Raw genomic sequence first — 56,663 nt, forward strand, 5'->3', positions numbered from 1 at the left:
CGCTGTTCACCTCGCTGGCACTGACCAGCCAGACCGCGGCCCACGGCGCGGTGGTGATCACCCTGCTGCCGGCCATGACCGCGATCGTCGCGGCGGCGCGCGCCCACGAGCGACCGCCCCTGGCGTTCTGGCTGGCCGGCGGCGGCGGGCTGGCCGCCGTGCTGGTCTTCCTGGGCACCACCGGGGCGGTGCACGGCTCGCTCGGCTCCGGCGACCTCCACCTGCTGGCCGCGGTGGCGCTGTGCGCCGCGGGCTACGCCGAGGGCGGGGCGCTGGCCCGGAATCTGGGCGGGGCCCGGACGATCTGCTGGGCGCTGCTGCTGGCGCTGCCGGCCACGCTGCCGATCACCCTGGTCGCGCTGGCCGGTCGTGCGCCGCACGCCGGCGTCCACGGCTGGGCGGCCTTCGGCTACCTGACCGCGGTGTCCATGTTCCTCGGCTTCTTCGCCTGGTACGCCGGTCTGGCGCGCGGCGGCATCGCGCACGTCGGGCAGATCCAGCTGGCCCAGCCGGTGCTGACCCTGCTCTGGTCGGGGCTGTTGCTGGGCGAGCCGGTGCCGGCCGCCTCGATCGGGGCGGCCGTGGTCGTGCTCGGCTGCGTGGTGCTGACCCAGCGCACCCGGGCCGCCGGTCACGTGCGACGGGTCAGCCTCCACCACAGCGACGGCGTGCCGGTTCCGGCGTCGGCGCGCAGCGGCACCCGTACGCCGGAAGCCTGAACCTCGCCGACCGCCTGCCCGGCACGGACCTGCGCGCCCAGCCCCGTCGTGGTCGTCGTGACCGGGACCGCGAGGCCCGGCCACCCGACCACCCGCAGCGGGCTGGCCGGGGTGACCGTGACCGACGAGCCCCACGCCGTCCGCACCGTGCCGACCGGCGCCGCGGCCAGCAGCGGGTACTCCCGCACCGTCGCGCGCACCGCGGCGAGCAGCTTGCGGACCACCCGGTTGACCGCCGCGAGCTGCCCGGACGTGTCGGTGCCGGGCTGGTTGAAGACCGCGCCGACGATCACCAGCTTGCGGCCGCCGACCGCGAGCCGGGCGGCGAAGAGCAGGTTGCCGCCGGCCTCGTCGGTCGAGCCGGTCTTGATCCCGAAGACCCCGTCGACACCGAGCAGGGCGTTGTGGTTGTGCACCCGCCCGGCCACCGGCAGCTGCGCCTCGGGCATCGCCACAATGTCCGCCAACACCTCGGACTTGAGCACCTCCTGGGCCAGTTTCACCTGGTCGGCAGCGGTGCTGACGGTGGTGGGCAGGAAACCGCTCGGGTCGGTGTAGTCGGTGCCGGTCATCCCGAGCTCGTCCGCGGCGGCGTTCATCCGCTCGACGAAGGCGTCGACGTCGCCGGCGGTCCAGACGGCCAGTTGGTGCGCGATGTTGTTCGCCGACGGCACCAGGAGCGCCTCCAGCGCGTCGCGCTCGGTGAGCCGCTCCCCCTCGACCACCTGGACCAGCGCCTGCCCGCTGGGGATGCGGGAGCGGTAGTCGGCCACGTCGGCGGCGGTGACCGTGAGGGTGGGGCCCTCCTCGTCGCCGTCGAGGGGATGGCTCTTCAGCACCACGTAGGCGGTCATCACCTTGGCGACGCTGCCGATCGGCCGGGCCGTCCCGCCGCCCGAGCCGCCGAGACGGCCCAGCCCCTGGATCATCAGCTCGGCGGAGCCCTCCGCCGGCCACGGGATCCGCGGGGCGGCGCCGGGAATCCGGACGGTGGTGGCGAGCCCGGTGCTCAGGGTGGCGGCCGGGAGGTCCCGGACGAGTTGCGCCGTCGTCCCCGCGCCGAGCAGCCCGACCACGAGGACGGCCAGCAGGAGCGCGGGCAGGCCGCGCTTGCGCGCCGGGGGTTCGCCCGTTCCCGGTACGGGATTTCGCCCACGGTACGTCGAGCCACCGCCGACCGCCGCGGCCGCGGGCACCGTGGCGCGGCCCGGGGTCGCAGCCGAGCCCGGTACCACGGCGCGACCCGGAGCCGGCGCAACCGCAGCGCGCCCGGGAACCGGCGGCGGGGCCGAGCCCGGCACGGCGGCGCGACCCGGAGCCGGCGCAACCGCAGCGCGCCCGGGAACCGGCGGCGGGACCACGGCGCGGGCCGGCGGACCGGCGGGCGCGCCGCCGTCCGGGGGCGGGACCGGAACCCGGGCCGAGCCGGCTGCCGGGCGGCCGCGGCCCTCCGGCGGCACCGGAGTGCCCCGGCCGGCCCGGTCGTTCGGCTCCGCCGCCTGCGTCATCAGCCCGCTCCCTCCACCGGCCCGGTTCGCCCGGGCGGTGGACCAAGTATCACCGGAGCGCGCGAGTCCGCCGCCGGACTCATCCTCCGGGGCGGTAGCCGCAGGCGGCGGCACGGTCCTGCGCCGTCGCCGGCTTCCCGGGTGCCGCGCCGCACGCTGCGCCGATGCCGTCGGACACCCGGTCCCCCGGATCTCGCGGCTCACCCGGGGGCACGGGGCCCCGCGGCTCGCGGGAAAGCCGGCGGCGCGCGCCGGCAAACCTATAAAACCTGTGGGTTTTATGGTTTGCTTGACGGGCCGTCGACCTGCGGGAGAGTGAGATGTCGAGCCTCGTCGAAGCCGTTGCGCCCACCCACCGGGAAGCCGCGACCCGGCAGACCGTGGCCATCATCGGCGGGGGCGCCAGCGGGGCGCTGCTGGCCCGGGCGCTGATCCGCCGTACGGATCACGAAGTCGTCCTGGTCGCGCCGGACCGCGCGCCCGGCCGCGGCGTCGCCTACGGCGCGGCCGAGCCCTGGCACGTGCTCAACGCCCGGGCCGGCGCGATGACCGCCGACTTCGACGACCCACTGGACGTGGTCCGCTGGTCGGCCGCCCGGGGCCGGCCCGTGCAGCCGGGCGACTTCCTGCCCCGGGCGGTCTACGGCGACTATCTCGCCGAGCGCTTCGCCGAGACCGTGGCCGAATCCGGCGGCCGGCTGCGGCACCACCTCACCACCGCGACCGCGCTGCGGTCCGGGCCCGATGGCCACGTCGTGCTCACCGGCGCCGGCCCGGTCCGCGCCGACCAGGTGGTCCTCGCCGTCGGCAACCCGCTGCCCGGCCGCCTGCCCGGGGTGAGCGAGGCGGCGTACGCCAGCCCGCGCTTCCACCCCGACCCCTGGGCCGAGCGCCGGGACCTGCCCGCCGACGAGCCGGTGCTGCTGCTCGGCACCGGGCTGACCGCGGTGGACGTCGCGCTGAGCCTGTCCGCGGCCGGCCACCGCGGACAGGTCGAGGCGCTGTCCCGCCGCGGTCTGCTGCCGCTGGCCCACCCGGAGACCCCGCCCGCCCCGGTCCGCCTCGACCTGCCCGACCGGCTCACCCTGCGGCAGCTGCTGCGCCGGGTGCGGGCCGAGATCGCCGGTGGGGCCGACTGGGTCGCCGTGGTGGACGAGCTGCGTCACCACGCCGACCGGCTCTGGCACGAGTTCGGCGACACCGACCGGCAACGCTTCCTGCGGCACGTGGTGCGGTACTGGGACGTGCACCGGCACCGGATGGCCCCGCCGGTCGCCGCCCGCATCGCCGAGCTGCGCGAGCGGGGCGCGCTGCGGTTCACCGCCGGCCGGCTGCGCGCGGTCCGGCCCGGCCCGCGCGGCGGCCTGCTCGTCGAGGTCGAGGGGGCGTCGGCCCGCCGGTTCGGCGCGGTGATCTGCTGTACCGGGCCGGGCACCCTGCCCGGCGCCGCCAACCCGTTGCTCGCCGGGCTGTTCCGTGACGGCGCCGCCCGCCCCGCGCCGTACGGCCTGGGTGTCGACACCGACCCGGACGGCCGTGTCGTCGATGCGCGCGGGCACATCCGGCCCGGACTGTGGCTGGCCGGCCCGTTGCGCCGCGGCCGCTCCTGGGAGGCGACCGCGGTCCCGGAGATCCGCGCGCAGATCAACCGGCTGGTCTCCGCGCTGCAGGTCCGCACCGGCGGGTAGCCGCGCCGGGGCTCAGTCGACGTCGTTGGCCAGCATCTCGTACCCGATCAGCGGCAGCGTCTCGGCGTCGGCCGGGGCGCGCGGCGGCTCGGTCCGGCCGTACTGCGAGATGGTGATGACGACGGGCGGCTCGGGATCGGCCGGTTCCGGCGGCTGCGAGGCCAGCTGGTCGGGCATCTCCACGGTCAGCTCGGCGAGCCGTCCCCGCTCGTCGAGAACCGCCCGGTAGGACATCGCCTTCGCGCGCGGGCCGTAGAGGTACGTCGGGTCGCTGAACAGCAGGTCGAGATCGGGGTCGACCCGGGTCGCGTCCAGTGTTCCGGTGATCGTGTCACCGGAGCGCCGCGCGGTGGTCACCGCCTTGATCAGGGCTTCGGCGTCCGGGCCGTCGGCTCGGCCGGGCCCGGGCAGTGTCGGCATGGAGTCCAGCCCGCTCTGCTCCTCGATCGCGGCGGCCGCCGCCAGGCGTTTCTCGTCGACCCGGACCCAGTGCTTGCCGTCCAGCAGGGCGTAGACCCGGTTGATGTCACGCAGCTGGCCGGGGGCCGCCGCCTTCCTGCGGTACTTCATGTACAGGTCGCGCTCCTCGAGGTTGCCGTGGATGAGGTACCGCAGGTACGTCGCGTCGCCGACCCGCATCATCGCGGCCTGGCCCAGCTCCAGCAGTGCGCCGTCCGGCAGGTGGACGGCGCCGTGCGTGATGTCGGCGGTCAGGTACGCGCCGGTCCGGGTGAAGGTGTAGTCGCCGGCCCGCAACGCGTCCACGGATCTCACCAGCGCCTCCCTCGCGTCGGCCGGGCTCGCGCCGGTTGCCGGACCGGCGTCACCGGGCGAGGTGCCGGGACGCGCGCAGCCGGTGACGCCCAGCGCGGCGGTGAGAGCGACAGCGATGATTCGTGGCAGCTTCGGGAGGGTCACGGGGCCAACATAGAGGCCCCGGACAAGTGCCCGGCGCGACCACCCGGCGATCCGCCCGTGACCGGCGGGGGGCGCTTCAGAGCGGGCGCAGGCCGGCGAGCGTGGTGGTGACCACCAGCCGCAGCTCACCGACGTGCAGCAGGCGCGCCACGGCCAGGTAGCCGAACGCCCCGGCGGCGGCCGCGGCCACGGTCGCGGCCGGGGTCCCGGAGAGGGCGAGGACCGCGGCGGCGCCGCCGCCACCGGCCGCCGCCGCGGCGAGGACCCGCAGGTGGGTACGCAGCAACCGCCGCCCGTCGATCCACCCGAACCGCCGCCGCAGCAGCACGACCGTCGCGGCCAGCCCGCACGTGTACGCGATCGTGTAGGACACCGGCACCCCGACCACGATGGACCCGGCCGGCAGCACGGACCCGGACACCGCGCACCCGGCGATCCCGATCCCGGTCACCCCGGCCGTGATCAGCGCCGGTGTCCGGGTGTCCTGCAGCGCGTAGAAGCCCCGCTGCAGGATCGCGTACGCGCTGAACGGCACCAGCGCCGGCCCGAACACCGCCAGCACCGTCCCGAGCAGCCGCACCGTCGCGGGCGCGCTGTTGCCGTGGTCGAACAGCAGCGTGGCGACCGGCCGCCCGAACAGCACCAGGGCGACCGCGATCGGCGCCATCACGGCCACCGCGACCCGTACCGCGAGCGACAGGTCCCGCACGATCCGGTCGTGGTCGCGCCGGGCCGCGCTGCGGCTCAGCCGCGGCAGCATGGTGGTCATCACCGACAGCGCGATCACCGCGAACGGCACCTGGAAGACCGCGAGCGCGTTCTGGTACGCGGTGACCCCGCCCGCCCCGCTCATCGACGCCACCCGGGTCGCCGCGGCCAGCAGCGCCTGCGCGCCCAGCACCGACAGCAGCACCCACCCGGCCAGCCCGCCGATCCGCCGGATCGCGATGCCCCGCGGGTCCAGGCGCAGCCGGATCGGGAACCCGGACCGCGCCAGCGCCCACACCACCAGCGCCGTCTGGGCCAGGACACCGGCACTCGTCCCGGCCGCGAGCAGCGGAAAGCTCGGGTTCAGCACGTAGAGCAGGCCGACCGCGATCACCACCAGGCTGTTGGCCAGCGGCGCCCACGCCGGGGCCGCGAAGCTCCCGCGGATGTTGAGCACGGCGCCGGCGGTCGCGCTCACCCCGTAGAACAGGATCTGCGGCAGGAAGTACCGGCTGAAGGCGACGGCCAGGTCGCGCTGGGCCGGGCTGAAGCCGGGCGCGTAGAGGTCCACCAGCCACGGGGCGACGGCCAGGGCGAGCAGCGTGACCGCGCTCAGCGCGTAGACCATCAGGGACAGCAGCCGCTGCGTGTAGAGCACTCCGTGATCCGGATCGGTCAGCGCCGCGCGGGCCAGCAGCGGCACCACGACGCTGGCCATCGCGCCGCCGATGAGCAGCTCGTAGACCGCGTTGGGCAGGGTGTTCGCCACGTTGTAGGCGTCCAGCAGCCGGGTGCCGAGCCCGAGCGCCGCGGTCAGCACCAGCACCCGCACGAACCCGGCCACCCGGGACGCCAGGGTCGCGACGGCCATCGCCTGGGTCTTCATCACCCTTTCCTACCCCAGCCGCGCCAGCCACCGGCGTTCCCGGCCCGGCCTCCCGCGCGGCCGGCGGACCTGGCGGGCAGCGGGGCGGGCGGAACCTCCGATGTCCGCGAACCCTCGGCGGGTGGGCGGACAGGAGGGCGGCACGAGTTTCGCCGCGCAGGCGATCGCCGGCGCCGGCGCTGGCACGGGCCCGGCGGGTTCATGTTCGCGATCACCCGGCCCGGGCCGGCCGGCCCGGGCGGGCCTGACGCCACGGACCCCGCCAGGGCACGAGGCCGGCGGAACATGACGATGCGGTATCGAACGGACGACAGCCCTTCACGCGACTAGATGTCGCATGACTATAGTCGGGCGTATGTCACGACACCTCATGGGAGCCGGGGAAATCGCCAAACGGCTCGGGCTCAGCCGGCAGCGCGTCCAGCAACTCGCCGAGCGCGACGACTGGCCGGAACCGTTCGACGAGCTGGCCATGGGCCGGGTCTGGCTGATCTCCGACATCGAGGCCTGGATCCAGCGGCAGCGCATCGAACAGCGGTCCGGTGAGCCGCCGCCGGAGACGTGACCGCGGGCCGCACAGCTTCACGCGGGCGGCCGCACCTCGCGCAGCGGTCGCTGTCCCCGCGGATCGCGGCGCCGGAGCGGCGGATCGGGGTGCGGCTGTTCGACCGGGGCTCCCGCGCGACCCGGCGGGCGCGGCGCTGCCGCCCGGGGCCCGGGCACGTCGCGTGCGTGCACGCCGGCCCGGCCGCTCGGCGTCAGTCGACCGGAGGGAGCCGGCGCCGGCCCGCGACGCCGAGGTCCGGCCGGTGGTACCAGCCTAGTTCGGCTTCGCCCTCCAGCCAGCACAGCAGCACCGGCACGCCGTTCAGGTCGGCGGGGAAGTCGACCAGCAGCGGCGCGACTCCCTTGAGCTCCGCTCCCGACTCCTGCACGACCGTCATCAGCTCGTTGAGCCGCGCCTCCGCCGCCTTCCGCTCCGGCAGACCGCCCAGCCTCGTCGGCTCGCCACCCGGAACCAGCGCCGCGGACAGCTCCACCATGTCGGCCCGAACCTCAATGATCTCCTCGAGGACGGGCCGCAGCCGGTCCAGCTCCGCGCGCGCTTCCTCCAGCGTGAACAGCCCCATGCCCGACAGTTAACCACTCTGTTGATCGTGACCGGTGACGCTCCGGACGCCGGATCATGGTGTCGCTGTCTGACGATCAACACCGACCCCGTACGGGTGGTAGGCCTCCGGAGGAAACGTGGCGGGTCACCCACGCGAACGCGGCCGCCAGCACCTCGCTCGCCTGCGCCCGATCCGTCAGGACCGCGACAACGGGCATCGACAAGGCACGGACGCGGCTACGCACCCATCGCCGCAGCGTCACCACCTCACCGAACAGGGGGTGAGGCCGGGTCGGAGCCGGAACGCTGGGGTGGTTCTCCGGCGCGTGCACGGATCTGGTAGCCGAGAAGAGCGCACTCGATCATGCTGGCGCGACCTTCGTAGACCGATGCGGTTCCGATGGGCCAGTGGCCTACAGTCGCTGCCATGGACGGCGCGGTACGGCTACACGGGGAAACCCGTCAGATCCTGAAAGATGCCGGGTGGCACGTGAATCGCGCCGTCGACACGGAGCGATGGGAAGCGGAACTCGTCGCCGACGGGTTCGCGCCCCTGCATCCCGTGGCCATGCGATTTCTCGCCGAGTTCGGCGGTCTCACAGTTCCTGACGGCGGTGCTGGAGTCACTCGCGCTCGCGAGTCGTTCACGCTGACGCCTACCGACTGCCGCGGCGAAGCGGACAGTTTTGTCGAATGGGGCGAGGACATCGGCCGCAGTATCGCCCCGATCGGCGTACTGGCGGGCGGAACCTGCGCCTGGGCCAACCTCGGAATAGACGAGCAGGGCGAGGTGTACGTCGTCAGTAGCGCGCTGGCCACCTTCGGCCGAATGCCGCGAGCTCTGGACCGGCTTGTTCTCGGCCATATGCCCCGCGACCTCAACTGACCCACCCCACCGGTCAGCGCCGGCTCAGGTGCCACCCTCCCCCCGGCCTTCACGGGCCGCATGACGGGCTGCGGCCGCCCGAGCCCACACTCTCATGTACCGCCGATCGGGCCTCTCGCCCGGCGGCGCACCGCCCACCCGCGATGGCCGACCGGCCTGCGGACTGCCGTCCGGCCAGGGCGGGCAGGACCGGCTCCGCTGAAGGCGCTCACCCCCTGATCACGCGGGAAGAACCTTGCCACCGCCGCCGAGTGCGGCACCGCGCCGGCGACGACGGCGCCCGGCGAGGGGTCGATGTGCGGTTGCGGCAAGCCGCGAAATCCGATGAAAGGCGTCCGACCCCGGGTGTAGCGGTAAGACTTACCGGCATGAGCCTGAACGTCGGGGTCGAGATGATGAGGCTTTTCGGCGAGCTGCGGCACGCGTCGACCGGCAAATGGGTCCGCGCCAGGCTCGGCGGCCGGCTCGCCGTCGACAGCCGTGCCGCACTGCTGCTGTGGGAACCGCGCCGCATCGTGCCCACCTACGCCGTGCCGGACAGGGATGTCCGAGCCGAACTCGTACCCGTCGAGCCGGCTGCGGACAGCGACGTACCGGTGCTGCACCCCGGCATCCCGTTCGCCGTGCACTCCACGCCCGGGCAGCCGTACGACGTGCGCGTCGGGGACGACGTCCGCGAGCGTGCCGCCTTTCGCCCGGACGACACGGACCTCGCCGGTCACGTCGCGTTCGACTTCGACGCGTTCTCCTGGACGGAGGAGGACGAGCCCCTGTTCGCGCACCCGCGCGACCCGTTCTCCCGCGTCGACGCGCGGCGCAGCAGCCGGCACGTGCGCGTCGAGCGGGACGGCGTGCTGCTCGCCGAATCGCACACCCCGACACTCGTGTTCGAGACGAAGCTCACCCCGCGCTTCTACCTGCCGCGCGAGGACCTCAAGGCGGAGGTTCTGCCCAGTGACACGGTGACGGCCTGCCCGTACAAGGGCCGCGCCACGTACCTGTCGTTCACGGTGGGGGAAGATCTGGCCTGGACCTACCCCGACCCGCTGCCCGAGGCCTCGCCGCTCGCCGGCCTGGTCGCGTTCTTCGACGAGGTTGTCGACGTCACCGTCGACGGCGTGCCCTGGGGTCGGCCCGATGCGCCGCTCGCCAGGTCATGAAGGGCGAGGTCGGCGTCTCCTGAGAGGCGCGGGAAAGGAGGCGGAGCCGGTTTCACCGACGTCTCAAGATCGAGTGCCCTTTCCTGCAGCGGGCCGGGCGCCACGCATGGTCACGATTGTGTCATCGGCCGACGCGCGCTCGTGCCGACGAGAGTGCGTTTGATCTGACCTGACCAGAATTGGTCGCGACCGGGTCAGCCGAGCCCTATTTCGGTTCGCCCCGGGGCGAGGGCTGCGTCCTCAGCGGCAGCTCTAGCCGCCGCGCACCGTCTGGAGGATCCGCGGCCGCTGCGCGACCTCCCGGTGCTGCGTCCGCCGCGGCTGACACCATGAGCGAAGGGAGCCTGCCCGTGGCCACCGCCGAGGTGACAGACCAGCGAGCCCTCCTGGCCGCTGCCCACGACGACGCCTCCTCCGCGCTGCGCCTCATCCGCGACCTCGTGGCCGTGCCCAGCCGCGGCGGCATCGACCCCTACGGCCCCGTCGTCGACGTGGTGACCGGCTGGCTGCGCGCCCGACACCTCGACCCGTACGTCCTGCACGCCGAGGACGGCACCGAAGCCGCGGTCGTCTGCGAGATCACCGGCGGCCACCCCGGCCCCCGCCTCGTCCTTGACGCGTGCCTGGACACCGCCCCGTTCGGCGACGAAAACGCCTGGTCGCATCCGCCGGCCACCCCGGTGGAACGCGACGGCTGGCTCTACGGCCGTGGCGCCGCGGATTCCAAGGCCGCCGTTGCGATCTTCTGCCACCTGGCGGTCCGCCTGGCCGCCCAGCGCCACGCCATACACGGCCGGCTCGTGCTGCTGTTCGATCTCGACGAGCACACCGGCGGCTTCGCCGGCGCGAAACGCTACTTCGAGGGACCGGACGCGCCTACCGACGTGATCGGCGTGATGATCGGCTATCCCGGCATCGACAAACTCGTCGTCGGAGGCCGCGGCGTCCACCGGGCGCGTCTGCACGTACACGGCGTCGGGTCGCACTCCGGCGGCAGCCGCCGAACCCCCAACGCCATCGAGAAGGCGGCACACCTCGTATGGGCGCTCGCCGGTCAGTCCCTCGGCGGCCCCGACGATCGGTTCCCGATGGGGCCGCGAGCCACAGTGACCGCCGTCAACGGGGGGCAGGGCTACTCCACCACCCCCGACCTGTGCACCGTCAACATCGACATACGCACCACCACCAAGTTCGGCGACCGAGATGCTCACCTGCTGCTCCACCAGCTCGCCGCCCACGTCGACAGCGAATGGCCGGACACCGGACCCACCGTCATCGAGACCGTGACCCGCTGGCCGCCCTACGCGCTCACCGACGACCATCCGCTGCCCTCGGTACTGATGACGGGCGCAGCCCAGCTCGGCCTCACCGTGCAACCGAAGGTGGCCGGGCCATCGAACATCGGCAACTACCTGGCCGGTCACAACGTGCCGGCAACGGCCGGCCTCGGAGTCAACTACGACGGACTGCACGGCACCGACGAACGCATCGAGATCGCCTCGATCCCCCTGGTACAGGCCATCTACCACACCGCCGTACTGACCTTGTTGGGCGTGAGGTAGCCCAGCACCGGCGCATCGGACCACTCCGCAAGCTGATCACCGGCGACACCGGCGAGCTCCGCGCCCGCGTCGCCGCGATCCTGCTGCTTCTCTACGCCCGACCGCTCGGCCGCATCCTGCGCCTGACCATCGACGACATCGACACCACCGGCTCCGAACGTCCTGCTCCGGCTGCGCGACCCGCCAACGCCGGTCCCCGAACCCGTCACCGGCCCACTGCTGGCGCTACGTGACGCGGTCGCACATGATTGTGTGCGGACACAGGCCGCACGTATGTCACCCACCTGATCGAGGCCGGCTGGGACGCCTCGACCGGAGACCATAAATCCCGCGGGAGGCGATGTTCACGCCACCCGGGCATAGCCCGGTCGGATATCTGATGAGGAGTCGGAATGATCTCAGCCGCGGAGCGATGCCCGAAACACCATATTACCGTGAACGGGCTGCAGATGGCATACGTCGAAGAAGGCGCCGGGAACCCGATCGTGTTCCTCCACGGTAACCCGTCCTCGTCCTATCAGTGGCGGAACGTGATCCCACATCTGACCGGGCTGGGAAAGTGCATCGCACCCGATTTGATCGGGATGGGCGCTTCGGACAAGCTCCCCAACAGTGGTCCCGGCTCATACCGGTTCATCGAGCACAGGGAGTATCTCGACGCGTTCCTGGACGCCCTCGGCCTGCACGACAAAGTCACCCTGGTACTGCACGATTGGGGGTCGACGCTGGGCTTTGACTGGGCCTGCCGGCACCCCGATCAGATCCGTGGGATCGCCTATATGGAAGCGTTTGTCGCACCCATCAGTTCATGGGACGACTGGCCGGAGCAAGCCATCGCCACCTTCCAAGCGCTCCGTTCCGATGCCGGGGAAAAGATGGTGTTGCAGGACAATTTCTTCATCGAGCGAGTCCTGCCGACCGAAACGCTCCGCCGGCTGACAGAGGCCGAAATGGCCGTGTACCGGCGCCCCTACCTTGAGCCCGGCGAATCGCGCCGACCCACCCTGACCTGGGCCCGCGAGATCCCGATCGGAGGCGAACCAGCCGACGTGCACAACATCATCACCCGATACGCGACCTGGCTCGCCACCGCAGACATCCCGAAACTCTTCATCGAAGCCAACCCTGGCGCCATGTTCCCCAGCCACCGCGACATCGCCAAAAGCTGGCCCGACCAAACCCACCTGACCGTCCCCGGCGGGCACTTCCTCATCGAAGACGACCCCGTCACCATCGGCACCACCATCGCGACCTGGCTCAACCAGATGCCCTGACGGCTACCACCAGGTCACCGCCGCCCGCCTCGCCGCCGACGCAGGCCTGGACACCGCCGGCGCCGCGGCCGCCGAGCACGACGTCGACGTGCGGACCCGCGTGCGGAACAGAGCCGTCAGGTCGCTCAGTGAAGGTACAGACGTGGGTGGATCACTCGGAGACGTAATAGCGTCCGAACCCATAGCGTCCGACGCGGTGGCCTGCTGCGCAGGGCGATTCCGCGATCGCACCTGCCGGCGCGGAAAGGCGGACAGGCCGGCGAACTGTGTGAGGCGTCGCAGGAGCTGGTCGGTCGGCGGGCGTGATGAACTGATTGCTGAGAGGACGTCTCATCCTGCGCGGGAGCGGAGCCGAACGACTTCCCGACAACGCCGTCACCGTAAGCCTTCCCGACAACGCCGTCACCGTAAGCCCGGCAACCAGCGCCGGCCATCGAACCCGCGCGGCCGGCACGAGCCGGGCAAACCCGTGACGGGCTGTCCGGAGCTTCCCGCAACGCTCCGGACAGCGCGTCACCGACCGGCTCAGGGGCCGACCAGAGCCGCGACCGCCTCAGCGGCGCCGGGGAAGGCGGCCAGCAACACCGTCGCCGCCCCGCCGTGTTGTGCCACCGGAACGTCCGGGAGCACCGCCCACTCCCCCGGGCATCCCAGCATGTCGGCCACCGCGTCGGCGCCGGCCGGATGCCGGGCCAGGAACGCGGCGACCGGCACGGCCTCCAGCGGGAGGCCGGCGGCCTGCGCCGAGGAGCCGGCCCCGGTCCGGGCGGGGAGGCCGGCGGGCGCGGTCTTGCGGGCCAGCCACGGTGGGGTCCATGAATCGATCGCGGCGAGCGCGCCGGGGAAGGTGCGCCCGGCCTCCCGGGTGAGGACCGGCACCAGCTCCGCCGCCTGCTGCTTCAGCGTGGTGATCAGGTGGGGCAGCCAGGGCAGCAGCACCGGGTCCGGCAGCCGCCCGAACGCCTTCGACAGCGTCTCCACGACGAACGGGGCCAGCCTCGGCACCGGGTCGAGGGCCTGCACGAAGCCGCTGACGTACTGCGGGAACGCCGGCACGACGAGCGGATTGCCGAGCAGCCCGTCGACCCGCTCGCGGAGTTGCGCCAGCGGCAGGTCGCCGAGCTGGTTGCGGGCCGCCCAGAGCAGGGCGATCTTGGCGGGGGCCTCCGGGTGGGACTGCCGGACGGCGATCTCCAGCTGGGTACGGTCGCAGCCGAGTGACAGCGCCAGGCTTTCCATGCTGAACAGGAAACCCAGCATCGCCCCGACCTGCCGCGCCCCGGTGTCCTCGTCGACGAAGGCGGTCGGCAGCAGGGTGCAGTAGTGCGCGTACCCCTCGGTGACGAACCGCTCGCACCAGGACGGCAGCACCGGCGTGGTGGCGCGGTGGTGCGCGAGCAGTCGCCGGATCCGCCGCAGGACGGCCGGCGCGTCGTCGACGGTGCGTTCGGCGGCGAGCAGTTCGACGGCGCGCAGGCCGAGCTCGTCGGTGAGCCGGGGGCTCTGCAGGAACAGCATGGAGTGCTCGACCGCCTTGAGCGCGGTCGCGGCGGTGGCTTTGGGATCCCACGCGTCCCGGCGCAGCCGCTGCTCCAGGACCTGCTCGACGGTGACGCCCTCGTAGCCGAGCTCGATGATGGTGCGCTGGTGGCGGCCCAGATCGAGGTCCCAGCTCTCCTGGATGGGTTTCTCGCCGAGCCGGCGGCTGCCCATGATGGGCCGGACCGCCTGGTCGGGCAGCAGGTAGCGCAGCATCCAGAGCAGCTGTGAGCACCCGACCAGCTCGGGCCGGGCGGCCAGGTCGAGCAGGGCGCGCTGGATGCTGCGCTGCTCCAGGTTCAGCCCGAGCGGGGCGAGCCGGTCGTAGACGTCGCGGGCCAGGGGTGGCAGGGCGGCGTAGCCGACCTGGCCGATCCGGTCGCCGCCGAGCAGGATCTCGCAGAGGCGCCGCACGTCCCGGCGGCCGGGCACGGCGTCCTTCTCGATGCAGGTGACCGCGGCGTCCTGGAAGTCGTACGGTGTCGGCCGCGCCCGCCCGCGCATCCCGGCGAGCAGCAGGGACGTCTCGAAGACCGCGATCGCGTCGGCGGTGCTGGCGAGGTACCCGTTGCGGCGGGCGAGCCGCACGATGTCGACGCACCAGCCGCGGAGTTCCTCCTCGTCGAGCCCGTCGAGGGCGGGCGGACCGGCGAGGTAGCCGCTGAGGTGGTCGGTGACCGGGCCGCTCGTGCCGGACGGGGCCGGCAGCGCCTTGCCCGCCCGCTGTCTGCCGCCCTTCTGCCCGTCCAGCCGGAACGGGGTGAGCCGGAACCGGCCGAGCTGTTTCTGCCAGGTGGCGGCGGCGATCGACACCGAGCCGGGCGCCAGGGCGAACTGCGCCTCGATCGCCGAGTGGCTGGACGGGATCAGGCCGTACAGCCAGGTGGTGGCGGTGCGCGGGGTGATGTCGAAGTCGGGCGTGGCCGGGTCGGAGCCGGCTTCCGTGACCCGGCTGGCCGCGTGGAAGGCGCCGCAGATGTACAGGCAGTCGGCCGGGTCGGTGCCGGTGGCGACCAGATGCCGGCGGATCCGGGTCCACATGTACCGTTCCCGGTCCTCGTCGCGGGCGTACCGTCTGTCGTGCGGGGCCAGCCGCCGGAACAGGCTGCCGATCAACACCATGACCTGGCGGTACGTCTCGTGGTCGGCGCCGGCCAGGGGCTGCTCGACGTACTGGTCCCACCACTCCGACCAGTGCCGGACCCGGCCGTGGCGCAGCAGGTGCTCCTCCAGTTCGGCGAAGCGCGGCCGCAGGTCGCCGATCTCCACACCCACCGCGTCACCGTGCAGGTCGTCCTCCGGCTCCTCCGTCGCGGCCGGGGACGCGTCGGGTTGCCACTGGAAGACGTGGTCGGTGGACCGGTCGACCAGGACCAGCTCGACCCCGGGGGTGTCCAGGGCGTACGAGATCGCCTGGTACTCCGCGGACGCCTCGGTGATCGGCGCGATCACCGAGAGCGGCGCGGCCTCCTTCGGGAACCCGTCCAGCTCGGAGGCGAAGGCCTGCAGCGCCACCGGCAGCCGGCAGTTGCGCAGCTCGGTCAGCAGCGGCTGGAGGTCCTCGCAGAGTTCCAGGTAGACGACCTTGGGTTGTTTCTCCCGCAGCCGGCGCAGCATGGCCAGCGCGGAGGCCGGCGAGTGGTGGCAGACCGGGAAGATCTCCAGCGGCTCACGCAGCGCGTGGTCCACGTCGTCGACCATGCCGGCGAGGATCTCCGGCAGCGCGGCCGGACCCCCGGCCAGCGCCTCGGCCGCGCCGAGCAGCTGCGTGCGCAGCGCGTCGAAGGGCGGTGTCACGACAGGGTCGCAATCGCCTGGCGGCCACCGGCCAGGAACCCGTCCCACTCGCCGCTCTGCTCCCTGCTGCGCGGCTCGATCACCCCGTGCCAGTACTTGTTGAGGATGGCCAGGTCCTCCGGGCTGCGCCGGGCCAGCGAGCCGACCAGCGACCCGGCCAGGGTCTCGGCGGTCAGCGTGCTCGCGCCGAAGAAGTTGCTGTGCAGGATGGCGTCCTCCAGGACGCCGATCTGCTCGGCGGTCGACAGCGCCGACTCCAGCCGCTCGTCGTCGCTGGTCGCCGACGCGGAGGCGGCACGCAGGTCGGCGAAGCTCTGCAGCAGCACGTCGAGCAGGGTGGGCGGCACCTCCAGCTCGATGTGGTGCCGGCGCAGCAGCTCCTCGGTGCGGAACCGGACGATCTCCGCCTCGCTCTTGCGGTTGGTCACCACCGGGATGCGCACGAAGTTGAACCGCCGCTTGAGCGCCGAGGACAGGTCGTTGACGCCGCGGTCGCGGCTGTTGGCGGTGGCGATGATGCTGAAGCCCGGCTTGGCGAAGACGATGTTGTCGTCGTCCAGCTCCGGGATCGACACGTACTTCTCGGACAGGATCGAGATCAGCGCGTCCTGCACGTCGCTGGTGGCCCGGGTGAGCTCCTCGAAGCGGCCGATCACGCCGCCCTCCATCGCCGTCATGATCGGCGACGGGATCATCGAGGCGCGCGACTGCCCCTTGGCGATCACCATCGAGACGTTCCACGAGTACTTGATGTGGTCCTCGGTGGTGCCGGCGGTGCCCTGCACGACCAGCGTGGAGTTGCGGCTGATCGCGGCGGAGAGCAGCTCGGCCAGCCAGCTCTTGCCGGTGCCGGGGTCGCCGATCAGCAGCAGGCCGCGGTCGGAGGCGAGGGTGACGATGGCCCGCTCGACGAAGCTGCGGTCGCCGAACCACTTCTGCGGGATCTCCCGGTCCAGGCCGTCGGCGCGCTCCGAGCCCAGGATGAACAGCCGCACCATCTTCGGGCTCAGCCGCCAGGAGAACGGCTTCGGGCCGTCGTCGACCGACTCCAGCCAGTCCAGCTCCTCGGCGTACTTGACCTCGGCGGGGGCGCGCAGCATGTCACTCATTGCGGGAAGTCTCCTTGGATGGGTATCAGACGAGGAAGTTCTTGAGCTCGGTGACGAGCTTCTTGATGTGTCCGGACAGGACCGGCGTGCCCTGGTCCTTGAAGCGCTGGCGGAACCACGGGTTGACGCTCTGGTGGCCGCCGCTGCTGACCGAGCCGACCGGGATGAATCTGGCGCCGGAGCGGTGGATGGCCTGCATACCGGTGAAGACCGCCTGCTCCTGCCACTCGTAGAAGTCCGAGATCCAGACGACCACGGTGTTCCGCGGGTCGGTGATCTTGGGGCGGGCCAGGTCGAGCGCGACCGTGCCGTCGGTGCCGCCGCCGAGGTGGGTGTGCAACAGCACCTCGAACGGGTCGTGCACCCAGGGGGTGAGGTCCAGGGCGCGGGTGTCGTAGGCGATCAGGTGCACGTCGACCTTGGGCAGGCCGGCGAAGATCGAGGCGAGGATGGTGCAGTTGACCATCGCGTCGACCATCGACCCGGACTGGTCCACCACCACGATCAGCCGGGCCGGCTCGATCCGTTTCGCGGTCTGCCGGTAGTACAGCCGGTCGACGTAGAGCCGTTCGTCCTCCGGGCTCCAGTTCGGCAGGTTCTTCCAGATCGTGCGGTCCAGGTCGAGGTTCCGGAAGATCCGTTTCGGCGGCACGGAGCGGTCGATGGTGCCGGCGCTGGCCTGGGCGACCTGGGTACGCAGCACCTCGGCCACCTCGTCGACGAACCGGCGGATCAGCGCCTTGGCGTTGGCCAGGGCGACGCCGTCGAGGTTGTCCTTGTCGCGCAGCAGCTGCTCGATCAGCGACATGCTCGGCGTGAGCTGCCGTGCCAGGCGGTTGTCGGCGAGCACCTCCCGCAGCCGCATCCGGCTGACCAGGTCGCCCTCGATCCCGGCCAGCACGCCGCCGAGGCCGGAGGAGTCGTTGCCGGCGCCCCGGCCGCGCAGCTGTCCGGGCTGGCAGCCCGTCGAGCGCTCGAACCAGCCGGCGTCGCCCTGCCACCGCTGCAGCTGCTCGGCGGTCACACTGCCGGAGCCGGTGGCGAACACGTTGAGCAGCAGCTTGGAGACCAGCGCGGCGCGCCGGACGGCCCCCTCCCGGTCGTCGTCGGCGGCGGACCCGCCGGTCATCAGGCCGTCGAACTCGGCCTCCAGCTGCGGGAACCGCTGCACCACGGTGTCCACCGAGACGGCCGGATCCAGCAGTGCGGCGGGCAGTCCCAGGTCGCCGACGATCGCCATGCTGCCGGACTCCAGCGCGGCCTGCTCCTCCGGGTCGAAGAGCCGGGCCAGCAGGCGCCAGTAGAGGACCTGCCGCCGCGTCTCGGCGGCGGCCACGTCGGGAGAGTCGCTCATTTGCGCAGCAACCTTCCCGCGCGCTCGCGCAGCACGTCGACCGCCGTGCCCGCGGCCGCCTCGGCCTTGGCCGCCTTGGCGTCGGTGGGGCCGAGCGCCCAGTCCCCAGCGTGCACGGTGACCGGCTTGCGCTTCACCACCGCCTGCACCGCGAGCGGTTGCAGCAGCCAGCGGCCGTCCCACCGCAGCAGCCCCAGGCACGCCGTGGAGGCGGCGACCAGCTGCGGGGTCAGCGGACCGGCCGCCGGCAGCCGGTCCAGATCCAGCGGCAGCGTCACGCCGCCGCCCAGGTCGAAGCCCTGCCCGGCATGGGTGTAGCCCTCCAGCAGGACCGGCTCGGCCAGCACGCCGGGGTGCCGGTCCAGCGGCGCGACCGGGGACGCGGACGCCGCGCCGAGGCGCACCCGGGCCGTGGTGAACGGGTCGGCGGGCCCGCCGGCGGCGGCCCGCGACTCGTCCCAGATCAGGTCGCCGGCGGGGGTGAGCGCCATGCCGGACACCTCCACGGTGCGGTGCTCGGCCAGCACGCCACGAAAGATCGGGAAGGCGGACAGCATCCGCCACGCGGCCGGGCCGCTGATGGTGTCCACCTTGGCCGCGGCCACGCTGGCGCGCACCAGGCGGACCGCGCCGCCGGGCGTCTCCAGCAGCGCGTGCGCCTGCGCCCGGAAGGCGGTCGGATGCTCGTGCAGGTCCACGCCGAGGATCACCAGCCGGCCGTCGACCGGGGTGCTCGCCGCACCGGGCCGGCCGTCCTGGGACAGCAGCAGGGCACGCGACCACAGATCGGCCCAGCGGCGCACCGGCACCCGCGGCAGGGTGGCCACCGGCGCGGCGGCCCGCAGCTCGGCGGCGAACCCGTCGAGCAGCACCGCGAGCCGGCGACCGGCCGGCTGGGCGAGCAGCGCCTGCACCGCCTGCGCGGCGCCGCCGGCCAGGTCGTGATCGACCCCGCGCCAGCCGGCGATGGCCAGCTCGCGCAGCCAGGACCGGCTCCCCGCAAGCAGTTGACCGGAATCGGTCACGAGGGGCGGCGCCGTCCACGGGTCACGGGTCCGGCCGAGCGCGGCGTCGAGGCCGGCCTGCAGCGCGTCGTGCGCGGCGCCGAGCAGTGCGAGGCGGGCCCCGGCCAGGGCGGCCAGGTGCTCGTCGGTGACCGTGCCGGCGACGATCTTGCCGATCGCGTCGGCGACCCGGCCGGCCAGCGGCGACCCGGCGAAGGCGTGGCCGAGGCCGTCGAGGGCGGCGGCACGCTCCTCGTCGATCCGGGCCAGGCCGGCCACGAGCGCGTCGTCCAGGCCGTCGACCAGGGCGAGCGCCTCGGCGAGCCCGTCCGGCGGGGTGCGCAGGGTGTCGGCGAGCATCAGCGCACCGCCCCGGCCGCCGGGAACCAGTGCAACTCGGGCAACGGGTCGGTGCTCGGCTCGACCTCGAGGTAGGCCAGGTGGCGCAGGAAACCGCTGAACACCTCGGCGGCCCGGTTCGGCGCGGTGGTGGGGTGCAGGCCGGCCCAGAGGTCGTCACCGTCCTGCGCCGGCTCGGCCTTCAGGTACCGCGCGACGCGGACCGGACCGTACTGCGCGACGGCGGCGTCGGCCAGCGCGCGCAGGTGGTTGCAGGCCGACGACCCGCCGGCGAGCCCGCCGCACGGCCGGTTGTTGTTGGTGTGGCAGCTCAACCCGTGGTCACCCGCTGTGATTGAGGAGACGTAGACACGCTCGATGTCGGAGCCGCTGGAGACGACTCCCTGCAGACGGCCGTCGGCCAGCTCGACGAACGGCACCTTGGCCAGTTTCCGTGTCCCCACCGGTGTGATGACGGGCGCTGAGCTACGCCGCTCGTAGGCGGCGCCGTCGCTTGTCACAACCAGTCCTCCCTCAGCTCTCAAGTGGAGGTAGTTGTATCCCAGCGGTACGACAAAAAATAGTTTCAGCAGCTCACAGGCCGGAAATCGCGACACCGGCGGCGGCCGGCAGCCCGGGGTCGGCGTGCCGGCCGGCGGCCGCCACGATCCGGTCCGGGCGGATCAGCAGCGCCCGCGGCGTGCCCGGGTCGGTCAGCGTGAACCCGTCGCCCAGGCGCGGCTCCAGGTCGGCCGGGCAGAGCCGGCCGCCGCCGCGCCCGACCAGCGGCCCTCGGCCGAGGGCGGGCCAGGCCACCGTCGTCGCGCGTCGCTCCACACCGGGCAGTTTGGTCACTGTCCGTAACATCGCGCGACGCAGCGGCGCGGAACGCCGGCTGCCGCCGGTCATCACCCAGCCGATCAGCATCGCCATCCGGATCATGGTTTTCGCGTACGGCCGGCGCTCGCTCTCGTACGTCGCCAGCAGCCGTTCGTCCGCCCGCCCGTCCAGCACCATCGCCAGTTTCCAGGTCAGGTTGGCCGCGTCCCGGATCCCGGCGCACATGCCCTGCCCGATGAACGGCGGGGTCAGGTGGGCCGCGTCGCCGAGCAGGAACACCCGCCGGTCCTGCCACCGCTCGGCGACCGCCCCGCGGAACGTGTACTCCGCCTGCCGCTGGATGCTCAGCGCACCGGGGTCCGTCCCGCCCAGCCACGGCCGGATCCGCGGCAGCACCTCCGGCGCCGGCCCGGCGTCCAGCCGGAACTCCCATCGGTACCGCCCGGGCGTGACCATCATGAAGGTGGCCGCCCGCCGCGGGTCGCACACCTGCTGCACCCCGTCGTACGCCGGCAGCGGCACCGCCGACACCGCGTCCACCACCAGCCACCGCTGCTGGAAGCCGAGATCCTCCCAGAGCGCGCCGATCGACGAGCGGACCACGCTGTTGGCGCCGTCGCAGCCGAGCACCGCGTCCGCCCACACCTCGCCCTCGGCACCGGAGTCAGCTGATCGATACCGGACACACACCGGCCCGGACGGCGGCTGCTCCACGTCGTACACGGAAATCCCGCCGCGGATGGCGGCGGCCGGCAGCCGGGCCAGCCGGGCCCGCAGCAGCCGTTCCAGGTCGGGTTGGTGGAACATGTTGGCCTGTGGGAACCCGTGCGGGCCGACCGGATCGCGGGTGAACTCGGCGAGCACCCGCAGTCCCGGGTCGACCAGCTGCATGCCGGGCGCCGGCCGGGAGATCCGGGCCAGCTCGCCGGCCAGTCCGAGACCCGCGAAGATGCGGAACACCTCGTCGTCGAAGTGCACCGCGCGAGGCAGTGGGTACGGCTGCGCGAACCGGTCCAGGACCACGCAGCCGATGCCCCGCCGGGCCAGCATGAGCGCGGCGGTGAGCCCGGTCGGCCCGGCCCCGACGATGACCACCGGCACGTGTTCCATGAGCACAGCTTGCCGAGCGCCGCCGTGGACCGCCAGCCGGGGCCCCGAGGTCCGGCGTCACTCCTGCGGGGGTGACGGGACGCGGTCCAGCTCGATCCCGAAGTGCACCCGGTACGCGCTGAGCACCTGCTCGTCCGAGGCGAGCGCGGTCTCGGCGCGCGCCGAGCCGGACGTGCGGATGAGGGTGCGTCCGCTCACCGTCACCCGGTCGTCGCCGTCGAGGCGGGTGCAGACCGGGTTGCGCCGGAAGTGCGATCCCGGCCAGGTCTGCTGCCACCAGCAGGTCGGCGCGAAGTCGGACAGCTGCCGGGGCGTGCGCTCGATCCGGTACTGCGGCTCGCCGTCGCGCAGCACGTCCAGGTCGCCGCCGTCCGCGTCGGCCAGCCGGAACCGGCCACCGGGGTCCGGCTGCTCGCCCCGGTCGGCCAGCCGCAGCGGGTAGGAGCTGTGCCGACCGAAGCCGACGTCCACCAGCCACGTGCCGTCCCGGCCGGCCGACACCAGCAGCGCGAGGTGGTCGAACGGCGGGCCCAGCCGGTGCTCGCCGTACACCCGCGCGCCGACCCGGGTCACGGCGTAACCGAGTTCCTCCAGCAGGACCGCGAACAGGCCGTTAAGCTCGTAACAGAACCCACCCCGGCGGCGCCGCACCACCTTGTCGAAAAGATCGTCCGGGTCGAGGGAGATCCGCTCGCCGAGATGGATGGCGAGGTTCTCGAACGGCACGGCGGTCTGGTGGGCGCGATGCAGCGCACGCAGCGTGGCGGCGTCCGCGGCGGCCGGCCGAGGGACGCCGATCCGGTCGAGGTAAGCAGTGACGTTCACCGCCACAGCCTCCTACCTCGACCCCGCTTCACGTCAAGTGCGCCGGCCGGATCGGGCGGCGGCCACCGGGCCAGCGCATGGGCCCGGGTGGCGGGCGCGACGAACCGCGGGCCGGGCAGCCGGGGTGGGGCCCGGTGCCCGACCATTTGCGAAATCTTTTAAACAAAATTTATGGACATGAATGGAGTCAGCCGGTGCCCAGCCTCTAGTGTGAACCGACAGTTGTCCGTTTTTATGCAGAGGAGCGTCTATTGTCAACCCCCCGCTTCGCCAACGTCATCTGGCCGCTGTTCCGCATCGCCGTCGGCCTGCTGTTCGCCTGCCACGGTCTCGCCGGCCTGTTCGGCGTGCTCGGCGGCAACCGCGGCACCGGCGAATCGATCGCGGTCGGCACCTGGCCGAACTGGTACGCCGCCCTGATCCAGCTCAGCTGCGGCGCACTCGTGCTGCTCGGCCTGTTCACCCGCCCGGCCGCGATCCTGGCCTCCGGGTCGATGGCCTACGCCTACTTCGTCGTGCACCAGCCCGAAGGGCTGACGCCGATCGAGAACGGCGGGGTCCCCTCGGCCCTGTACGCCTGGTCGTTCCTGGTCATCGCGTCCCTCGGGGCCGGTCCCTGGTCGATCGACGCGCTGATCCGCAACCGGCGCGCCGATCCCGCCGTGACCACCGGCGAGAGGACGAAGCAGCCGGTGCCCGACCGGGCCTGAGAGGCTCCCGGTCCCCGCGCCCCCCGTGGCGCGGGGACCGGGATCACCGGAGGCTGAACGCGACCAGCTGCGTGACCCGCTCGACCGTGCGAATCGGCTCGGTCACGCGCGCGTGAGCCAGAAGGTCAGGCCGATCGACTCGTCGGTGACCGGGCTGGCATCGGCCCAGTCCGGGCCGCCTTCGGCGACATCGGTGGCCAGCACCTCGTCGGCGACCAGCTCACCGTGCTCGGCCAGGGCCAGAGCCAACTCCGGGGAGGCGGCGCCGTACCGCAACCGGATCCGGTCGGAGACCGCCAGGCCGCTGGACTTGCGCGCCTCCTGGATCTGCCGGACCGCCTCCCGGGCCAGCCCGGCGCGGCGCAGCTCCGGCGTCAGCCGCAGGTCCAGTGCCAGCGTCGCGCCGGCGTCCGAGGCGACCGCCCAGCCCGCGCGCGGTGTCTCGGTGATCACCACCTCCTCCGGGACGAGGACGACCTCCTGGTCGCCGACGGTCACCGAGGCGGCTCCGGCGGTGCGCAACCGGTTCTTGAGATCGGCCGCGTCGGCCGCCTGGATCGCCGCCGCCACCTGCTGGACCGCCTTGCCGAACCGCTTGCCCAGAGCGCGGAAGTTGGCCTTGGCCGTGGTGTCCACCAACGAGCCGGCCAGCGGCTGCACCTCGTGCACGTTGAGCTCCGCCGCGATCTCCGCCATCAGCTCAGCGGGCAGGTCCCCGGCGCCGGAGACCAGGGCCCGCGACAGCGGCTGGCGGATCTTGAGACCGGACTCGGCGCGCGCGGCGCGACCCAGCTCGACCAGCCGCCGCGCCTTCGCCATCCGCTCCGACAGCACGGGATCGACCAGGGCCGGGTCCGGCTGCGGGAACGCGGCCAGATGCACCGACGGCGGCGCCTGCGTCTCGACCGCGACGACGAGGTCCCGCCAGACCCGCTCGGTGACGAACGGCGTGATCGGCGCCATCAGCAACGTCACCGTCCGTAGTGCCTCGTGCAGCGTGGCGAGCGCGGCCGGGTCACCGCGCCAGAACCGGCGGCGGCTGCGACGGACGTACCAGTTGGAAAGATCGTCGATGAAGGCGGCGATCAGCTTGCCGGTCTCGTGCGGGTCGAACGCGGCCAGGGCCGCGTCCACCCGGGCGACCAGCTGCTGCAGCTCCGAAAGAACCCAGCGGTCCAGCGCGGTCCGCTCGGCCGGCGCCGGGTCCGCCCCGGTCGGCGTCCACTTCGCGGTACGACCGTAGAGCGCCTGGAACGCGACGGTGTTCCAGTACGTCAGCAGCACCTTGCGCACGACCTCCTGCAATGCCGCGTGACCGACCCGCCGGGCCGACCACGGCGAGCCGACGGCCGCCATGTACCAGCGCACCGCGTCGGCGCCGTGCCGGTCCATCAGCGGGACCGGCTCAAGGATGTTGCCGAGGTGCTTGGACATCTTGCGGCCGTCCTCGGCCAGGATGTGGCCCAGGCAGACCACGTTCTGGTACGGCGCCCGGTCGAACACCAGCGTGCCGACCGCCATCAGGGTGTAGAACCAGCCGCGCGTCTGATCGATCGCCTCGGCGATGAACTGGGCGGGGAAGCGGCGGTCGAACAGCTCACGATTGCGGGCCGGATAGCCGAACTGGGCGAACGGCATGGAGCCCGAGTCGTACCAGGCGTCGATCACCTCCGGGACCCGGGTGGCCGTCCGCGCGCACCGCGGGCACGCGAACTCGACCGCGTCGATGAACGGCCGGTGCGGGTCCAGCCCGGACAGGTCCCGCCCGGCCAGCCGGCCCAGCTCCGCGCGGGAGCCGACGCAGGTCAGATGCCCCTCGGGACAGCGCCAGATCGGCAGCGGCGTCCCCCAGTACCGGTTGCGCGACAGCGCCCAGTCGACGTTGTTGGTCAGCCAGTCGCCGAACCGGCCGTGCTTGACGTTCGCCGGCTGCCAGTTCGTCCGCTCGTTCTCCCGTAGCAGCGCGTCGCGCACCGCGGTGGTCCGCACGTACCACGACGGCTGCGCGTAGTAGATCAGCGCGGTGTGGCAGCGCCAGCAGTGCGGATATTTGTGCTCGTACGGCTCGTGCCGCAACAGCAGGCCGGTGGCGCGCAGCCGCTGCACCAGCGGCTCGTTGGCGTCGCGGAAGAACAGCCCGCCGACCAGATCCACCCCCGGCTCGAACGTGCCGTCGGGACGCACCGGGTTGACCATCGGCAGCCCGTAGGCCCGACAGCTGGCCAGGTCGTCGGCGCCGAACGCGGGCGCCTGGTGCACCAGGCCGGTGCCGCTGTCGGTGGTGACGTAGTCGGCCAGGATCACGATGTGCGCGTCCGGCACCTCGACCAGGTCGAACGGCGGCCGGTACGTCCACCGCTCCAGCTGGCGGCCGGTCCACGACTCCCCGGTCGGCGTCCAGCCCGGCGGGATCAGCGACTCGGCCACGATCAGCCGCTCGACGCCGTCGGTCACCACCACGTACGTCACCGACGGGTGCACCGCGACGGCCGTGTTCGATACCAGGGTCCACGGGGTGGTGGTCCACACCAGCAGCGACGTGGTCCCGGCCAGCGGGCCGGAGGTGAGCGGGAAGCGGACGTAGACCGACGGGTCCACATCGATCTCGTAACCCTGGTCGAGCTCGTGGTCGGAGAGGGTGGTCTGGTCGCGCGGACACCACGGGGCCACCCGGAAGTCCTCGACCAGCAGGCCCCTGTCGAAGATCTGTCGCAGCGACCACCACACCGAGTCGATGTACTCCGGGTCCATGGTCCGGTACGCGTCGCCGAGATCCACCCAGTAACCCATGCGCTCGGTCAGCGCGGCGAACGCGTCGGTGTGCCGGGTCACCGACTCGCGGCAGCGCGCGTTGAACTCGGCGACGCCGTACGCCTCGATGTCCTGCTTGCCGGTGAACCCCAGCTCCTTCTCCACGGCCAGCTCGACCGGCAGCCCGTGGCAGTCCCACCCGGCCTTGCGGGCCACGTGGTAGCCCTTCATCGTCCGGTAGCGCGGGAAGACGTCCTTGAAGACGCGCGCCTCGATATGGTGCGCGCCGGGCATCCCGTTCGCGGTCGGCGGCCCCTCGTAGAACACCCACTCCGGGCGGCCCGCGGACTGCCGCAGGCTGCGCCCGAAGATGTCGTGCTCACGCCAGAAGCGCAGCACCTCCTGGTCGAGGGCGGGAAAATCGACCTGGGCCGGAACCGCGCGGTACATGTCGCGACACTCTACTGAGTCTTGCCCAGCGACATGTGGGCGACCTTGCCGCCGGCCAGCTCGAACAGCAGGGTCCAGCCGTCGTCGCCGGGCACCGCGACGCGGTAGTCGTTGCGGACCGTCTGCGCCCCGGTACGCCGTCTGCACCTCGCCCAGGGTGGAGCCGCGCCTCGGTCATGCCGACGGTCAGCTTGCCGTACCGGTCCAGGCCGAAGTGGTCGGCGTCCGAACGGTCGCCGGGGCCGCGCGGCCGCCGGGATCAGGAGCGCGGGGCGGGGCCGATGCCGCAGGCGGTGATGCCGTGCGCCCGCAGCGTGCGGTGGCTACGCTGCACCGCCCGGCTGCCGCCCACCGCGATCGGGTAACCGCCCACCCGGCCGGCGTGGAGCATCAGCGTCACCGCCCGCGCCAGCGCCACTCCGGGCAGCGCCGACCACACCGCGGTCACCGCGGAGTCCAGCGACTGGGCGCGGTCGGCGCCCAGGTACACCGCGGCGGCCGGGGGCCGGGTGTCGAGCCGGTGCGGCGCCGGCGGGGGCGGGTCGGTGGCCTGCACGACCGGCCACAGCGACTCGACCAGGCCGGGCAGGTCGGCGTCGCGGCGGAAGTCACGGCCGGCGGGGCGCGGCGGGGTCACCGGCGGCTCGTCGCAGGCGAACGGCTCGGCGCACGCCGGGCAGCGGCCGAGCAGGTGGTTGGCCTGCCGGGCCAGCTCGCCGCGCCGCTCGGCGGTGTGCACCAGGTTGGCGAAGGGGCCGTTGGCGTACCGCGACCGGATGGCGCGTTTGACCCGCCGGGCCGCCTCGAACGCGTCCGGCCCGCGCAGCAGCAGCACCTCCGAGACACCGCCACACAGGTAGCGGTCGAGGAAGGCGCGCATCAGCGCGTGGCCACCATCGGTGTACTCCGACCAGAGCAGGCGCACGTCGGACGGGGTCAACGCGACCGGATGACGGCACACGACGGCCAACCCCTCGGCGGCGGCCGCGGCTTCCACGGCCGGGCGCCGGCCCGTACTCAGGCAGTCGGGTTTGAGGAGAACGAACGCCCGTTCCACACCCGCCCTCCTCGCGCCGCCGGGTCCGCAATCCTACCGTCGGCGGACCGGCGAACCGGCCCGGCGCGGGCCACCCGATGCCCGGGGCGGGCCCGGCGGCCGGGGGTAAATAGCTGGCCGCCGATCGCGGGCGGCTGGAAAGATCCGCCTGATGCGGACGAATCTGACACGCGGCACGCCGGTCAGCGCGATCGCCGGCGCCGAGGTGGCCGACACCGTGCTGACGCCGCCGGACTGGAGCGGCGCCGAGCGGCTGCCGCTGGTCCCGGTACTGCACGGCGCCGATTCCCCGGCCGACGCCCCGGTCATGATGCGGCCGCTGATCGACGGCGCGGACCTGCCGCGCACGCTGGCCGCCCGGGACTCCACCCCCACCGTCGGCGGCTCCTGCCCGGGCGTCGGGCAGCGGCTGGTCGCCGAGCTCGCCGACGAGCTGGCCGGGGCCGCCCCCCGGGATCCGTCCGCCACCCGCCGCTACGGCGTGCTCCCGTGACGGTCCGCACGGCGACCGCGCGTTCGCTGATCGCCGCCCAGTTCCCGCGCTGGCGTGCGCTGCCGGTACGGCGGGTCGCCGGTCAGGGCACGGTCAACGCCGTGTTCCGCCTCGGCGACCGGCTCTGCGCCCGGTTCCCGCTGCAGGACGAGGACGTGGTGGCCGAGGCGGCGGCGGCCCGCGAGCTGTGCGGGGCGACCCGCTTCGCCACGCCGGAGCCGGTGGCGATCGGCGAGCCGGGCCCCGGTTTCGAGCGGCGCTGGGCCGTGCAGACCTGGCTGGAGGGCACCGTGACCACGCCGGACAGTCACGCGTCGGCGGAGGTGTTCGCGCGGGACCTGGCCGAGCTCGTGCACGGCGTACGCGCCCTGGACACCCGGGGGCGCACGTTCGCCGGGCGCGGCCGCGGCGGCGACCTGCGCGGGCAGGACGAGTGGATGGCGACCTGCCTGCGCCGCAGCGAGGGCCTGCTGGACGTGCCACCCCTGCGGCGGCTGTGGGCCGGCCTGCGTGAGCTGCCCCGCGAGGCCCCGGACGTGATGTGCCACCGGGACCTGATTCCCGGCAACCTGCTGGCCACCGGCGACCGCCTGACCGGCGTGCTGGACGTGGGCGGCCTGGGCCCGTGCGACCCGGCCCTGGACCTGGTGTGCGCGTGGCACCTGCTGGGGCCGGCCGCCCGCCGGGTGCTGCGCGCCGAGCTGGGCTGCGACGACCTGACCTGGGAACGCGGCCGGGCCTGGGCGTTCGTGCAGTCGATGGGCCTGGTCTGGTACTACGAGCGGCGCAACCCGGCGATGGCCCGGCTGGGCCGCAGCACCCTGGCCCGGATCAGCTCACCCGGACGCTGACCGTGATGCGCGCGTCCGGGGCCGGTGCGGCATCCTCGTCACCCGGACGCTGACCGTGATGCGCGCGTCCGGGGCCGGTGCGGCATCCTCGTCACCGGGCGGCACGTCGCCGGCGCACGCCGCCGGGGCCCGATCGTGCGATCCCGGTCACCCGGCGCGCCGCCGGGCCCGGCGGGCCGCGAGCTCGTCGCCCGCCGCCGGTTCCTCGGGCAGTTCCCCGGCCGGCTGCGGCGCGGCCGGCTCCGCGGGCAGATGCGACAGCGAACCCTGGATCTCCTTGAACGCCCCGCCGATCGCGATGCCGAACACCCCCTGCCCGCCCTGCAGCAGGTCGACGACCTCCTCCGGGGAACGGCACTCGTACACCGTCGTGCCGTCCGAGATCAGCGTGATCCCGGCCAGGTCCTCCACCCCGTGCGAACGCAGCGTGTCGATCGCGCGGCGGATGTTCTGCAGCGACACCCCGGCGTCCAGCAGGCGCTTGACGACCTTGAGGACCACCAGGTCACGGAACGAGTAGAGGCGCGACGTGCCGGAGCCGGAAGCGTCCCGGACACTCGGGACCACCAGCGTGGTGCGCGCCCAGTAGTCGAGCTGGCGGTAGCTGATCCCGACCGCCTGGCAAGCCGTCACTCCGCGATAGCCGACCGAGCCGTCCTCGCCGACGAGTGGGCCCTCAAGAGGCTGCTCGTGCACGCGACTACCTCCCCGCTGCCCATCATCTCTCGACCTGGGCGGTGCCGGTTCACCTGGACGTCACGAGCGTATATCTCAGTCCCGGGGGAAACATGGAGGTAACGGCACGACACGCCGCGTTAGGACGAGCGACACGCCGACACGCCGTTACTCTCAGCGGTTTTCCGGCGTTTCCAGCACCGTCGGGCAGCGACGGCGGCACGGCCGCTCAGCCGGCGAAGTCCTCCGGGCGGACCTGGTCCAGGAACTCCCGGAACTTCTCGACCTCGTCCTCCTGCTCGTCCGGGATGACGATGCCGGCCTCGGTCAGCACCTGCTCGGCGCACCGGATCGGCGCGCCGACCCGCAACGCCAGCGCGATCGAGTCACTGGGCCGCGCCGACACCCGCACATCGTCGCCGATCAGCAGGTCGGCGTAGAAGACGTTGTCCTTCAGCTCGGTGATCTCGACCGCCTTCAGCGGCGCCTGCAGCGCCGCCAGGATGTCCCGCAGCAGATCATGCGTCAACGGCCGGGCCGGCTTCACGCCCTGCTGCTCGTAGGCGATCGCGGTCGCCTCCACCGCACCGATCCAGATCGGCAGGTACCGGTCGCCGTCGACTTCCCGCAGCAACACGATCGGCTGGTTGCTGGGCAGCTCCACACGGACCCCGACCACGCTCAGCTCGCGCACCGCCCGCCTCCGTGTTCGTTGATGTCGCCGTCCCCCGGACGGCCGCCCCTTACCCTGCACGGTACACGCACGCGGACCTCCTCCGCCCCGCGCGGGATACCCCGCACGGACCGGGTCGAACCCGGATCAGCGACCCAGTTCACCGCGCAGCCCGGTGCGTACCAGCGCCGCGTGCAGCCGCTGCGACAGTGCCTGCAGCTCACGAGCGGTCTCGGCGGCCCGGGCCCGCGCCGCCGGATCCTGCTGACGCGCCAGCGGCGCCAGCAGCTGGGTGAACAGGCCGACCTCACGATCGGCCGCGTTGCGGAACGCCCGCAGGTGACGCACCTCCAGGCCGTACCGGGTCAGGCCGACCACCGCCTCCACGATGATCACCGCGTCGGTGTCGTACCAGCCCGGCGGGCGGGCCACGACCAGGCCGATCTGCTCCAGCTCGGCCAGCATCGCCTCGTCGACCCCGGTCCGCTGCACCAGGTCGTCCTTCGGGATCCTGGTGTCGGCCGGATCGGCGGCCCGCTGCGTGCCGACCGCCACCAGCGTCGGTCGCTGCGGAACCACCGGTTCCTGCTCCATCCGGTCCAGCTGCTCGCGGATGACCCGGAGCGGGAGGTACTGATCACGCTGCGCGGTCAGCACGAACCGCAGCCGGGCCACGTCGTTCCACGAGTACTTGCGGTACCCGGAGGCGGTGCGTTGCGGGTCGACCAGACCCTCCGCCTCCAGGAACCGCAACTTCGAGATCGTGGTGTCGGGGAACTCGGTGCGCAGATGGGCCAGCACCTCCCCGATGCTCATCAGCGCACCATCGCGCCCGGCCTGGGGACGCGAGGCCCCCGGGTCGCGTGCGGCCGCCCCCGACGGGTTCACGCCCGGCCGCCCTCGCCCTCCGGCCGCGGGCCGGCGATGAACACCAGACGGAACTTGCCGATCTGGACCTCGTCGCCGTTGCTCAGCGTCGCCGCCTCGACCCGCTCCCGGTTCACGTACGTGCCGTTGAGCGAGCCCACGTCGCGCACGGTGAACACGCCCCCGTCACGGTGGAACTCGGCGTGGCGGCGGGAAACCGTCACGTCGTCGAGGAAGATGTCACTGTCCGGGTGCCGCCCGCTGGTCGTCACGTCGTGGTCCAGCAGGAACCGGGCGCCCGCGTTCGGGCCACGGCGGACCACCAGCAGCGCCATCCCGGGCGGCAGCGAGCCGGACATGCGGCTCGGCACCACGTCGGTCTCGGGACCCTCGAGCACCTCGTCAAGGGCGCCAAGGTTCAGCGTGGACGTGACGTCGAGCGGGGGGAACTCGTCGTCTGGGCGCGTCATCGGACCACCTCACGGATCAGTTGGTCGTCGCCTCGACCGGCAAGGTCGTGATGTTGCGACCTCGCCGAGGCCATTACGGCCCGACGCACGACTAGTGGTTTTGGGTAGGACGGTTTCAAAGGCATAACACTTGTGCTTGCGTTCCGCGAGCCTAGTCAGCGCCAATATCGCAGAGCAACCGGACGCGCGGACGTGCTTCGAGATCCGGGTCGATGCCCCGGCTTCTCAGTTGCTCTCGGTCAGCGCCTGATACGCCGCGGCGTCCAGCAGAGCGTCGAGCGCCGCCGGGTCGGCCGGAGCGATCTCGACCAGCCAGCCCGCCGCGTACGGCTCGGCGTTGATCAGCTCCGGCTCGTCGCCGAGCGTGTCGTTGCGCGAGACCACGGTGCCGGCGATCGGCGCGTAGATCTCCGAGACGCTCTTGGTCGACTCGATCTCACCGAGCGAGTCGCCGGCCTGCACGGCCGTGCCCTCCTCGGGCAGCTGCACGAAGACGATGTCACCGAGCGCATCCTGCGCGAAGTGGGTGATCCCCACCCGCACGGGGCCGCTGCCGTCACCGGCGACCCACTCGTGCTCCGCGGTGTACCGCAGATCCTCAGGAATCAACACTTCCTCCGTAGTCACGAAACCGGACGTGCATACTGCAGGGCAGTCGCCTTACGCACCGCGGTCACCTCGACCGTGGAGCGCGAGTCCATGGTCACGCTACCGCCGTCGCTCTTCACCGACGCCACCACCCCGCCCGGGATCTGCAGCGCCGTTCTCATCGTCTCCGGAGAGCCGATCACGAGCAGCCGGAACGGCCCGGTCAGCCGGTCACCGTCGGCGATGATGCCACCACCGGCCGCGTCGACGAAATACGTCGACGCGACGATCCGCACCGAGGTTCCGTCCGCGCCGCTGACCTGCATCACCTCGCCGCCGGAGCCGCGCAGCTCCTGCACCGTGTTGAGCACATCGGACGCCTTGACGCCGTCCAGCACGATCTCCAGCCCCGGACCGCGACCGGCGATCGTCCCGGCCAGCAGACCGAGCTCCTGGCTGCGCTTGTTGGCCTCCTCCAGAGCCGCCTCACGGCCCGCCACACCCGAGGTGAGCTGCTGTTTGCTGCGCTCCAGGGTCTCGATGTCGCTGGCGAGCCGGCTGTCGCGGGCCTCCAGGTCGCTCAGGATCTGGACCAGGTCCTCCTGGCGGGCGGTGGACAGGCCGCTGTCGACATCGTTGCTGCGCAACTGCACCACCAGGGTGAACCCGAACAGCGCCAGCAGCACCCAGATCAGCGTTCCGGCCGGGGCCGGGCGCTTGCTGCCGGGCCGCGCCGCCCCGGCGGGGGCCGTTTCCGGCTCCTGCCGGGCGTCGGCGGCGGCATCGCCGGGCGCGGGACCGGCCGGAGCACCCGGCCGCCCGGCAGCGGCGGCGCCTGCGACAACCGCCTCCGCCGTCACGGATCCGCCGGGGGCGCCGGAGCTCGACGCCGTCTCGGCGCTCGGAGCGGCGGGGACATTCGCCGCCCCCGGGGCATCCCCGGCGCGATCAAGATCACGTTCTGCGTCGGCCGGCTCGGGCGTGTCGGACATCGACGGATCGGGTGACGTGGCCGATGTCTCGCCCGCTCCCGGCTCACCCTCCCGGGTGACCTCCGCGTCGGCGTCGCCGGTCGTCCGCGACCCCGGCGCGGCGAGATGCGGGCGGTCCGCCGCCGACTCCCGCGCGGGCGCGTCCGGAACGGCGTACCCCGCCGGCTCCGCGGCGCTCTCGCGCCCGGGCGTCACCCGCGCCGTCTCCTCCTCACCGGGCACGGCATACGCCGGCTCCCCGGCCGCACGCGACCGCTCCCGGCCCGGCGGCACGACGTACGCCGTCTCCTCCTCATCGGGCGGCACGACGTACCTCGTCTCGCGGTCCGCGGACGGCGCGCCGTAGGCCGCGCCCGCCTCCGCGGGAGGCTTCCGCCCCGCCGTGGGCAGGCCGAAGCCCGGCGGCGTCTGGTCGCGGCCGTTGTCCTCACGGTCGGTCATCGAGTCCCCACCTTGTCTCACCCGGCGTCCGGGACCCGGGCCGTCACGCCCGGAAGAGGTGCCGGCGGATCGCCGCGACGTTACCGAAGATCCGCACGCCGAGCACGACCACGACCCCGGTGGACAGCTGCCCGCCCACCCCCAACTGGTCGCCCACATACACGATCAGGCCGGAGACCAGCACGTTCGAGATGAACGAGACCACGAACTGCTTGTCGTCGAAAATGCCGTCCAGCTTCGCGCGCAACCCGCCGAACACCGCGTCCAGCGCCGCCACCACCGCGATCGGCAGGTACGGCACCAGCTCCGGCGGCACGGTGGGGTGGAACACGATGCCCAGCAGGACACCCGCGAGCAGGGCGAGTACGGCGATCATCGGCCGCCTTCCGACGGTGAGCCGGCCGACGACGGCGAGCCCGAGGGCGCACCGGAGCCGGCCACTGACGAGGCGCCCGACAGCGCGGGCGCGGGGGTGCTCGGCGACGCGGAACGCAACTTCAGCTGCGGCGCCGCGTCCAGGGTGACGTTGCCGACCTTGGATGTCTCGAACGACATGCCGTAGCGGGTCGACAACGTTGCGAAAAACTTTCCGGCGTATCCGTTGCGGAAGTCGTCCGCCAGATCGTCCGGGCCGATCGCCACCACCTGGTACGGCATGGTGACCGGCCGGGTATCGACCAGGATCGCCTCCCCGGCCTGCCGGATCGTCGACGTGGCCGTCAGCCGCTGCCCGTTGATCGCGATCGCCTCGGCCCCGGCCGACCACAGCGCGTTCGCCGCCAACTGCAGGTCGGTGTCCTTCACCTGCCCGTCGGTACGCCGCTGGCCGGTCACCGCGTCCACCGACGTCGGCCCGTCCGCCAGCACGATCTTCGCGCCCGAGCCGCGCACCGGGGCCAGCCCGGTCGCCGCCTCCAGGTCGCCGATCCGGGCCACGGCCGCCCCACCCAGCTCCCGCCTGCGCAGCTCGGCCACCTGGTCGGCGAGCAGATCGGCCCGGGCCTGCAGCGTCTCGGTGTGCTCCCGGCGGCTCTCCACCTGCCCGATCAGCGTGTCGCGCGCCTTGGTCCGCCCCGGCTCGTCGGCCACCGTCTGCTGGTACCCGACCACCAGCAGGAACCCGATCGCGCTCAGGGTCACCACGGCGATGGCGTTGGTGGCCCGCTTGCGGGCGCCGGTGCGGCGGTACCCCTCGGCGCGGCGGGCGGCCGCATCGGCGTACCCGGGATCCAGGGGGTTCTGGAACAGCGCGGTGAGGAAGTCCGGCGCGTACGTCCGCTTCCCGGACCCGCCGTCCGGATCCGGCGAGGAAGCCGCCGGGCTGGTCACGGCGCGACCGCCCGGGGTGCGCCCGGCCCGTCCCGGTCGGCGCGCAACAGCTGCGCGATCTGCGCGAGGTAGAGCACGCCGGCCGCCCAGTACAGGCCGAGCGCCCACCAGGCCAGCGCCCAGCCGACCGGCGCGGCCCACCAGTCGATCGACGGCACCGCCTTGGCCAGCAGGATCACCGGGAACGCCGCGAGCAGCACGAACGTGCCGGTCTTGCCGACGTAGTGCACCGGGGGCGGGCCGTACCCGTGCCGGCGCAGGACCAGCAGCGCCACCCCGACGACCGCCTCGCGCAGCAGCAACGCGCCGGTCAGCCACCACGGCACGACCTCGCGGACGGTGAACCCGACCAGGGTGGCCAGGATGTACAGCCGGTCGGCGAACGGGTCGAGCAGCTCGCCCAGCCGGGACACCGAGTTCATCCGGCGGGCGACGTAACCGTCCACCCAGTCGGTGGTGCCGCCCACCGCCAGCACGATCACCGCCGCGACGTCCTGTTCCGGGCCGAGCAGCAGGTAGAGGAAGAGCGGGACGCCGAGCAGCCGGATGAAGCTGATCACGTTCGGAATCGTGAAGATCCGGTTGGAGGTCTCGATGGACGGCGCAGGGTGCTGCGACATCGCCACGACTTCCTCTCCCCCTCGCCGGCGCATGTGGCCGGGCCTGGTCACCCGGTCAGCCGGCGGCGCCGGTCGCTCGCCGAGCCACTATAACCACCTGCCTACCCATCCCCGACGCGTAGTCACGGGCACCACACTGTCCAGCACGTCCTAGGAGGCTAGGCACCTGCCTATCGCCCGTTTGGGGCGTGCCCGGCCGCGGCGGGAGAGGGCACGACGGTCCGGCGACCGCACGTGCCGGGGCGCGAGACGGCACGACGGTCCGACCACCCCGCGTGCCCGGGCGCGAGACGGCACGACGGTCCGACCACCCCGCGTGCCCGGGCGCGAGACGGCACGACGGTCCGACCACCCCGCGTGCCCGGGCGCGAGACGGCACGACGGTCCGACCACCCCGCGTGCCCGGGCGCGAGACGGCACGACGGTCCGACCACCCCGCGTGCCCGGGCGCGAGACGGCACGACGGTCCGACCACCCCGCGTGCCCGGGCGCGAGACGGCACGACGGTCCGACCACCCCGCGTGCCCGGGCGCGAGACGGCACGACGGTCCGACCACCCCGCGTGCCCGGGCGCGAGACGGCACGACGGTCCGACCACCCCGCTCAGCCGCGTCCGGCGCCGGTCCACGGCCGCCCGCGGCGGCCGTGGACCCAGGCGGCGTACCAACGGGCCCACCGCCTGGGCCGATTCGCCGGCGCGGGCCCGCGCGTCGACGCGGGCACGGGCGCGCGCGTCGACGCGGGAACGGGCGCGGGCCCGCGCGTCGACGCCGCCGCGGGCCCGGCGCGGGTGGCTCAGCGCCGCCCGCGCCGGGCTCGCACGTAGTCGTCGATCACGTACCGGCCCAGCTCCGCGGCGTTCGGGCTGAACACCCGGCCACCGTTGCGCCGGGCCACCCCGGCCACGAACCGCTGCAGGCCCGGATCGTCGCCGAGCATGAACACGTTGAGCGTCGCGCCGTACCGGGTCAGCAGATCGACCTCGTGCACGGTCGCCTCGACCGTCTCCGGCAGCGGCGGCCACCAGAACAGCGCCTCCCCGCCCTCCTCCAGGTGCGCGGTCGGCTCGCCGTCGGTGACCACCAGCACCACCGGCTCGGAGCCCGGGTGCCGTCGCAGGTGCCGGCCGGCGAGTTTCAGGGCGTGCTGCAGGTTGGTGCCCTTCTCCAGGGTGGGCTCGATGCCGGCCAGCTCGCCCTGCGACAGCGACATCGCGTACTTGCCGAAGCCGATGATCTGCAGCGCGTCCTGCGGGTATTTCGTGGCGACCAGGTGCGACAGGGCCAGGGCGGTCTGCTTCATCGGCCCCCAGCGGCCGTCGGCGTACATCGAGTAGGAGAGGTCGACGCAGAGCGCGACCACCGCCGAGGCCCGGCGCTCGGTCTCGGCGACCTCGAAGTCGTCGGGTTCCAGGCGTACCGGAAGGGCGCCGGCGCCGCGGGAGGCGGCCCGGCGCCGGACCGCGTTGCCGACCGTGCGGACCACGTCGAGCGGCTGGTCGTCACCGAACTCCCAGCGCCGTGACGAGCCGATCAGGTCGCCGGCCGCGCCCGCGTCCCGCATGTCGTGCTCCCCGCGCTTGCCGGAGACCTCGTGGAAGATCTTCGACAGGGCGGTCTGGCCGAGCCGGCGCAGCGCCTTCGGCGACAGGGTCAGCCCGTCGCCGTCGCGCTGCACCCAGCCCTGCCGGCGCAGCTCCCGCTCCAGCTCGCGCAGCCGGCGCAGGTCGTCGGCGGCGGACCGGCCGAGCTGGCGCGCCACCGCCTCCACGTCGACGTCGTCCAGGGTGGCGCCGGGATGCTCCTGGCCGAGCTGGTCGATCAGCTCGTCCAGGTCGGCGATCTCGCCCAGCGCGGCGGCCGCGTCGCCGTACCCCAGGTCGCCCGGACCGCGCATCCGCTCGCCACGACTCCAGTTGAGGCCGGGACGCAGCGCCCGCAGATTGTCGGTCAGCTCGGCCAGCTGAGCGCGCAGCGGCCCGTCGCCGAGCGCCTGGTCCATCAGCTGCTGCAGTTCCTCGCGCTGCTGCGGGCTCAGCGAGCGCATCAGCCGCTCGGCCGCGGCGGCCTGCCGGGCCAGTGAGTCGATCAGCTCGTCGATGTCGCGCGGATCGTCCGGGAAGAACCGGCCGTGCTCGGCCATGAACTCGCGGAACGCGTCGGTGGTGTCCTCGCCCCGGGCGTGCCTGGCGAGCAGGTCGTTGAGGGCGCCGACCATCGCGGAGACGTCGGCGAGGTCGCCGTCGCGCAGCGCCTGGCGCATCCCGGCGAACCGCTGCTCGACGACCTCCTGCCGCAGCCCGTCCAGGATCTGCTGGTAGATCGACCGGGCCTCGGCGGATGCCCAGTCGTACGCCGACAGCTCGGACACCGCCTGCGCCGTCGAGCGGGGCAGATTGTCCAGGACGGCCTCGTTGAACCGGGCCCCCTCGTCGTCGCGGGCCCGCAGCTCGTCGCGCTCGGCGGCCAGCGCCTGGTCGAGCATCTGCCGGGCCCGGGTCACCGCGCCGTCGAGGTTGCCCCGCCGCAGCGCCTCCCGGCGCAGCCGGCGCGCCCGGTCCCGCAGCTCGTCCAGGCCCCGGCCGGAGCGCGGCCCGCGCCGGATCAGGTCACGCAGCGCGTCGCGCAGGCTGTCGCCCCGCATCACCCGCTCGCCCATCTCGTCGACGGCGGCGCGCACGTCGTACGGCGGGGCGAGCGGGTCGGGCCCGTCGCGCCACGCGCCGTAGCGGAAGACATGGCGGCTCATCGGTCAGCTTCCGTAAAGGGTGCGGCCGTCGTCGGTCAGCTCCTTGGCCAGCCGGCGGGTCAGGTGCAGCCCCTCCAGCACGAACTCGACGCCGGACGCGGCCTGCCCGGGGCTCGGCGCGTCGCCCAGCCCGAGCCGGTCCAGCACCTTGGCCAGGCCCGGCACCGTGCCGATCTGGGTGAGCAGCTCCTCGGCGCTGACCAGGTCGCCGGTCTCGATGATGGCCCCGTCGGCGACCAGGTCGGTGAAACCGGACAGGTCGAGACCGGCCAGCCGGGCGCGGAAGGTCTCCGCGGTGGCGACCCGCAGCAGGTGCGCCAGGATCTCGGTCTCCCGGCCCTCCTCCCCGCTCTCGAACTCGACCTTGCCGCGCAGGGTGGAGGTCACCGAGACGGTGTCGCAGACCCGGGCCACCGCCTCCCGCTCGCCGCGCAGCCCGCAGCGGCGCAGCGCGGACGCCGCGACGGTCTCGGCGGCGGCGATCGCGAATCGGGCCGAGACCCCGGAGCGGGCGTCCACCGACGAGGACTCGCGGACCGCCCGGGTGTACCGGGCCAGCACGTCGATCAGGTGTTCCGGGACGGCCGCGACCAGCTCGGCCTCCTGGCGGATCAGCGCGGTCTCCAGCTCCAGGTCGACCGGGTAGTGGGTGCGGATCTCGGCGCCGAAACGGTCCTTGAGCGGGGTGATGATCCGGCCCCGGTTGGTGTAGTCCTCCGGGTTCGCCGAGGCGACCAGCAGCAGGTCGAGCGGCAGGCGCAGCTGGTAGCCGCGGACCTGGATGTCGCGTTCCTCGAGCACGTTGAGCAGCGACACCTGGATGCGCTCGGCCAGGTCGGGCAGCTCGTTGACGGCGAAGATGCCCCGGTTGGTACGCGGCACCAGACCGAAGTGGATGGTCTCCGGGTCGCCCAGGGCGCGGCCCTCGGCCACCCTGATCGGGTCGACGTCGCCGATCAGGTCGCCGACGCTGGTGTCCGGGGTGGCCAGCTTCTCGCCGTACCGCTGCGAGCGGTGCAGCCAGGAGATCGGCAGCAGGTCGCCGGTCTCGGCGGCCAGCCGCCGGCCGGCCGGCGTGAGCGGGTGGTACGGGTGCTCGTGCAGCTCGGAGCCGGTGATGTACGGCGTCCACTCGTCCAGCAGCCCGGCCAGGGCGCGGATCAGGCGGGTCTTGCCCTGGCCACGCTCGCCGAGCAGGACCATGTCGTGGCCGGCGAGCAGGGCCCGCTCGACCTCGGGGAGCACGGTGTCCTCGTAACCGACGATGCCGGGGAAGCGTGGCTCGCCGGTGCGCAGTTTGTGCAGCAGGTTCTCGCGCAGCTCCTGCTTGACGGTGCGGAACTGGTGCCCGCTGGCACGCAGCTCGCCCAGGGTGCGCGGAAGGTCGGCGGGAGGTTCGAAGGTGATCGCGGTAGGGCCCTCTGTCACCGCAGGAACGCTACTCCGCACATGTGACAACCGGCGACTGTGACCGGGAACGCGGCCAGCGCCGCGGGATTGGCTCTGGGCCGCGGCGCCGGCCGCGCGGCACGCTTCCCCACATGATCGAGAAGTACGCGGCATTCACCGGAAGCCCGGACGGCGGGAACCCGGCCGGCGTGGTGCTGGACGCCTCCGGCCTGGACGAGTCCCGGATGCTCCGGATCGCGGCCGAGCTGGGCTACTCCGAGACGGCGTTCGTCACCGAGCGGGCCGGCGACCGGTACCGCGTGCGGTATTTCAGCCCGCTCGCCGAGGTGCCGTTCTGCGGGCACGCGACGGTGGCGACGGCGGTCGCGCTGGGCCCGGGCGAGCACCTGTTCGTGACCAACGCGGGCGAGGTCCCGGTGACCGTGGACAGCACCGGCGTCGCCACGCTGACCAGCGTCGTGCCCAGCGTGGCCGCGCTCGCCGACGCCGATCTCGCCACGCTGCTCGGCACGCTGCGCTGGTCGCCCGCCGACCTGGACCCGGCACTGCCGCCGCGGGTGGCGTACGCCGGCGCGCACCACCCGATCGTCGCGGTGACCAGCCGCGCGCGCCTGGCCCGCCTGGACTACGACGTGCCGGCGCTGAAGGAGCTGATGACCGCGCGCGGATGGACCACGGTGCAGCTGGTGTACCGGGACGGCCCGACGGTCTTCGACGTGCGCGACCCGTTCCCGGTCGGTGGGGTCTACGAGGACCCGGCCACCGGCGCGGCGGCCGCGGCCCTCGGCGGGTACCTGCGGGAGCTCGGAATCGTCGGCGACGACGCCACGCTCCTGCTGCGACAGGGCGACGACCTGGGCCGGCCCAGCCGGATCACGGTGCGCCTGGTCCCCGGCGAGCCCGGGGTCCGGGTCAGCGGCACGGCGGTGCCGATCCCGGCCTGACCGGCCGGCGGGCCGGCGCGCGTGCCGCCCCTGGTGCCGGGGACGCCGCACGTGCCTAGCGCGTGCCCCGCCTGCTTGCGGGCGTTCCCCGCCTGCTTGCGGGCGTGCCCCGCCTGCTTGCGGGCGTTCCCGCCTGCCGAGGGCGGTGCCGCGCCTCATCCCGGTGGAGTGAGGTTGCCCGGTTGCCGCCGCGGGATGCCGGGCGAGAAGAACAGCGCGACGAGGGCGAGCACGGCGAGCACGCCGAGCGCGGACCGCAGCCCGTCCAGCCGCGCCTCCCGGTTCTCCTCGGTGATGGCGTCCGCCGCCGCGCCGGTCACGCCGGCCGCGGTGAGCGCCTCGCTCAGCCGCGCGTCCGGGATGAACGGCACGCCGCCGGCCAGCTGGACCTGGGCCTGCTCGGAGAGCTTCGCCGGCACCGCGGGGTTGTCCCGCACCCCGGCCAGGAACGACGAGCTGAGGGCGGCGATCAGGACGGTGCCGGCGAGGGCGGTCCCGATCGAGGCGCCGAGGAAGGTGACGGTGTTCTGCAGCCCGCCCACCTCGGCGCTGCGCTCGTCCGGCACCGCGGACACGGTGACGCTGCCCAGCTGCGAGGCCAGCGCCCCGATGCCCAGGCCGGCCAGCAGCATCGGCCAGGTGACCACCTCCGGCCCGACACCGGCCTCCAGGGCCATGGCGAACAGCGTGATCCCGGCCAGCAGCGCCGCGAACCCCAGGCGGACGACCCGGCGGGGCGACACCTGGGGGAAGAGCCGCGGAACGCCGACCGCGGCCACCAGCAGGGCGATGGAGAGCGGGAGGATGCGCAGCCCGGTGTCGACGGCGGACAGCCCGAGCGAGATGGAGAGGAACAGCGGGACCACGAAGAACAGCCCGGCCTGCAGCAGGTACTGGAAGAAGAACGAGGTCAGCCCACCGCGCAGCCGCTTGTTGCCGAGCATCGCCGGGTCGAGCAGCACCGCCGCGCCGGCGGCCTGCCGGTGTCGTTCCCAGTGCAGGAAGCCGAGCAGCACGAGACCACCGGCGATCAGCATCCAGAGCACCGGGGACAGGCCGAGCCAGTCCGGCGCGCCCGGCCTGGGGTGGGCGAATCCCCAGGTGCCCACCCGGATGGTGCCGAACACCACGAGCCCGAGCCCGAGGGCGGACAGCACGGTGCCGACGAGGTCGAGGCGGGCGGCGCGATCGCCCGGCGCGTCCGTCATCCGGCGGGCCGAGGCGACGATCCCGAGCACCAGGATCACCTCTCCGGCGAAGACCCACCGCCAGGACGCGTACGTGGTGAGCAGGCCACCGATCAGCGGCCCGACCGCGACGGCCATCGCGCCCGAGGCCGCCACCAGGCCGTAGGCGCGCGGCCGCCCGGCCGGACCGAAGTTCGACGCGACCAGGGCGACGATCGCCGGCATGATCAGTGCGGCGCCGATCCCCTCCAGGGCGGACCAGCCGATCAGCAGCACGCCCAGGTTCGGGGCGAGCGCGGTGGTCAGCGATCCGGCGCCGTAGATCGCGCAGCCCAGCGCGAAGGCGCGTTTGCGGCCCACGATGTCGCCGATCTTCCCACCGGTGATCATCAAGGCCGCCATCACCAGCGTGTAGAGCGTGATCGCGGTCTGCATCCCGGTGACGGTGGTGTCCAGGTCGTCGGCCACCGTCGAGATCGACACGTTCATCACGGAGCTGTCGAGCGCCATCAGGAACTGCCCGGACGCCAGCGTGGCCAGCACGCCGGCGGGCCGGGCCCCGGACGGGTGCTGCCGCTGATCGGCCGCTGAGGTCGTGCTGGTCGGCATCCCGCCAGGATGGGCCGGCCGTACCGGACGTTCGTCATCCGACGGGGATGAGCGGGGCCGCGCTAGCCCGCGGCCGGCGCCATCCCGGCCTCGTACCGCTTCCAGGTGCCCTTGCCCTGATGTTTCGAGGCGTACATCGCCATGTCGGCGTCGTGCAGCAGCGACCGTACGTCGTCACGCTCCTCGGCGCAGGCGATGCCGATGCTGGCGTTCGCCCGCAGCGGCGTCTCACCCACCGTGACCGGCTCGGCCAGCGCCCGCAGGATCCGCTTGGCGGTCTGCTCCGCGTCGTGCACCGTGCAGTCGCGCAGCAGCACCGCGAACTCGTCGCCGCCGAGGCGGGCCACCAGGTCGCCGGAGCGCACCGACTGGCGCAGCTTCTCCGCCACCCCGGCCAGCAGCAGGTCGCCGGCCGCGTGACCGTGCGTGTCGTTGACCGCCTTGAACCCGTCCAGGTCGACCAGCAGCAGCGCGACGGTGCCCGGCCGCGAGGCGGTGAGGGCGGTGGTGGTCTCCTCGCGGAAGTACGCGCGGTTCGCCAGGCCGGTCAGCTCGTCGTGGAGTGCCTGGTGCCGCAGCCGCCGCTCGTGCTCGCGCAGTTCGGTCAGGGTGGTGTCGAGCTGGTCGATCAGCCGGGTGTTGTCGTGGAAGGCGGCCAGCTGCCGGGCCACCACCAGCGCCACGATGATCCCGAAGCCGCCGACCACACCCCACAGCCGGGTGTCGATGCCCTGCGGCATCATCATCAGCATCGTCACGAAGACGACCACGATCGACCCGTACGGCAGCAGGCTGTACGGCCGGCGCCGGCGCGAGCCGAACGCGGTCTCGTCGAAGCGGGCGAGCATCTCCTGGTTGCGCGGGCCCAGCGCGATCAGCAGCGACGGCAGCAGCCGGACCAGGTAGACGTGCGCCGGCAGGTGGTCGGTGGCGCCGGGCGGGGCGACGAACAGGCCGACCGCGTTCACCACCGCGGCCACGATCATCGGGACGGCGGCCACCCGGTGCATCGGCGCGTTCCCGCTCAAGATCAGCTTCACCGCGGCGAACGCCGAGGTCAGCACGACCGCGCCGGCGGCCAGCGCGCCGACCAGGCTGCCCGCGGAGTCCTGGGAGGCCGAGCCGGCCGCGAAACACCAGGCGACCACCACGCCGCCGACCATGACGGTGGCCGAGTCCAGCCAGAACGCCAGCGCCTCACGGCCGGTCCGGCCCGGCAGCGGGTGGATCAGCATGGCCACGATGATCAGGCCGAGGCCGGCCGCGAAACACGTGGACTGCACGTCGCCGCCGGCGGTGGACCACTGGCCGTGCCGGGTGAAGGCGAGAACACACTGCACCGTGTCGCCGACGACGAACAGCGAGGCGCCGATCGCCTGCAGGCGCCAGTAGCGGCGGATCGCTCCGCCGGCGATCTGGAAGACCCGCCACGACGAGTACGCCAGCAGCACGTCGAGCGGCGGCTGGAACAGCCAGAACACCCGGACCTGGCTGTTGGCGTGGCCGGCCAGGGCGAGCAGCAGCACCATGCCGAACGCGGTCCAGGCAGCCGCGGCCAGCGCGACCGGGTCACGGTGGAGAGCGGATCGACGTACCGCATCCGGTCCCGGCCCGCGCCTCTGGCTCCTCACGGAGAGATCATCGGCCGGTGGCCGCCGGTCATGAAGCTTTCCGGCGGCGTACTGCATAGGATGGCCGCCTGATGAGCGCCACACTGATCGCCCGGGACCTCGCCGCTGGGCACGGCGACCGCACCCTGTTCACCGGACTGGACCTGGTGGTCGCGCCCGGCGACGTGATCGGCCTGGTCGGGCCGAACGGCGCGGGCAAGACCACGCTGTTGCGTACGCTGGCCGGGCTGCTGCCCGCGGAGAGCGGAACGGTCTCGCTCAATCCGCCCACCGCCAACCTCGGGTATCTCCCGCAGGAGCGGGAGCGGCGCGCCGGGGAGACCGTGCGCGACTTCCTGGCCCGGCGCACCGGGGTCGCGGCCGCGCAGACGGCGATGGACGCCGCCGCCGAACAGCTCGCGGCGGGCGCCGACGGCGCCGACGACCGGTACGCCACGGCCCTCGAACGCTGGCTCGACCTGGGCGGCGCCGACCTGGACGACCGCGCCGCCCAGCTGGCCGGCGAGCTGGGTCTCGCGGTCGCCCTGGACCACCCGATGACCGCGCTCTCCGGCGGCCAGGCGGCCCGCGCCCAGATGGCGTCGCTGCTGCTCAGCCGCTACGACGTGTACCTGCTGGACGAGCCGACCAACGACCTCGACCTGGACGGCCTGGCCCGCCTGGAGCGGTTCGTCGAGGGCCTGCGCGCCGGGGTGGTGGTGGTCAGCCACGACCGGGAGTTCCTCACCCGCACGGTCACCGAGGTCCTCGAACTGGACCTGCACCAGCAGCAGATCCACCTGTACGGCGGGGGCTACGCCGCCTATCTCGACGAGCGTGAACGCGCCCGGGCACACGCCCGCGAGCAGTACGAGGAGTACGCCGACCGCAAGGAGGAGCTCCTCGAACGCGCGCGGACGCAGCGCGCCTGGATGGACAAGGGCGTGCGCAACGCCCGCCGCAAGGCCCCGGACAACGACAAGATCGGCAGGAACTTCCGCGGCGAGACCAGCGAGAAGCAGGCCGCCAAGGCCCGGCAGACGGAAAAGATGATCGAGCGGCTGGAGGTGGTCGAGGAGCCGCGCAAGGAGTGGGAGCTGCGGATGGAGATCGCCGCCGCGCCCCGGGCCGGCGCGGTGGTGGCCACCCTGCGCGACGCCTGCGTGCGCCGCGGGTCGTTCACCCTGGGCCCGGTCACCCTGCAGATCGACTGGGCGGACCGGGTGGCGATCACCGGGGCCAACGGCGCCGGGAAGTCGACACTGCTGGCGGCGCTGCTGGGCCGGCTGCCGCTGGACTCCGGCTCGGCGTTCCTCGGCCCCGGGGTGGTGGTCGGCGAGGTGGACCAGGCGCGCGGCGTCTTCCTCGGCGAACAGCCGCTGGCCCGCGCCTTCGGGGCGGCCGTGCCCGCCCTCTCCGACGCCGACGTGCGGACCCTGCTGGCCAAGTACGGCCTGCGCGCCACGCACGTGCTCCGCCCGGCCGCCACCCTGTCCCCCGGCGAGCGCACCCGGGCGGCGCTGGCCCTGCTGCAGGCGCGCGGGGTGAACCTGCTGGTCCTCGACGAGCCCACCAACCATCTGGACCTGCCCGCGATCGAGCAGCTGGAGTCGGCGCTGGCCGGTTACCCGGGGACGCTGCTGCTGGTCACCCACGACCGGCGGATGCTGTCGGCGGTCGCCACCAACCGCCACCTCGAGGTCGCCGACGGCAGGGTCACCGGCTGAGCGCCCCGGGGCGGCGCGGTCAGGCCGCCGGGGCCGGGTAGCCGGGGCTCAGCGGGCTCTCGTTGCCGGAGCGGTCCAGCGCGCTCAGGCAGTAGGTGGCGTTCGCGGCCGGTTTCGGGTCGGCGATCTCGGCGCCGGCGCGGCCGGTGGCGACCAGCGTGGCCGGGCCGCCGGTGGTGCGGTAGAGCGCCCAGTTCGTCGCGTCCGGAGTGTCGGCGTCGAACACCAGCCGGCCGTCGCGTCCGCGCGCCGCGGTGAGCCGCGGGGCCGCCGGGCCCCGCGCCGTGAGCCGGGCCGAGCGGGGCGGCAGGGCCGGTGACGCGTAGTGCGCCCGGCGGTAGCGGGTGACCGCGCCGAGCTTGTCGTCGCGGACCTGCGCGGCACTGAAGTGGATCTCGCCCTGGACGCCGTACCGGTCGTTCAGGGCCATCTGCCGGTCGAGCTGCGCCGGATCGCTCCAGTCGCCCTTCTCACCCACCCGGTAGTCGGCCATGCCGATGTAGAGCTGCACGTCGGTGCCCTTGACGGTCTGCGCCCACCACGGCAGGACCTTCGCGTAGTCGGCCTTGCCGAAGCCGATCGTCCAGTACAACTGCGGCACGATGTAGTCCAGCCAGCCCTCCCGGACCCACCTGCGGGTGTCCGCGTAGATCGCGCTGTAGCTCTCCAGGCCGCTGGTCGCCGAGCCGCCGGCGTCCGACGACCGGTTGCGCCAGATGCCGAACGGGCTGATCCCGAACCGCACCCACGGCTTGAGCTGCCGGAGCCGTTCCTGCATCTCGCGGATCAGGGTGTTCACGTTCTCCCGACGCCAGTCGGCCTTCGAGCGCCCGGCGCCGTACCTGGCGAACGAGGCGGAGTCGGGGAAGTCCTGACCCTCCTCCGGGTACGGATAGAAGAAGTCGTCGAAGTGCACGCCGTCGACGTCGTACTTACGTACCGCCTCCAGCATCGCGTCCTCGACGAAGCGGCGCGCCTCCGGGATGCCCGGGTCGAAGTAGAAGCGGCCCTTGCTGCCGGTCGGGTAGGCGATCCGCCACTGCGGGTGCCGGCGCAGCGGATGGTTCGGGGCCAGCTTGGCGGCGTCGGTGCCGGTACCGCTGGGCGCCGGCTGGGTTCCCCGGTACGGGTTGAACCACGCGTGGAACTCCAGCCCGCGCGCGTGCGCCTCGGCGACCATGAACGCCATCGGGTCCCAGCCGGGCGACCTCCCGTCGAAGCGGCCGGTGAGCCAGTTCGACCACGGCGCGTAGTCGGACGGCCAGAAGGCGTCCCCGCTGGGGCGCACGTGCACGAAGATCGCGTTGTGGTGCTGCGCGACGGCGACGTCCAGCCACCGCCGGTACTCCGCCTCGACCTGGGCCTGGCCGAGCCCGGGCCGGCTCGGGAAGTCGAGGTTGTACACCGTGGTCAGCCACATGCCGCGCAGTTCCCGCGCGGCCCGCGCGGGCTGCCCGGCGCACTGTCCCACGGCGCCGGCCGCGACGACCGGGTGTCGCGCCGCGGGCGGCGCGCCGGCGGCCGTCTCCTGGTAGAACGCGGCCCGGACCAGCCCGGCGCCGATCGCCAGGGCGGCGATCAGCACCGCGGCCAGCAGCAGGCCCAGACGCAGGCGCTGAGCCGACGTCACAGCACCGACCGGTAGACGTCCAGGGTGTCCTCGGCGATCCGCGCCCAGCTGAAGTGCTCCACCGCGCGGCGGCGGCCGGCCTTGCCCATCCGCTCGGCGAGCTGCGGGTCGCCGAGCACGCGGGTGAGGGTGGCGGCCAGGTCGGCGACGAACTTCTCCGGGTGCACCGGCGTGCCGGTGCCGTCGTCGACCTGCTCGATGCCGACCAGCAGCCCGGTCTCGCCGTCCGCGACCACCTCGGGGATGCCGCCGGTGGCGGTGGCCACCACCGCGGTCTCGCAGGCCATCGCCTCCAGGTTGACGATGCCCATCGGCTCGTAGACCGACGGGCAGACGAACACCGTGGCGTGCGTGAGGATCTGGATGACGTCCTGCTTGGGCAGCATCTCCTCGACCCAGATCACGCCGGCCGGGTCGCGGGCGTCGCGCAGGCCCTGTGCGAGCTCGGCGACCTCGGCGGCGATCTCCGGGGTGTCCGGGGCGCCCGCCAGCAGGATGATCTGCGTGTCGGCGGGCAGGTCGTGGCAGGCCCGCATCAGGTACGGCAGGCCCTTCTGCCGGGTGATCCGGCCGACGAACACGACGCTCGGGCGGTTGCGGTCGATGCCCAGCCGGTCCACCACGTCGGTGCCGTGGTCCGGTTTGTACAGGTCGGTGTCGATGCCGTTGTAGACCACGTGGATCCGGTCCGGGTTCACCTCCGGGTACGCCTTGAGCACGTCGCGCCGCATCCCGCCGGAGACCGCGATGATCGCGTCGGCGTTCTGCACCGCGGTCCGCTCGCAGTACGACGACAGCGCGTACCCGCCGCCGAGCTGCTCGGCCTTCCACGGCCGCAGCGGCTCCAGGCTGTGCGTGGTCATCACGTGCGGCACGCCGTGCAGCAGTTTCGCGGTGTGCCCGGCGAAGTTCGCATACCACGTGTGGCTGTGCACCACGTCGGCGCCGGCACACCCGGACGCCATCGCCAGGTTCACCCCCATGGTGCGCAGCGCGGCGTTCGCGCCGGCCAGCTCGGCCGGCTCCGGGTACGCCGTGACGCCGTGCTCGGCACGCGGCGCGCCGAAGCAGTGCACCCGCACCTCGGCGAGCCGCCGCAGATCCCGGCTCAGGTATTCCAGGTGCACGCCGGCGCCCCCGTACACCTCCGGCGGGTACTCACGGGTCAGCAGGTCCACACGGAGAGCGGAAGCATCGGCCACGTCCCGCAGGATAGCCCAACGCGATCGGCGGCCACGCCGTCCGGCACCGCGCGGCGGGGCGCCCCGGCGACCGGTCCGGCCGACCCGGGCCCGATGATCGAATCCCGAGAGCGGCGCCACGGCGGCGTGAGCAAAGTTCGTCACGCTTTGGGTGGCGAACCGAGGGCCGGCATATTAGCGTCCTTGCCATGGCTGTCAAGGTGCTTGCGATCGTTCTGGCCGGTGGAGAAGGCAAGCGCCTGATGCCCCTGACCGCGGACCGGGCCAAGCCCGGCGTCCCGTTCGGGGGCATCTACCGCATGATCGATTTCGTCCTGTCCAACCTCGCCAACGCGGGGTATCTCAAGATCGTCGTGCTGACCCAGTACAAGTCACACTCACTGGACCGGCACATCTCCAAAACGTGGCGGATGTCCACGCTGCTCGGCAACTACGTCACCCCGGTGCCGGCCCAGCAGCGGCTCGGCCCGCGCTGGTTCGCCGGCTCGGCCGACGCCATCTACCAGAGTCTCAACCTGATCAACGACGAGTCCCCGGACTACGTCATCGTCTTCGGCGCCGACCACATCTACCGGATGGACCCGAAGCAGATGGTCAACGACCACATCGCCTCGGGAGCCTCGGTCACCGTGGCCGGCATCCGCCAGCCGCTGTCGCTCGCCGACCAGTTCGGTGTCATCGACGTCGGCCCGGACGGCAAGAAGATCAAGGCGTTCCGGGAGAAGCCGAAGGACGCGACCGGCCTGGCCGACTCCCCCGACGAGGTCTACGCCTCGATGGGCAACTACGTCTTCACCACCCGGGCGCTCTGCGAGGCGGTCAACGCCGACGCACAGAACCCGGACAGCAAGCACGACATGGGCGGCAACATCATCCCGATGCTGGTCGAGCGCGGCGAGGCGAACGTCTACGACTTCCGCGACAACGACGTGCCGGGCGCCACCGACCGCGACCGCGGCTACTGGCGCGACGTGGGGACGCTGGACTCGTTCTACGAGGCCCACATGGACCTGATCGCCACCCTGCCGGTCTTCAACCTGTACAACCACGAGTGGCCGATCTTCACCAACTACGGCTCCTGGCCGCCCGCGAAGTTCGTCCACGGCTACGACGACCGCCAGGGCCGCGCCATCGACTCGATGATCTCCCCGGGCGTGGTGGTCTCCGGCGCCCTGGTGGAACGCTCGGTCATCTCGCCGAACGTCCGGGTCAACTCGTGGGCCCACGTCGACGGCGCGGTCCTGATGGAGGGCGTCTCGGTGGGCCGGCGCGCGGTCGTGCGCAACGCCATCATCGACAAGAACGTCATCATCCCGGAGGGCGCCCAGATCGGCGTCGACCTGGACCGCGACCGCAAGCTCTACACGGTCAGCGACAACGGCGTGGTGGTCATCGGCAAGGGCCAGCGGATCGAGATGTAGGCGGCCCCGCCCGGGTCCGCTCCCCACAACCCTTCCCGGTACGACCTGCCGGGTCCCACCCCACCCACGCGCTCCGGGCGGTCCCGCGCCAGGCAGGTCCGCACGCCGGACCGCCCGGCGCGGCCCGGCGCCGACGGCGCGCCGTCACGGGCCTCGACCCACCGTCAGCACCGGCCGGGACGGGCGGCCGGCGCTGACGGCGGTCACCCCACCCCCGCGCGGCACGCGGGGCGGCGCGGGCGTGCGGGGTGCGGCTGGGCGGGGAGATCCGTCGTACCGGGAAAGGCTCGGCGAATCGATGGTGTTGACCCTCCACCTGGTCGACGGTGCAGCATCTCCCCCGGAACTCGATCCTTGGGAGGAGCCACATGGTGCACACCGACGAGCTACGGACGATTCTGCGCGACGCCTGGGGGCGCGACACCTGCGATCCGCACGATCTGGCGGACTGGACGCCGGGCAATCCCGCGCGCGGGCAGTGCGGCGTGACCGCGCTGGTGGTCCACGAGCTGCTGGGTGGCAGCCTGGTGCTGGGCGAGGTGATGGTGGCCGGGACCAGGGTCGGCCATCACTACTGGAACCGGCTGCCGGACGGGCGCGAGGTCGACTTCACGGCGGACCAGTTCCGGCCGGAGGAGACCGTGACCGGCGGCGTGCTCCAGCAGCCGCCGGCGGGTGGACCGCGCCGGTGCCGCGAGCAGTGGGAACTGCTGCGCGGCCGGGTGCTCGCCGCGGTTCAGGGGCGACCGCGTAGCGTGACGGACGGGGGGACGCCGAACCGGGCGCGGTAGGCGCCGGCGAACCGGCCCATGTGGGTGAAACCCCAGCGGTAGGCCACCTCGCTGACGCTGACCTGACCGGGTTCGGAGCGGGACAGTTCGGCGTGTACCCCGTCCAGGCGCAGCCGGCGCAGGTAGACCATCGGGGACATGCCGACGTGCTGGCGGAAGGCGTCCTGCAGGACCCGGGCGCCGACGCCGGCGACGGCCGCCAGCTCGGTGGTGGTGTACGGCCGGCCCGGCTCGGCGTGCATCACGTCGAGCGCCCGTTTCACCGTCCGCGGCCGGTACGGGCCCTGCAGTCCGGCCGGCTCCTCGCCGTACGGATGCTGGACGCTCAGCGCCAGCCCGCTGACCACCATGTCCCGCCAGCGCGCCGCCATCCGGGGCTGGCTGGCCAGGCCGTCGGCTCCGCGCAGCTCGGCCAGCAGCAGCCGGACCAGCGCCATCCAGGTCCGGCCCGGCCCGTCGACCAGGTCGAAGCTGGCGCCCAGCGGCAGCGGGGACACCACCCGCTGGTCCAGCGCGGCGTCCAGCTCGCGTTCCAGGGCGCCGCGCTCCACCTTGACGCTGAGCAGCCGGCAGCTGCCCGGCCAGTCCAGTTCGATGTCGCCGGTCGGCCGGTAGACCACCGCCCGGGTCGGGTCGGCCAGCACCACGGTGCCGCGGTGCCGGGACCGCAGCATCCCGGTCAGCGGCGCCAGCACGTGGTACGACGTCTCCAGCGCGCCGCAGGACACCCGGATGTCGGTGCCGTACCCGACCTCGCCGAGCGTGATCGGCCCGAGCTCGACCACGTCGGCGCTGAAGTCGAACCGGCCGGGGTCACCGACCGGCTCGATCCGCAGTGCCGCGTAGTAGAGCCTGCGGCAGAACGCGCGGGCCTCCGCCACGTCGGTGGTGCGCAGTTCGACGTGGACCGGGACGTCGCCGCCTGCCATGCGCTCCACACTAAACCGAGACCAGGGTCCTCCCGGGCACGGCGTGCTCCGGCCAGGTGAACTCGGCGACCGCGCCGCCGCCGACGTGCACCTCGGCCAGCGGCTCCGCACCGTCGGCCCAGATCGCGTAACGGCCCTGCGCCAGGCCGTCGATGACGACGCAGTAGGTGACCCCGCCGCGCACGTACCGGGCCCGGACCGCGGCGTGCTGCCGCCGCTCGGGCCGGCCCGCGGGGCTCACCTCGATCTCGTACCCGTGGAACCGGGCCGTGGTGTGGATGATCAGGGCGCCGATCCGGCCGCCGATGTTCAGCATCACGGTGCCCTGCCCGGACGGGGCGAGCGTGTGGTGGTGATGGTGGCTCATGCCGGCACCGAGAATCCGTCGAAGGGAGTACCCAGGTAGGGGAAGCGTTTGAGCAGCCCGGAGCTGACGTCCTTGATGCTCAGGCCTTGTTCGACCAGGCCCGCCGCGGCGTCCGGCTCGAACTTCTCGTCCACCAGCGGCACGGTGGCGCCGGCGATGGCGCGCAGCGAGATGGAGACCACGTCGTCGGCGATGCGCCGGCCGTTCGGGAAACCGGCCAGGTCGCCGCCGACCACGCCGAACGCGTTCGGCTTGGCGGCCGGCGGGATCGCGGTGTTGAGTCGCAGCATGTCGGCCTGCACCTCGCCGGTGTTGTTCTGGAAGCCGTCGATGATCCCGCCCGGGATGCCGGTGAGCAGGATGGCAAGCAGGTCGGCCCGGTCCTTGCCGGCCTTGTTCAGGGCCGCCAGGTTGTCGAACAGCCCCGGGTAGAGCACCGGCAGCAGCGACGCCAGCTCGGGGGTGGCGACGAACTCGGCGAACTTCTTGTCCTCGCTCGGCGGCAGGCTGTTCCACCGGTCCTTCTGCGCCATCGGGACGATGACCTCGTTGAACAGCGGGTTCCCCAGCCGCGACACCTGGACCTGCGGGCCGACGTACACGTCGGCGGCCGCGCTGTCGCCGCCGCGCAGCTGCACCTGGCGGCGGCTGGCCGAGGTCCACACCCCGATCACCGCGCCCGAGTCGGCGGCCTTGACCCGCTTCTTGCCGTCCCGGCGGACCATGTGCAGCGGGATCTGCAGCGCGAGGCTGTGCACGTTGGTCCGGTCGGTGGCGTTGACCGCCTTGCCGGCGTAGTTGAACAGCTTCTGGCCGACCAGGTGTTTGTCCTGGAACGGGCGCAGCGTGCCGAGGTCGAAGATGGCGCCCAGGTCCACGAAGAACGCGTCGGCGCGCTGACCGGCGAAAACCTTCTCGCCGGTCGGCAGCTTGTGCACGGCGTCCTTGGCGAGAGCCTCGTAGTCCGGGATGGAGATCTTCCCGACGTTGCACGGCGGGCAGGGCAGCTTCTTGGCCAGCACGGTGCTCTTGCCGTGCCGGTCGACCTTGGTGACCGAGAAGAACTGCCGCCGGTTCCAGTTCTCGCTGTCCAGCGATTCGATCTGGCCGGTGTTGTACAGGAAGGTCTTGTCGTTGCGCAGCTCGGTGACGAACCGGAACTGGTAGGTGATGTCCGGGCGGGCGTCACCGTTCGCGTCGATGTGGATCTCGTAGAGCACGTCGTCGCCGAACTCGAAGAAGTTCGGGCCGCTGGCCGGGATCTGCAACGGCACGTAGTTGGCGATGATGGTGACCGTGTCCGGATCGTCGGGGCTGACGAACGCGTAGAGGTCGGAGCTGTCGGCTACCGGGTCCTTGCTGATTTCCGGCGCTTCGCGGTGAGAAGACATTGTCGCGTGATCCTCCGGGTCAGCGGCCGGCGGCCTTGAGCAGCTGGGCGGCCAGCTTCTTGTCGGTGACCGTCTTCCGGGACTCGCCGGAGAAGACGTCGAGCGTGCCCTTGCTGGCGTCGCGCACCGAGATGACCAGCGGCGAGCCGTCGGAGGACGAGGTGGTCTCGTTCTCGCCGGCGAGGCTGAGCCCGGCAACGGAGGCGGCCGAGACCCCGACGCCGGCGGCGGAGAGCGCCAGCATCCGCCGGCGATTGAACCGCGGGAACGCCTGGGCACGGTAGCGACTACGACTCATGCTGGGCCTTTCGTCTGTTGGGGGCCGGACGGGCGGTGCATTGTCGACGCCGTTGATTACGTGACGGGTGATCGAGGGGTTCAAACCTTTTTTCGGCCCCCTCTGCCGCTACATCGATAACGGTGAGCGCCGGTCCGGCGCGGGCGCAGCGGCCGGCCGGAGCGCAGCGGCCGATCCGGGCGCAGCATCCGGCCCGGGCTCAGCCGCCGACCCGAGCTCAGCTTCCGGCGCGCCGGCGGCGGTGGCGGAGGCGGCCGGCGAGGCCGATCGCGGCGGCCAGCGCGGCGCCGCCGAGCGCGCCGGCGATCAGCCAGTGGCCCACCGCGGGGCTGCCGCCGTCCGGGCCGGTGGCCGCGACCGGGACCGGGCCGGCGTCGCGTGGCGGCGCGGTGGCCGCGGCGGCCCCGGCGGCGCCCGGGGAGGTGCGCCGCACCGCCGACGTGCGCACCGGTACGGCCGTCCCGGTCGCCGCCGTCCCGGTCGCCGCCGTCGGGGCCGGCGCGGCGGACGGCGCCCGGCTCACCACGGGAGCGGCCGGGAAGACCAGATCGGAGCACGAGTAGTAGGTGTCCGGGGTGCTCGAGGTCTCCCAGACCACGTACAGCATCTGCCGCCCGGTCCGCGGCGGCAGGGTGACCCGCATCCGGTACGCCCCACCGGTCAGCGGCGGGTCGGTGAACGACGCGAGCGGCTTGCTGCCCAGGTCGGCCCAGGTCAGCCGCTTCGACGCGTCGTACCCGGGACGGGTCAGGTAGATCCGGAACTCGCCGGCGTGCGGGATCGTCCCGCGGTACGCGATGGCCAGCCTCTGCCCGGACCGGACCGCGGTCGAGGGGAAGTCGTCCCGGGGCAGGTCGAGGCCCCGGTACGCGTCCAGGCCCCCGCTGCAGAGCTTCCCGTCCGGGACGGCCGCGCGGTCGTCGCCGCCGACGCCGGCGATCCGCAGGTTGTCGTACGCCCCGAGGAACCCGTTCGTGGCCGCCTTCGCCGCCTCGCACGCGGCCGTGCCGGTTCTCGTCCCGTTCCCGGCGCACGCGGCGGACCGGCTGATCGGCGTGGTCGGCGCGCCGTGCGCGAACACGGGCGCGGCCGGTACGGCGAGCGTGGCGGCCGCGGTCAGCGAAGCGGCGGCGCTCAGGCGGCGGACGGGCACGGGATCCCCCAGGCGGGTGACAGCGGCCGGGGCGTTCCCGGTCACCCGGGAATACGGAGATCCGGCACCGCTCGTTCAGCCCCCGGCGGGCTGTGATTGCATGACCGGATCCGGCAACACCACACGGGAGGATCCATGAACAAGCCCGACGTCGGGCCCATCCCCGACGAAGCCCCCAGCGACCTGCTGATCGAGGACATCGTCGAGGGCACCGGCCCGGAGGCCAAGCCCGGCGAGTACGTCAGCGTCCACTACGTGGGCGTGGCCCAGTCGACGGGCAAGGAGTTCGACGCCTCCTACAACCGGGGCCAGCCGCTCGGCTTCCGGGTCGGCGGCCAGCAGGTCATCGCCGGCTGGGACCAGGGCGTGGCCGGGATGAAGGTGGGCGGTCGCCGCAAGCTGACGATCCCGCCGCACCTGGGGTACGGCGCGGCCGGCGCCGGCGGTGTGATCAAGCCGAACGAGACCCTGATCTTCGTGGTCGACCTCGTCGAGGTGCACTGACCCGTCGCCCCGGCGGGGCCACCGGCCGGTGGCCCCGCCGGGGCGGCCCGGGTCAGGCCGGTTTTCCGGGCTCGGGCGCTTCCCCGGCCCCGTCGAGCAGGCCGGACAACCCGGCCGTGGCCTCCGCCTCGATCCGGGCGGCCAGCGCCTGCTCCTCGGCCAGCCGGGCCTCCTCGGCCAGCACCTCGGCGGCCACCTCGGCGACGTGCGCCGCCCGACGTACCTCGACCGCGTCGACCAGGGCGTCCGCGTACCGCTGGCGGGCCCGCGCCACCTCCTCGTCGACCTGCTCCAGCGCCGCCTCGTCCGGCCGGGTGTGCGTCCAGATCCGGTTCAGCTGCTCCACCGAGAGCGCGCCCCGCCGGTACGCCTCCAGCGCCGCCCGCTCCACCAGTCGCCGACTCTCGTCGGCCGGCCCGGTCCACGCGTCCCACTTCGCCTGCTGGTAGCGCTGCTCGGCCTGGTCACGCATCCCGGCCACCGCGGTGGCCCGCTCCCGGGCCGCGTCGGCCGCCGCCATCGCGCGCTGCGCCGCGGCGCGCACCTCGTCCGCGTCGGCCGCCAGCTCGTCCACCGGCTCCGGCGGCACCGGCCCGGCGACTCGCGGCGCCCGGTCCGGCTCGCCGTCGCGGGCCCGTTGCCGGCCGGCCACGACCGCCATCCCGCCGAGCGCGAGCACGGCGAGCAGGAGCAGTGCCACCAGGATCTGCGCCGCCTCGATCCCCGTTCCCCTCACGCCCCTCGACGCTAGCGGGAAAGTGGATCATCCGCACATCGAGGGCTACCGGCGTGATCCGCGCCGGCCGCGGGCCCGGGACAGCGGGATCACGTTGCGCGGCGGATCGGCGGGGCGCTCCACCGCCGGGGCCGGGGACGCCGGCTCGGCGGCCGGCTGCCAGGGCTCGTCGATCGGGATCACTTGGCTCCCGTCAGGGCCGCGCAGCCGCCGGTCTCGTCCGGCAGCAGCGGCCGGAAGGTGATGCTCCACCGCTTGCCCGCGGAGGTCCACGGGGTGCGCTGGTTGGCCTTCTCCGCGGCCGCCCACACCTGCCGCGTCTCGGCGCCGGTGACCGCGACGCAGTGCAGGCCGGTGGTGGCCACCAGTTCCGGGCCGGGCAGCACGGGGCCGGGCCAGGCCTGCTCCGACGGCTTCAGCCCGTCGTCGCCGTCGACGTACTCCCGGGCCAGGACGGCCATGCTCTGCGGCCGGTACCGCTGCGGCCCCGGGGAGCCGGCCTCCCCGGTCAGCGCGGTGAGCTCCTCGACGTACGCCCGGAGCTTCTTGCGGGCCGCCTGGTCGGCGGCGGTCAGCTGCGGGTCCTCCGGCAGCGCGTGGTCGAGGGCCGACACCCGTACGGTCTGCGTCCGGCCGCCGGAGGTGACGGTGATCACGGTGTCCGGGATGTCGGCGACGCCGGGCGTGCCGAAGTCGGCGCCG

At 73.2% G+C, this 56,663-nt stretch carries 52 protein-coding genes (2 of these 52 only partly in view); 15 read left to right on the forward strand and 37 right to left on the reverse strand.

Annotated features, from left to right (window positions below; translation table 11 throughout):
• On the forward strand, positions 1 to 719 hold the 3' portion of the coding sequence (locus tag ACTEI_RS20695) for a DMT family transporter (protein WP_122979159.1). It extends 268 nt beyond the left edge of the window; only the last 719 of its 987 coding nucleotides appear in the window; its start codon lies beyond the left edge, outside the window; it ends in the stop codon at positions 717 to 719.
• On the opposite strand, the gene ACTEI_RS20700 is transcribed toward ACTEI_RS20695, so the two are convergent.
• Complete coding sequence (locus ACTEI_RS20700) at positions 632 to 1,915, reverse strand: D-alanyl-D-alanine carboxypeptidase family protein (protein ID WP_239082440.1); 1,284 nt, start codon at positions 1,913 to 1,915, stop codon at positions 632 to 634. The genes ACTEI_RS20695 and ACTEI_RS20700 overlap by 88 nt on opposite strands.
• 632 nt (positions 1,916 to 2,547) lie before the next feature.
• On the opposite strand from ACTEI_RS20700, the gene ACTEI_RS20705 reads away from it, so the two are divergent.
• Positions 2,548 to 3,915: an FAD/NAD(P)-binding protein gene (locus ACTEI_RS20705; protein ID WP_122979161.1), complete on the forward strand. Its 1,368-nt coding sequence runs from the start codon at positions 2,548 to 2,550 to the stop codon at positions 3,913 to 3,915.
• 12 nt (positions 3,916 to 3,927) lie between these two features.
• Here the strand turns inward: ACTEI_RS20705 and ACTEI_RS20710 are convergent, their stop codons facing one another.
• Complete coding sequence (locus tag ACTEI_RS20710) at positions 3,928 to 4,833, reverse strand: hypothetical protein (RefSeq protein ID WP_122979162.1); 906 nt, start codon at positions 4,831 to 4,833, stop codon at positions 3,928 to 3,930.
• 76 nt (positions 4,834 to 4,909) lie between these two features.
• A complete protein-coding gene (gene murJ / locus ACTEI_RS20715; protein ID WP_122982294.1) occupies positions 4,910 to 6,412 on the reverse strand; it encodes a murein biosynthesis integral membrane protein MurJ in 1,503 nt (500 codons plus the stop codon).
• Positions 6,413 to 6,782: 370 nt separating this feature from the next.
• On the opposite strand from murJ, the gene ACTEI_RS20720 reads away from it, so the two are divergent.
• Complete coding sequence (locus ACTEI_RS20720; RefSeq protein WP_239082439.1) at positions 6,783 to 6,992, forward strand: helix-turn-helix transcriptional regulator; 210 nt, start codon at positions 6,783 to 6,785, stop codon at positions 6,990 to 6,992.
• A gap of 193 nt (positions 6,993 to 7,185) precedes the next feature.
• On the opposite strand, the gene ACTEI_RS20725 is transcribed toward ACTEI_RS20720, so the two are convergent.
• Complete coding sequence (locus tag ACTEI_RS20725) at positions 7,186 to 7,557, reverse strand: DUF2203 domain-containing protein (protein WP_122979164.1); 372 nt, start codon at positions 7,555 to 7,557, stop codon at positions 7,186 to 7,188.
• 408 nt (positions 7,558 to 7,965) lie between these two features.
• Here ACTEI_RS20725 and ACTEI_RS20730 point away from each other — a divergent pair, with 408 nt between their 5' ends.
• The 3 genes from ACTEI_RS20730 to ACTEI_RS20740 all read left to right on the forward strand — a co-directional run bounded on the left by ACTEI_RS20730 (position 7,966) and on the right by ACTEI_RS20740 (position 11,146).
• Positions 7,966 to 8,424, forward strand: a complete 459-nt coding sequence (locus tag ACTEI_RS20730; RefSeq protein WP_122982295.1) for an SUKH-3 domain-containing protein — start codon at positions 7,966 to 7,968, stop codon at positions 8,422 to 8,424.
• A gap of 368 nt (positions 8,425 to 8,792) precedes the next feature.
• Positions 8,793 to 9,584 (forward strand): DUF427 domain-containing protein, encoded by a 792-nt coding sequence (locus ACTEI_RS20735; RefSeq protein WP_122979165.1) that lies wholly within the window; start codon positions 8,793 to 8,795, stop codon positions 9,582 to 9,584.
• 350 nt (positions 9,585 to 9,934) lie between these two features.
• Positions 9,935 to 11,146: a M20 family metallopeptidase gene (locus ACTEI_RS20740; RefSeq protein WP_239082438.1), complete on the forward strand. Its 1,212-nt coding sequence runs from the start codon at positions 9,935 to 9,937 to the stop codon at positions 11,144 to 11,146.
• On the opposite strand, the gene ACTEI_RS37195 is transcribed toward ACTEI_RS20740, so the two are convergent.
• A complete protein-coding gene (locus tag ACTEI_RS37195) occupies positions 11,107 to 11,355 on the reverse strand; it encodes a hypothetical protein (protein WP_164466031.1) in 249 nt (82 codons plus the stop codon). The two genes, ACTEI_RS20740 and ACTEI_RS37195, sit on opposite strands and share 40 nt — an antisense overlap.
• Before the next feature lie 183 nt (positions 11,356 to 11,538).
• On the opposite strand from ACTEI_RS37195, the gene ACTEI_RS20750 reads away from it, so the two are divergent.
• On the forward strand, positions 11,539 to 12,420 hold the full coding sequence (locus tag ACTEI_RS20750; RefSeq protein ID WP_122979167.1) for a haloalkane dehalogenase: 882 nt from the start codon (positions 11,539 to 11,541) through the stop codon (positions 12,418 to 12,420).
• Positions 12,421 to 12,945: 525 nt separating this feature from the next.
• Here ACTEI_RS20750 and ACTEI_RS20755 read toward each other — a convergent pair.
• The 7 genes from ACTEI_RS20755 to ACTEI_RS20785 all read right to left on the reverse strand — a co-directional run bounded on the left by ACTEI_RS20755 (position 12,946) and on the right by ACTEI_RS20785 (position 22,337).
• Positions 12,946 to 15,756 (reverse strand): DUF5682 family protein, encoded by a 2,811-nt coding sequence (locus ACTEI_RS20755; protein WP_122979168.1) that lies wholly within the window; start codon positions 15,754 to 15,756, stop codon positions 12,946 to 12,948.
• Positions 15,753 to 16,865: an ATP-binding protein gene (locus ACTEI_RS20760; protein ID WP_122979169.1), complete on the reverse strand. Its 1,113-nt coding sequence runs from the start codon at positions 16,863 to 16,865 to the stop codon at positions 15,753 to 15,755. Before ACTEI_RS20760 ends, ACTEI_RS20755 begins: the two co-directional genes overlap by 4 nt.
• 25 nt (positions 16,866 to 16,890) lie before the next feature.
• Positions 16,891 to 18,219: a vWA domain-containing protein gene (locus ACTEI_RS20765; protein ID WP_122979170.1), complete on the reverse strand. Its 1,329-nt coding sequence runs from the start codon at positions 18,217 to 18,219 to the stop codon at positions 16,891 to 16,893.
• The gene (locus ACTEI_RS20770; RefSeq protein WP_122979171.1) at positions 18,216 to 19,583 is read right to left on the reverse strand and encodes a hypothetical protein; all 1,368 of its coding nucleotides are present in this window, start codon (positions 19,581 to 19,583) and stop codon (positions 18,216 to 18,218) included. Before ACTEI_RS20770 ends, ACTEI_RS20765 begins: the two co-directional genes overlap by 4 nt.
• Positions 19,583 to 20,083: a hypothetical protein gene (locus ACTEI_RS20775; protein ID WP_122979172.1), complete on the reverse strand. Its 501-nt coding sequence runs from the start codon at positions 20,081 to 20,083 to the stop codon at positions 19,583 to 19,585. The genes ACTEI_RS20770 and ACTEI_RS20775 overlap by 1 nt, the downstream gene beginning before the upstream one ends.
• A gap of 73 nt (positions 20,084 to 20,156) precedes the next feature.
• Positions 20,157 to 21,512: a bifunctional 3-(3-hydroxy-phenyl)propionate/3-hydroxycinnamic acid hydroxylase gene (locus ACTEI_RS20780; protein ID WP_122979173.1), complete on the reverse strand. Its 1,356-nt coding sequence runs from the start codon at positions 21,510 to 21,512 to the stop codon at positions 20,157 to 20,159.
• Positions 21,513 to 21,569: 57 nt separating this feature from the next.
• Positions 21,570 to 22,337, reverse strand: a complete 768-nt coding sequence (locus ACTEI_RS20785) for an arylamine N-acetyltransferase family protein (protein WP_122982296.1) — start codon at positions 22,335 to 22,337, stop codon at positions 21,570 to 21,572.
• A gap of 251 nt (positions 22,338 to 22,588) precedes the next feature.
• Between ACTEI_RS20785 and ACTEI_RS20790 the strand changes: the two genes are divergently transcribed.
• Positions 22,589 to 23,047, forward strand: a complete 459-nt coding sequence (locus ACTEI_RS20790) for a DoxX family protein (protein WP_122979174.1) — start codon at positions 22,589 to 22,591, stop codon at positions 23,045 to 23,047.
• Positions 23,048 to 23,149: 102 nt separating this feature from the next.
• Here ACTEI_RS20790 and ileS read toward each other — a convergent pair whose 3' ends face one another.
• Positions 23,150 to 26,248 carry an isoleucine--tRNA ligase gene (gene ileS / locus ACTEI_RS20795; protein WP_122979175.1) on the reverse strand — a complete coding sequence of 1,033 codons (3,099 nt, stop codon included), beginning with the start codon at positions 26,246 to 26,248 and terminating at the stop codon, positions 23,150 to 23,152.
• A gap of 259 nt (positions 26,249 to 26,507) precedes the next feature.
• Positions 26,508 to 27,305 (reverse strand): hypothetical protein, encoded by a 798-nt coding sequence (locus tag ACTEI_RS20800; protein WP_145831005.1) that lies wholly within the window; start codon positions 27,303 to 27,305, stop codon positions 26,508 to 26,510.
• 151 nt (positions 27,306 to 27,456) lie between these two features.
• Between ACTEI_RS20800 and ACTEI_RS38500 the strand changes: the two genes are divergently transcribed.
• On the forward strand, positions 27,457 to 27,798 hold the full coding sequence (locus ACTEI_RS38500; RefSeq protein WP_122979177.1) for a hypothetical protein: 342 nt from the start codon (positions 27,457 to 27,459) through the stop codon (positions 27,796 to 27,798).
• Positions 27,795 to 28,649: a phosphotransferase gene (locus tag ACTEI_RS38505; protein ID WP_122979178.1), complete on the forward strand. Its 855-nt coding sequence runs from the start codon at positions 27,795 to 27,797 to the stop codon at positions 28,647 to 28,649. Before ACTEI_RS38500 ends, ACTEI_RS38505 begins: the two co-directional genes overlap by 4 nt.
• A 147-nt stretch (positions 28,650 to 28,796) precedes the next feature.
• Here the strand turns inward: ACTEI_RS38505 and ACTEI_RS20815 are convergent, their stop codons facing one another.
• The 11 genes from ACTEI_RS20815 to ACTEI_RS20865 form a co-directional block, all read right to left on the reverse strand.
• Positions 28,797 to 29,345 (reverse strand): MerR family transcriptional regulator, encoded by a 549-nt coding sequence (locus ACTEI_RS20815; protein WP_122979179.1) that lies wholly within the window; start codon positions 29,343 to 29,345, stop codon positions 28,797 to 28,799.
• A 208-nt stretch (positions 29,346 to 29,553) separates the two neighbouring features.
• On the reverse strand, positions 29,554 to 30,018 hold the full coding sequence (locus ACTEI_RS20820; protein WP_122979180.1) for a bifunctional nuclease family protein: 465 nt from the start codon (positions 30,016 to 30,018) through the stop codon (positions 29,554 to 29,556).
• A gap of 126 nt (positions 30,019 to 30,144) precedes the next feature.
• The gene (gene ftsR / locus ACTEI_RS20825) at positions 30,145 to 30,813 is read right to left on the reverse strand and encodes a transcriptional regulator FtsR (protein WP_239082437.1); all 669 of its coding nucleotides are present in this window, start codon (positions 30,811 to 30,813) and stop codon (positions 30,145 to 30,147) included.
• Positions 30,814 to 30,881: 68 nt separating this feature from the next.
• The gene (odhI, locus tag ACTEI_RS20830) at positions 30,882 to 31,334 is read right to left on the reverse strand and encodes an oxoglutarate dehydrogenase inhibitor Odhl (protein WP_014692031.1); all 453 of its coding nucleotides are present in this window, start codon (positions 31,332 to 31,334) and stop codon (positions 30,882 to 30,884) included.
• 225 nt (positions 31,335 to 31,559) lie between these two features.
• Entirely contained in the window at positions 31,560 to 31,943 is a 384-nt protein-coding gene (gene gcvH, locus ACTEI_RS20835) for a glycine cleavage system protein GcvH (RefSeq protein WP_122982297.1), read from the reverse strand.
• 14 nt (positions 31,944 to 31,957) lie between these two features.
• Entirely contained in the window at positions 31,958 to 33,355 is a 1,398-nt protein-coding gene (locus ACTEI_RS38510; RefSeq protein WP_239082436.1) for a DUF881 domain-containing protein, read from the reverse strand.
• A gap of 43 nt (positions 33,356 to 33,398) precedes the next feature.
• Positions 33,399 to 33,731 carry a small basic family protein gene (locus tag ACTEI_RS20845; RefSeq protein ID WP_122979182.1) on the reverse strand — a complete coding sequence of 111 codons (333 nt, stop codon included), beginning with the start codon at positions 33,729 to 33,731 and terminating at the stop codon, positions 33,399 to 33,401.
• Complete coding sequence (locus ACTEI_RS20850) at positions 33,728 to 34,684, reverse strand: DUF881 domain-containing protein (RefSeq protein ID WP_122979183.1); 957 nt, start codon at positions 34,682 to 34,684, stop codon at positions 33,728 to 33,730. The genes ACTEI_RS20845 and ACTEI_RS20850 overlap by 4 nt, the downstream gene beginning before the upstream one ends.
• The gene (gene clsA / locus ACTEI_RS20855; RefSeq protein WP_122979184.1) at positions 34,681 to 35,304 is read right to left on the reverse strand and encodes a cardiolipin synthase ClsA; all 624 of its coding nucleotides are present in this window, start codon (positions 35,302 to 35,304) and stop codon (positions 34,681 to 34,683) included. The genes ACTEI_RS20850 and clsA overlap by 4 nt, the downstream gene beginning before the upstream one ends.
• A gap of 795 nt (positions 35,305 to 36,099) precedes the next feature.
• A complete protein-coding gene (locus tag ACTEI_RS20860; protein WP_122979185.1) occupies positions 36,100 to 38,052 on the reverse strand; it encodes a vWA domain-containing protein in 1,953 nt (650 codons plus the stop codon).
• Between the two features lie 3 nt (positions 38,053 to 38,055).
• Complete coding sequence (locus ACTEI_RS20865; RefSeq protein ID WP_122979186.1) at positions 38,056 to 39,480, reverse strand: sigma 54-interacting transcriptional regulator; 1,425 nt, start codon at positions 39,478 to 39,480, stop codon at positions 38,056 to 38,058.
• A gap of 113 nt (positions 39,481 to 39,593) precedes the next feature.
• On the opposite strand from ACTEI_RS20865, the gene ACTEI_RS20870 reads away from it, so the two are divergent.
• Positions 39,594 to 40,406, forward strand: coding sequence for a PhzF family phenazine biosynthesis protein (locus ACTEI_RS20870; RefSeq protein ID WP_122979187.1), 813 nt, complete (start codon positions 39,594 to 39,596; stop codon positions 40,404 to 40,406).
• Between the two features lie 155 nt (positions 40,407 to 40,561).
• Here the strand turns inward: ACTEI_RS20870 and ACTEI_RS20875 are convergent, their stop codons facing one another.
• The gene (locus tag ACTEI_RS20875; protein ID WP_122979188.1) at positions 40,562 to 42,202 is read right to left on the reverse strand and encodes an MFS transporter; all 1,641 of its coding nucleotides are present in this window, start codon (positions 42,200 to 42,202) and stop codon (positions 40,562 to 40,564) included.
• A gap of 62 nt (positions 42,203 to 42,264) precedes the next feature.
• Positions 42,265 to 43,833: a GGDEF domain-containing protein gene (locus tag ACTEI_RS20880; RefSeq protein WP_239082435.1), complete on the reverse strand. Its 1,569-nt coding sequence runs from the start codon at positions 43,831 to 43,833 to the stop codon at positions 42,265 to 42,267.
• Between the two features lie 71 nt (positions 43,834 to 43,904).
• Between ACTEI_RS20880 and ACTEI_RS20885 the strand changes: the two genes are divergently transcribed.
• Positions 43,905 to 45,539 carry an ABC-F family ATP-binding cassette domain-containing protein gene (locus ACTEI_RS20885; RefSeq protein ID WP_122979190.1) on the forward strand — a complete coding sequence of 545 codons (1,635 nt, stop codon included), beginning with the start codon at positions 43,905 to 43,907 and terminating at the stop codon, positions 45,537 to 45,539.
• A 19-nt stretch (positions 45,540 to 45,558) separates the two neighbouring features.
• Here ACTEI_RS20885 and ACTEI_RS20890 read toward each other — a convergent pair whose 3' ends face one another.
• The gene (locus ACTEI_RS20890; RefSeq protein ID WP_122979191.1) at positions 45,559 to 47,169 is read right to left on the reverse strand and encodes a glycoside hydrolase family 10-like protein; all 1,611 of its coding nucleotides are present in this window, start codon (positions 47,167 to 47,169) and stop codon (positions 45,559 to 45,561) included.
• Positions 47,166 to 48,371, reverse strand: a complete 1,206-nt coding sequence (glgA, locus tag ACTEI_RS20895) for a glycogen synthase (protein ID WP_122979192.1) — start codon at positions 48,369 to 48,371, stop codon at positions 47,166 to 47,168. The genes ACTEI_RS20890 and glgA overlap by 4 nt, the downstream gene beginning before the upstream one ends.
• Before the next feature lie 188 nt (positions 48,372 to 48,559).
• Here glgA and glgC point away from each other — a divergent pair, with 188 nt between their 5' ends.
• Complete coding sequence (glgC, locus tag ACTEI_RS20900) at positions 48,560 to 49,792, forward strand: glucose-1-phosphate adenylyltransferase (protein ID WP_122979193.1); 1,233 nt, start codon at positions 48,560 to 48,562, stop codon at positions 49,790 to 49,792.
• 368 nt (positions 49,793 to 50,160) lie between these two features.
• The gene (locus tag ACTEI_RS20905) at positions 50,161 to 50,583 is read left to right on the forward strand and encodes a YunG family protein (protein ID WP_122979194.1); all 423 of its coding nucleotides are present in this window, start codon (positions 50,161 to 50,163) and stop codon (positions 50,581 to 50,583) included.
• Here the strand turns inward: ACTEI_RS20905 and ACTEI_RS20910 are convergent.
• The 5 genes from ACTEI_RS20910 to ACTEI_RS20930 form a co-directional block, all read right to left on the reverse strand.
• Complete coding sequence (locus ACTEI_RS20910; RefSeq protein WP_122982299.1) at positions 50,529 to 51,512, reverse strand: AraC family transcriptional regulator; 984 nt, start codon at positions 51,510 to 51,512, stop codon at positions 50,529 to 50,531. The genes ACTEI_RS20905 and ACTEI_RS20910 overlap by 55 nt on opposite strands.
• A 10-nt stretch (positions 51,513 to 51,522) precedes the next feature.
• Complete coding sequence (locus tag ACTEI_RS20915; protein WP_122979195.1) at positions 51,523 to 51,879, reverse strand: phospholipase; 357 nt, start codon at positions 51,877 to 51,879, stop codon at positions 51,523 to 51,525.
• Complete coding sequence (locus ACTEI_RS20920) at positions 51,876 to 53,270, reverse strand: DUF4331 domain-containing protein (RefSeq protein WP_122979196.1); 1,395 nt, start codon at positions 53,268 to 53,270, stop codon at positions 51,876 to 51,878. The genes ACTEI_RS20915 and ACTEI_RS20920 overlap by 4 nt, the downstream gene beginning before the upstream one ends.
• A 19-nt stretch (positions 53,271 to 53,289) precedes the next feature.
• On the reverse strand, positions 53,290 to 53,568 hold the full coding sequence (locus tag ACTEI_RS20925) for a hypothetical protein (protein ID WP_122979197.1): 279 nt from the start codon (positions 53,566 to 53,568) through the stop codon (positions 53,290 to 53,292).
• A gap of 217 nt (positions 53,569 to 53,785) precedes the next feature.
• Positions 53,786 to 54,721, reverse strand: a complete 936-nt coding sequence (locus ACTEI_RS20930) for a lytic polysaccharide monooxygenase (RefSeq protein WP_122982300.1) — start codon at positions 54,719 to 54,721, stop codon at positions 53,786 to 53,788.
• Positions 54,722 to 54,856: 135 nt separating this feature from the next.
• Here ACTEI_RS20930 and ACTEI_RS20935 point away from each other — a divergent pair, with 135 nt between their 5' ends.
• Positions 54,857 to 55,225, forward strand: coding sequence for an FKBP-type peptidyl-prolyl cis-trans isomerase (locus tag ACTEI_RS20935; protein WP_122979198.1), 369 nt, complete (start codon positions 54,857 to 54,859; stop codon positions 55,223 to 55,225).
• A 52-nt stretch (positions 55,226 to 55,277) separates the two neighbouring features.
• Here ACTEI_RS20935 and ACTEI_RS20940 read toward each other — a convergent pair whose 3' ends face one another.
• The 3 genes in view from ACTEI_RS20940 to ACTEI_RS20945 are tightly spaced (at most 45 nt apart) and all read right to left on the reverse strand, a layout consistent with a single transcriptional unit that may run on beyond the window.
• Positions 55,278 to 55,961, reverse strand: a complete 684-nt coding sequence (locus ACTEI_RS20940; RefSeq protein WP_122979199.1) for a hypothetical protein — start codon at positions 55,959 to 55,961, stop codon at positions 55,278 to 55,280.
• A 45-nt stretch (positions 55,962 to 56,006) separates the two neighbouring features.
• Positions 56,007 to 56,144, reverse strand: coding sequence for a hypothetical protein (locus tag ACTEI_RS37200; protein WP_164466032.1), 138 nt, complete (start codon positions 56,142 to 56,144; stop codon positions 56,007 to 56,009).
• Positions 56,141 to 56,663, reverse strand: the 3' portion of a protein-coding gene (locus ACTEI_RS20945; RefSeq protein WP_122979200.1) for a hypothetical protein. It continues 377 nt past the right edge of the window; only the last 523 of its 900 coding nucleotides appear in the window; the start codon falls outside the window, past its right edge; the stop codon is at positions 56,141 to 56,143. Before ACTEI_RS20945 ends, ACTEI_RS37200 begins: the two co-directional genes overlap by 4 nt.

It is taken from the genome of Actinoplanes teichomyceticus ATCC 31121, assembly GCF_003711105.1.
In the GTDB taxonomy this organism is placed as follows: Bacteria; Actinomycetota; Actinomycetes; order Mycobacteriales; family Micromonosporaceae; genus Actinoplanes; species Actinoplanes teichomyceticus.

Excerpts from the sequence above, each read along its gene's own strand:
- ACTEI_RS20860 (WP_122979185.1), bottom strand. The coding sequence starts at position 38,052 with ATGAGCCGCCATGTCTTCCGCTACGGCGCGTGGCGCGACGGGCCCGAC.
- ACTEI_RS20725 (WP_122979164.1), bottom strand. The coding sequence starts at position 7,557 with ATGGGGCTGTTCACGCTGGAGGAAGCGCGCGCGGAGCTGGACCGGCTG.
- odhI (WP_014692031.1), bottom strand. The coding sequence starts at position 31,334 with ATGACGCGCCCAGACGACGAGTTCCCCCCGCTCGACGTCACGTCCACG.
- murJ (WP_122982294.1), bottom strand. The coding sequence starts at position 6,412 with ATGGCCGTCGCGACCCTGGCGTCCCGGGTGGCCGGGTTCGTGCGGGTG.
- ACTEI_RS20760 (WP_122979169.1), bottom strand. The coding sequence starts at position 16,865 with ATGAGTGACATGCTGCGCGCCCCCGCCGAGGTCAAGTACGCCGAGGAG.
- ACTEI_RS38500 (WP_122979177.1), top strand. The coding sequence starts at position 27,457 with ATGCGGACGAATCTGACACGCGGCACGCCGGTCAGCGCGATCGCCGGC.
- ACTEI_RS20765 (WP_122979170.1), bottom strand. The coding sequence starts at position 18,219 with ATGAGCGACTCTCCCGACGTGGCCGCCGCCGAGACGCGGCGGCAGGTC.
- ACTEI_RS20925 (WP_122979197.1), bottom strand. The coding sequence starts at position 53,568 with ATGAGTCGTAGTCGCTACCGTGCCCAGGCGTTCCCGCGGTTCAATCGC.
- ACTEI_RS20730 (WP_122982295.1), top strand. The coding sequence starts at position 7,966 with ATGGACGGCGCGGTACGGCTACACGGGGAAACCCGTCAGATCCTGAAA.
- ACTEI_RS20920 (WP_122979196.1), bottom strand. The coding sequence starts at position 53,270 with ATGTCTTCTCACCGCGAAGCGCCGGAAATCAGCAAGGACCCGGTAGCC.
- ACTEI_RS20875 (WP_122979188.1), bottom strand. The coding sequence starts at position 42,202 with ATGCCGACCAGCACGACCTCAGCGGCCGATCAGCGGCAGCACCCGTCC.
- ftsR (WP_239082437.1), bottom strand. The coding sequence starts at position 30,813 with ATGAGCATCGGGGAGGTGCTGGCCCATCTGCGCACCGAGTTCCCCGAC.
- ileS (WP_122979175.1), bottom strand. The coding sequence starts at position 26,248 with ATGTACCGCGCGGTTCCGGCCCAGGTCGATTTTCCCGCCCTCGACCAG.
- ACTEI_RS20915 (WP_122979195.1), bottom strand. The coding sequence starts at position 51,879 with ATGAGCCACCATCACCACCACACGCTCGCCCCGTCCGGGCAGGGCACC.
- ACTEI_RS20750 (WP_122979167.1), top strand. The coding sequence starts at position 11,539 with ATGATCTCAGCCGCGGAGCGATGCCCGAAACACCATATTACCGTGAAC.
- ACTEI_RS20870 (WP_122979187.1), top strand. The coding sequence starts at position 39,594 with ATGATCGAGAAGTACGCGGCATTCACCGGAAGCCCGGACGGCGGGAAC.
- ACTEI_RS20735 (WP_122979165.1), top strand. The coding sequence starts at position 8,793 with ATGAGCCTGAACGTCGGGGTCGAGATGATGAGGCTTTTCGGCGAGCTG.
- ACTEI_RS20720 (WP_239082439.1), top strand. The coding sequence starts at position 6,783 with ATGTCACGACACCTCATGGGAGCCGGGGAAATCGCCAAACGGCTCGGG.
- ACTEI_RS20935 (WP_122979198.1), top strand. The coding sequence starts at position 54,857 with ATGAACAAGCCCGACGTCGGGCCCATCCCCGACGAAGCCCCCAGCGAC.
- ACTEI_RS20780 (WP_122979173.1), bottom strand. The coding sequence starts at position 21,512 with ATGGAACACGTGCCGGTGGTCATCGTCGGGGCCGGGCCGACCGGGCTC.
- ACTEI_RS38510 (WP_239082436.1), bottom strand. The coding sequence starts at position 33,355 with ATGACCGACCGTGAGGACAACGGCCGCGACCAGACGCCGCCGGGCTTC.
- ACTEI_RS20845 (WP_122979182.1), bottom strand. The coding sequence starts at position 33,731 with ATGATCGCCGTACTCGCCCTGCTCGCGGGTGTCCTGCTGGGCATCGTG.
- clsA (WP_122979184.1), bottom strand. The coding sequence starts at position 35,304 with ATGTCGCAGCACCCTGCGCCGTCCATCGAGACCTCCAACCGGATCTTC.
- glgC (WP_122979193.1), top strand. The coding sequence starts at position 48,560 with ATGGCTGTCAAGGTGCTTGCGATCGTTCTGGCCGGTGGAGAAGGCAAG.
- ACTEI_RS20905 (WP_122979194.1), top strand. The coding sequence starts at position 50,161 with ATGGTGCACACCGACGAGCTACGGACGATTCTGCGCGACGCCTGGGGG.
- ACTEI_RS20885 (WP_122979190.1), top strand. The coding sequence starts at position 43,905 with ATGAGCGCCACACTGATCGCCCGGGACCTCGCCGCTGGGCACGGCGAC.
- ACTEI_RS20770 (WP_122979171.1), bottom strand. The coding sequence starts at position 19,583 with ATGCTCGCCGACACCCTGCGCACCCCGCCGGACGGGCTCGCCGAGGCG.
- ACTEI_RS20705 (WP_122979161.1), top strand. The coding sequence starts at position 2,548 with ATGTCGAGCCTCGTCGAAGCCGTTGCGCCCACCCACCGGGAAGCCGCG.
- ACTEI_RS20910 (WP_122982299.1), bottom strand. The coding sequence starts at position 51,512 with ATGGCAGGCGGCGACGTCCCGGTCCACGTCGAACTGCGCACCACCGAC.